Below are 57,671 nucleotides of genomic sequence, written 5' to 3'. Positions count from 1 at the left end.
TGGTGAGCTTGATAATCTCTTCTCCTTACATAAGTAAGAGTAGTTAGCTTAAGTTAAACAAAAAAGCCTTGGCATTGCTGCCAAGGCTTTTTTCGTAAGTAAAAACTTATATTCTTACTGGTGATAGGTTTTTAAGAAATGCTCTAAGCGATTGCAAGCATCATCAATAATGTCTACATCAGGTAAAAATACAACACGGAAATGGTCTGGGGCAATCCAGTTAAAGCCAGTGCCCTGTACCACTAAGAGCTTTTCTTGACGTAATAAGTCTAAGACAAATTTTTGGTCATCCTTGATATTAAAGCGCTTAATATCAATCTTAGGGAACATGTATAAAGCACCATGAGGCTTTTTAACACTAATGCCTGGAATAGCATTGAGCCTATCAAACATAGCCTGACGTTGGCGGTGTAAGCGACCACCTGGCACAATTAGCTCATTAATACTTTGATAGCCACCTAAAGAGGTTTGAATAGCATGCTGGAGCGGCACATTAGCGCACAAGCGCATAGCCATCATCATGCGAATACCCTCAATATAGCCTTTCATCTTAGCCTTAGGGCCAGTTAAGATCATCCAGCCTTGTCTAAAGCCGCAAGCACGATAGGTTTTGGATAAGCCATTATAGGTAACAATAGGAATATCATCGCACAGAGTACAAATACTACGATGAGCATAATCATCGTAAAGAATCTTATCGTAGATTTCGTCGGCAAAAATCATGAGCTCGTGTTGACGGCACAGCTCAATTAAATCTTGCAAAAACTCAGTGGAGTAAACAGCACCTGTAGGATTATTAGGGTTAATAATTACAATACCACGAGTGCGAGGGGTAATTTTCTTTTTGATGTCTTCTAGATCAGGGAACCAATCTGATTCTTCATCACATATATAGTGAACAGCATGGCCACCAGCTAAAGTAACAGCAGCAGTCCATAGTGGGTAGTCTGGGGCTGGCACCAAGATCTCATCGCCATTGTTAAGTAAGGCGTTCATAGAAGTGGTAATAAGCTCAGATACGCCATTACCAATATATACATCCTCAACATCAGCGTTTTTTAAGCCTTTTTGCTGATAGTATTGAGCAATAGCCTTACGGGCGGAGAAAATACCATTAGATTCGCAATAGCCTTGTGAAATAGGTAGGTTACGTACTACATCACGAACTACTTCTTCAGGAGCCTCAAAACCAAAAGTAGCTAAATTGCCAATATTGAGTTTGAGAATACGAACACCTTCTTCCTCCATGCGGCAGGCTTCTTGGTGAATGCGACCACGAATGTCATAGCAAACATGATCTAGTTTGTGTGATTTTTCGATTGGCTTCATAATAAAAAACACTTGGGTTTTGCCATTAATTTAGTCTTGGCTACGAAAATCAAGTCTTTAGCCCCTTTTCCCATCTGACTATTAACTGTGATCTCATTACTCCAATCTAAGTTTAATGTTAAACGCTCAAGCCTCCTTTTATAAGAGAAAAACACAAAGCTAAAAGTATTTTTGTAAAGGCGCAAGGTACGCTACCCAAGCTACCTAAAATGCCGTATTGCATCACTTTCAGCAATACTAACAACCTCTCCTTATCATCCCTCTAAGTTCTCTTAGTCTTCTAAGCCATCTAAGCCTTAGTTAGCTTAGCTCACCAAGAAAACTGGAGATACAATGAAAAAGAGCGCAAAAATAGACTTTTAAGCCTCAGTTGTAAAAGATTGTAGCACGTCAACTAGACTATGGCGCTTAGCTATAGGTAAGACCTGACTTACTAAAATCGAGCAATATGAGCTAAAGTTAGGAGAATTTAGAAAATTTAGAACCAAAGTGCAGAAAAAAGCCGAAAAATAGCAACAAAACAGCCAAAAAATGCCCTTTTAAATAAGCATTTAAATGCTCTATTGCAGTGCACCACAGCAGGTACAACAGTGCATAAAAAGCTTCAAATGGAATTATGGAAGATAGGTTAACTTTTTAATAAGCGTTAAAGAATGCTCGCAAAGGTAAGGAGATTTGTAGGAGGGTTAATGTTGGTAAGAATGTGGGGAGACACATGAATAATATAAAATAACCAAAAAAAGGAAACCCCTCCCCACATGACCAACGTCATATTACAAAAGACGCATCCTTAGATCAATTGCTTTTAGACTTACAAGAGAGCAAGAGTTTGAATCTTATAAGTTAAATCACGAGCAGTTAACCTAATTTTACCTAAGAACAATTTAGGTAAGTTGTCAGAGCCTGTCAGTCCCTAATACTGACCATGCGCCACTAGAGATTGGAGATAAACTTACTAAACTAAGCCTTACCAAGCTAGCAGTGCTACTAGACCTCATGGCCGTACTGGTCATACTGGCCGAACTAGCCAGCTTGGCCAGCTTGGCCTGCTTGGCTGTAGAGGCATTGGGGTGATGGAGTGGAATGGTATGGGATGAGAAGGTATAGGAGGAAAGGGAATGATAAAAGAGCTTGCCCAGTGAGGGACAAGCTCTTTTGGGGGAATTATTTGAAGTCGCGGCCCATGGCTTTTTCTTCGTAGATGTTTTCGATAATGTAACGCTCGTAAGAGTAATGAGGGGATGGGCTACGACGATACTTTACTAGATCACGGGTGCGCTCTGAGTAGGTAATAGAGTTAGTAAACATAACAAAAGGTACTCGATTACCATTTTTAGTAATGACAAAGCCTGCTAAGTTGGAGACATTTTGTAAAGTGCCTGTTTTGGCCATAACATGCTCTTTTAATGGCTCGTTAAAGGTAGAGGCACGCCATTGTAGTGTTCCTGATTTACCAGATACAGGTAACAGCTCAATAATGCCTAAAGTGTCATTATGCTGATTAATATAGTCTAGGATTTCCAGCATAGTGTCAGGACTCATTAAGTTATGAGGTGACAAGCCAGAACCGTCAACAATATAAGAGCTACCTAAATCAATTTTGGCATATTGGCTCAAGATAGAGCGCATAGCTCTATTGGCTCGATAGTAGGTGGCTGGTAAATTAAAGTATTCAGCAGCAATGTTTTTAGCAATAGCATCAGCATACAGATTATTGGACTTTTGGAGCATGTACTCAACTAAATCACGCATCTTTGGGGAGGTGCGCTGAGCAATGGTCACAGTGTCTGACTCTGGAGTATGGCTGATCTTTACCTCGCCTGAAACAGAGATATTAAGACGCTTTAAGAGCATATTAGTCCAATCAAGACCCCATCTTTGAGCATCGGAAATAGCTAAAGATAAAGGCCATGGCTTATTATTCTTGCTATTAGAGCTTGCTGGAATACAGCCAGTTAAATGATATTTGTTATCGATAAAGAGATTAGCCTCTAAGATACAGTCGCCACCATAATCACTCTCTTCAACGGCAATAACATCTGAGTACAGTTCAATTGGCACGCCAGCTGGTACTAAAGGAGCTGCATGAGTACCAGGGCCATCTGACTTTAACTGGGCAAAGGTGCAGTTACGATTGAGAATGATAGGAGCGGATGGAGCAGTAAAGCAAGATGGTAAATCATCCCATGACCAGCCATTAGCACGGCTAGGGCCGCCAAAACGGCTGACATCTAAAATGACATTACCATTAATACGACGGACTCCATGCTTTTGGAGCACAGCTAATAAGCTTTGGTAATGATCTACTCTTAAGGTTGGATCGCCAGTAAATTTAACAATGACATCAGAGTGTAAAGTGCCTGAGGAATCAACGTTTAATTTGTTATTCTTGGCAATAGCTTTACCTTGAACCTCAAGCTTAGTAACCAATTCATAATCACCGCCTAAATAAAGCATCGCAGCTAAAGCAGTAACCATCTTTTGAGTTGATGCTGGATGGAAAAACAAGCTATTGTTTTTTCCGTAAGTTTTAGTGCTATTTGGCAGTTTATAAGCAATGCCCACCTGAGCACCCTCAAGAGGGGTAGAAGTGGCTGGGATGGCCTGGGCCGATAGCGAAGTAGTTAATAGTGCTGTAGCACATATAAATGAGGTTAAAAGCTTGCGCACCATAATAATTCCCAAAAGATCAGCCCCGAGGGGCTGAAATAAAGATATAAATATAGCAAGTCCTGATCTTGTAACAACTTCTTACAAGCATCCCTCAATTTTGACTAAATTAACATAGGCTTGAGATAGGGATAATTAACTTTTGACTAGCTTATTTGCAACAATTGTCCTACAACAGGCTCATTATTATAGCGATTATTAGCTCCTTAATACTATGGTTAGTTTGATACAGAACTAAATTAATCATTACCTCAAGCTATAATTAGTTGCACTTATACCAGCCAGACTTAACTACCCATTCTTTTCCTTTTTCATCTTCAGAAATAAGTCCTTGCTTAGGCACTGTATCACCTTTAAGGTCAATAAAAGTATGGCCACCTTTTTTCCAGCTAATATGAAGATATTTGCTATCTTGATTTACATATGGCTCATAGCCATCTTTTATCAGAGGAAGAATTTGAGCGCCTGTTTTAATTTCAGCGGTTAGTTTGTAGCCATGAGAGTAGGTATTGTCTTTTTTCTTATAAGCGGCGCAAATTTTTATCTCATCACCATAACTAGGCAAAACAAGCGCAACAGACATTGTAAGAGCCAAAACTTTAAGTAAATACTTCATAGTGGTGTCCAAATGTTTACATTGACTAAATTACTACTCAACTAATATGCCGATAAATAAATCTAGCTTATTTATTTGCGGGGCTTAAAAGCCTGAAAGCGGGAAAGCTTAAAAACTTGGTTTTAGTAGTTGAGCACAGAGATATATCCTCGATAGAGGCTGGAGCTTAGTTGAAAGCTACCTGTATGTGATACCAAAGCCATTGTTCTGGGCTCATCTGGTAGTTTTACATTATATCTTGTTAAGTATTTTGTGTGGCTTGATAGGGCGATTTAATTTTGCGTCTTACCATATCCTAGGCAATGATTCTTTTTTGATTTTTGATAGATTTTTAATTAACAGTGCTAAGCTTTAATGCCTTGTTTTATTAGCTTATAATTATCTTGCATGGATGCAAAGATTTCATATGTCAGGATTGGTCAATGACAAAGTCAAAGGCCATCATTTATGATTAAGAAAGTTTCCTTGATGATTATAATCAAGGGGCTTTGAATTGTCTTAGATTTAAATTTAGCAAAATATTGACCTTCTTTTTAGCTTTAAGCCAAGTTTGGTTAGTTAACGTGGTGCCTAGTGTCTATATAGTAGGTCTTGCAAGATAGCTTTGAGGTTTTTATGGTTATTGAGCCAAAAGTTCGTGGTTTTATTTGTGTAACAACTCATCCTGCTGGCTGTGAGGCAAATGTTAAGCAACAAATCGACTATGTAAAGTCTCAACCAAAATTAGATAATGGCCCTAAGAAAGTTTTAGTGATCGGCGCATCAACTGGTTATGGCTTAGCTTCTCGTATTAATGCTGCCTTTGGTTCTGGTGCAGCTACTTTAGGTGTTTTCTTTGAAAAGCCAGGTACTGAAAAGCGTCCAGGTAGCGCAGGTTGGTACAACACCGCAGCTTTTACCAAGTTTGCTAAGGCCGAGGGTCTTTATGCACGTAACATCAATGGCGATGCTTTCTCTGATGAGTGCCGTGCTAAGGCTATTGAGATTATTAAAGAAGATCTAGGTGAGATTGATTTAGTTGTTTATTCTTTAGCCTCTCCTGTACGTAAAGTTCCTTCTACTGGTGAAGTAGTTCGTTCTTGCTTAAAGCCAATTGGCAAGCCATATGTATCTACTGCTATTGATACTAACAAGGACACTATTATTGAGGCTACTGTTGAGCCAGCAACCGAAGAAGAAGTTCAAAATACTGTAACCGTAATGGGCGGTCAGGATTGGGAACTTTGGATGAAGGCCTTATCTGAGGCTGGTGTATTAGCTAAGGGCTGCAAGACTGTAGCTTATAGCTATATTGGTACTGAAATTACTTGGCCTATTTACTGGCACGGTGCACTTGGTAAGGCTAAGGAAGACTTAGATCGTGCCGCCTGTGCTATTCGTACTTCATTAGCTAATATTGATGGTGATGCTCGTGTAGCTGTATTGAAGTCTGTGGTTACCCAGGCCTCTGCTGCTATTCCTGTAATGCCTTTATACATTGCTTTATGTTTCAGAGTAATGCGTGAGCAAGGTATCCATGAGAGCGTAATTGAGCACATTACCCGTATGTTTAACAGTGCTCTTTACGGCATGAAGGCTCCAGAGCTTGATGCTGAGGGTCGTATCCGTATGGATAGCTGGGAGTTACGTGATAGTGTTCAACTCAAGTGCAAGGACTTATGGGCTAAGGTTACTACTGAGAATCTTAAGGAAATTACTGATTACGAAGAGTACAAGCACGAGTTCTTACAGTTATTCGGCTTTGAGGTAGATGGTGTTGATTACCAAGCTGATGTTAACCCTGTAGCTGATTTTGACTGTGTTAATCTTTGCTAGTAATTTAGCTTAGTTAAATATTTAGATAAGGGCAAGTTTTAGCTAAAACTTGCCCTTGCTTTTTTGGGGCAATTAATACTTAAGACTTAAATGCCTTATAATATGGTTTTTTCTAACATGTAGAGCTTAAGAGTTAAACTCTATTATGTTTGTTGTTTGTTAGTAGAATTGGTTGTGTCCTTATATAGGAGAACTTTTTAACATGTCAGCACAAATTATTGATGGCAAGTCTGTAGCAAAGCAATTACGTTTATCTTTAAAAGAGCAAGTAGATGCCAAGATTGCACAAGGCTTGCGTGCTCCTGGTTTAGCAGTAATTTTAGTTGGTGCTGATCCTGCCTCTGAGGTTTATGTTCGTAACAAGCGTAAGGCTTGTGAAGAGGTGGGCATTAAGAGCTTTTCTTATGATTTACCAGCTACTACTAGCCAAGAAGAGCTTGAGAACTTAATTGAAGAGTGTAACAACAATCCAGAAATCGACGGCATTTTAGTGCAATTCCCTTTACCAAAGGGCTTAGATGAGCGTCGTGTGATTGAGAAAATTGCCTCTTCTAAAGATGTTGATGGTTTCCACCCATACAATGTTGGCCGCTTAGCTCAGCGTATTCCTGTGCTACGTGCTTGTACTCCAAAGGGTGTTATGACCTTATTAAAGAGTATTAATGCTGACTTATTAGGTATTAATGCTGTTATTGTCGGTGCCTCTAATCTCGTTGGTCGTCCTATGGCCTTAGAGTTATTACTTGAGGGTGCTACCGTAACTGTAACTCACCGCTTTACCAAGGATTTAGAGCATTTTGTTCGCCAAGCTGATTTATTAATTGTTGCCTGTGGTAAGCCAAAGTTAGTTCCAGGTGAGTGGGTAAAGGATGGTGCTATCGTAATTGATGTGGGTATTAACCGCTTAGAAGATGGTTCTTTATGCGGTGATGTCGGCTATGAAGAAGCTTGCAAGCACGCCTCTTTCATTACCCCAGTTCCTGGTGGTGTAGGCCCTATGACCGTAGCTACTTTAATGGAAAACACCATTCAAGCCTATGAAAGCCACCTTCAGGCCTAAATTTTAAGCTTTTAACTAAGCGCAAGCACCTGCGCAATGGGTAGGCACTGGCAAGGCCAGTGCTTGCCCCAGCGCTAGCGCTGCTGCGCAAGCTGCTGCTGCGCAGCTCTAAGAAAAAACTGCCATATATGTTTAGGTATATGGCAGTTTTTTTGTATAAAGAAAGATGTTCTAATGCTTAGATGAAGGAGATATTGGCAAAAATATTTTCACTAAGTTAGCAAAATAGCAGTTAAACATGATTTTTTAGTACTTTCTAATGATATGCTAAGAGCCATACATTATTATCTACTAAAATAAGATGCTCAATATTAATCCATAAATTTGGGAATCTTACATTATAATAGTTGCAATTTTGCTCCTGATTTTTAGGAGTAGCTATCATAGCAATTTTAGTTAATTAACTTTGGGCTTGTTTTCAACTTGACTCTAGATTTAATTTCAAAAAAATCCTTTCTTTTAGCTGATTGCAAAGAACAAGAAGGTTGATAAATGATCTTACTATTCCTTAGTGTATGGGCAATTGTGATTGCTCTTAATGAGGTGTTATTTGCAGCTCAGCCTTTCTCTATGACCAGCATAGCCGCTGCTATGCCTCATACCTTAATGTTTTCAGTAGTGCTCTCAGCTGCTGTTTATATTGCTAAAAAGCGTATCATTGATGCTGTTCATAAGGGACGACCTATTGATAAGCGCTTTGTAGCCGAGCTTACCCCTGAGGTGGGGCATCAGTTAAATACTATGCGTCGTAAGCTTGAGGCTATGGATGGTGATAGCACTCCAGGTAATAAAGTTAAAGGAAAGCAAAAGGGACGACATTTTCCTAGCGATAGTGAGTTAGCTAAGGCTAACAAAGATAAAAACCGTCGCAATAAGGAAAAGTTTGATCGCTTGCATGATAATGCTCAAGCCTCGCTAAGAAGTGAGCAGTTACGTAAACAAAAAGAAGAGGCTACAGCTCAGGCTCGTTCTAAAGCGGTAAAACAAGCTACTAGAGAAGATTTGTTTGAGCAAAAAACTCACAGTGCCTCAGCAGAAAAGCAAAATGATCACTCTTTAGTAGTAGGTGATCCTAATGACTTTGTAAAAGAAGCCCATGCTCAAATGATGGAGCAGGCTCAGTCACGTATTGAAGCGGCCCAACGTAAACGCAAAGAACATGAATTAGAAGTACAAAGACAAAATGCTCCAAGCCTAGATGAAAATCGTGCCCGCTTAGCTAAAGAAAAAGAATTACAAAAAGAACGCCGTGAGGCTCAAATTAAGGCTTTAGGTGCTTTATCTCAAGAGGACAAAGCCGCAGAAGATGCTCGTCGTGCTTATGAAGCTCAAATGAGAGCTCAAGAGCAAGAAAAAGCAGCAGCTGCTGCTCGAGCTGAGGCTTTAGCCCGTGCCGAAGCTGCTGCCCGTGCCGAGGCCGAGGCCAAGGCCAAAGCTAGAGAAATGGCTAAAGCTCGTGCCGAAGCTGAGGCTAGAGATAAGTTGGAAGCTGAGCAGCGTGCTATGGCTAAAGTGCGTGAACTGGCCGCAGCTAAAGCTCGTGCTAGTGCTGCTGCTAAGGCCCGTGAGCACGAAATGCGTATGAAGATTGAGCAAGAGGCTAAGCTTAAAGCGGCCCAAGAGGAAAAAGCTCGTAAGGCAGCTATTGCTCGTTCTCAGCAAAAACTTCAAGAAGAGTCCCTTAAAAAGGCTAGCAAAGTTGAAGTTGCTGCTTCTAATAAAGCTTCACATCAAATGGACTTTGAAATTGCTAATGAGCAGAGCAAAAAGAAGCATAGTGTTGAGTTAGCAGCGGCTGAGAAAAAAGCAGAAGCTGGCGGTTTAGAGTATGTTGATCAACTCGAGATCCCTAAAGGTGGTTTAGATACCTCTTCTTTAAAGCCTTATCAAATGCCAAAGCGTGGAGCTGGCTTAGATACTTCAGCTTTAAAGAAAGCCCAACTTAGTCGTGGTGACAAGGCTAAGGGTGCTGTTACTCCTGCCATTAGTAAGCTTGCAAGTAGTAGAGCTACTTTAAGTAATGCTACTTTAACTAAGAGTGGTATGACTAACAAAAATAATGTAAGTCATCAAACTCAAGCTAAGGCTATGTCAGCAGTTTTAAATAATGATACCAATCTTGATCGTGGCGATGTACAAACTTTAGAGTTATCTAATTATCAGGCTAATGCTAGAGCTCGTGCTTTATCTCGTGCTCAAAGTAACAAGGCCAGTGCTCAATCTATGGCTCAAGCTAATGCTAATAATAAGGCCCATGCTCAAAATACTGCAGATAATGAGCTTACTAAGCATAATGGCTCTGCCTCAGGCCCTGTCAATCGCCGCTCAGCAGGCGCTCAGGCCCCATCTCATGGCCAGAGCCTTGGAATGGGCGCAGCCCATGGCGCTGCAAAGGCTATGGGTCAGGCCCAAGCTATGGGTCAGGCTCAGGCACAGGCTAATGCCAAAAATGCTTTAGGTGCTAAAGGCCCTATAGGTATTGGTACTACTGTAGCTGGTATGCCACATAACTATATAGGTTCACAAAATGCACCTGTGCGTCAGGTGGTGACTACCTCTAATAAGGTACAAGCTCGCCCTCAGGGAGATAATTTACCTAAAACTGCACCATCTAACCCATTATCTAATATTCAAACAGCTCCTATTATCAAGGCCCGTGGTAGTGTAGCTGCGCAAAATAGAGATAAATTATTTGCAGGTTCCGTAAATGATCCTAGTGGAGCTCCTGTAGGCACTACTATGAATGCCCCAATGGCTCAGGTGGTAAACACCCCTATGGATATACCAGAGGGAGATGGTGGCTCTGCTCCAAGTAAAACAGATTTAATTCATGCTCAGGCTAATGCTAATGCTTATATGAAGATGCAGACTCAAACTGCACCACTGACAAGAAAGAATAAGCATAATCGTACTAGACCAAGCCAAATGCTGCAATCTAACGAAGTGGTTTAGCCCTACAAGCATCCCTCGTGTAGCTTGTAGTGCCCATAGCTGCCTTATGGCAGCTATAGCAGACTATGGCAGCTGATAGCTGCTAATAGCTGCTGTGCGGCGTGGATTGGGTTTGAGCTGAGTTTGCCTTTGAGCTAATGGGTTAGCTAAGGGGGCAGCATTTTGGGGGTTGGTTAGTAGGTATAAAAAAAAGCGCCACGAGGGCGCTTTTTTTTTAATATTATGTAAATATTTTAAGCCTTTTTGCGAGTGGTCTTTTTAGTCTCGCTCTTGGCTGGGGCCTTGGTTTCAGTAGCCTCTGGTGCAGGAGCTGCTACAGTTGGCTGCTTACCCTCAAGCTTCTCTTCAAGATAGTGAATGGATACACCGCCCTTAATTTCGTTTTCGTCATTTAAGAGATCTTTGTGAAGAGGAATATTGGTTCTAATGCCCTCAATGATCATCTCATCTAAAGCTTGGCGAGCACGAGCCATAGCTAATTCACGAGTATCATCATGAACAATTAACTTACCTATTAGTGAGTCATAGTGAGGTGGCACGCTATAAGACTCGTAAATATGAGAGTCCCAACGAACACCTGGACCACCAGGAATATGTAGACGCTTGATTAAGCCTGGGCTTGGAATAAAGGTCTTAGGATCTTCGGCGTTGATACGGCACTCAAAAGCATGGCCACGGAGCTTAATATCCTTTTGCTCAAAAGATAATTGCTCGCCAGCACATACTGAAATCATTTCACGTACTAAATCAATACCAGTGATCATTTCAGTAATTGGGTGCTCTACCTGAATACGGGTATTAACCTCAATGAAGAAGAATTGGCCATTTTCATATAAGAACTCGAAAGTACCAGCACCACGATAGCCGATATCAATACAAGCCTTAACGCAAGACATACCAATAGTCTCACGCTCTTTTTGAGTAATAAATGGAGCAGGGGCTTCTTCTAAAACCTTTTGGTTACGACGCTGCATGGAGCAGTCACGCTCACCTAAGTAGCAGGCATGGCCACGGCCATCGGAAATAACTTGGAACTCAATATGACGAGGGTTTTCCAAGAACTTTTCCATGTAAACAGCTGGATTGTTGAAGAACATATCAGCTTCACGACGGGTAAGGCTAATAGCTTCGCCAAGCTCTTTTTCGCTACGAACAACACGCATGCCACGGCCACCGCCGCCGCCTGCTGCTTTAATAATAATTGGGTAACCAATCTTCTTAGCGATTTTCTTGTTTTCTTCAAGATTATCGCCTAAAGCGCCCTCAGAGCCTGGTACGCAAGGTACGCCTGCTTTGATCATGGCACGCTTGGCTGAAACCTTATCACCTAAAAGGCGAATAGTGTCAGCATTAGGGCCAATGAATATAAAGCCTGACTTTTCAACCATCTCGGCAAAGTCAGCGTTCTCTGATAAGAATCCATAACCTGGGTGGATTGCAGAGGCCCCAGTTGCCTCGGCAGCAGCAATGATGCGTGGGATGTTAAGGTAGGAGTCCTTGGCTGATGCAGGGCCGATACAAATGGACTCATCAGCGAGTTTTACGTGCATAAGATCGCGGTCTGCACTGGAGTGTACAGCTACTGTCTTAAGGCCAAGCTGGCGGCATGCACGAAGTACACGTAAAGCAATTTCGCCACGGTTGGCAATTAGCACCTTTTCAATTTGCATACTAACTTATTTTCCCAGAAAAAAATGATTACCAAACCTGCTATAAAGCAAAAGAGCCTAAATTTATTTCAGTAAAAGAGATAGGCAAATAAAAGATGAGAGGTTTGGTCGGGGAACTTACTCAATTTAATTTTACAGAGCCTAAATAAACTGTTATTTAGGCTCTTGATGCAGATGAGCAAGTTGATTAAGTTTTAGATCTAAATCTTATTCAAACTCGAAGATTGGCTGATCAAACTCAACAGTAGTACCATTTTCAACTAAGATCTTCTTAATGGTACCAGAGCGGTCAGCAGTGATTTGATTCATCATCTTCATAGCTTCAACTATGCACAAGGTATCGCCTTGGTTTACAGTAGAGCCAACTTCAACAAATGGGGCGCTAGTTGGGCTTGCAGAGCGATAGAAAGTACCGACCATAGTAGAACGCATGATCTTGGAATCATCAACAGCAGGGGCGGCAGCTGGAGTAGCCTCGGCTGGGGCTGCTTGGGCTACAGGGGCGGCGGCTACTGGAGCAGCGGCCATTGGAGCTACAGGAGCAGGGGCAGCAACTACGGTTTGAACAGCTGGTGCAACCACAGTAGACTGGCGAGAAATACGTAGTTCTTCCTCACCTTGCTTTAAATTGATTTCAGCGACATCTGAGTTAGAGACGAGGTCAATCAATTTAGCGATCTTGTGAATGTCAATTTGCATTTAGATTCCCGAATAAAACACGCAAGGATATATACTTCTATCTAAGTAGCTTTACAAAGCTTATTAGCTTATACAACCTAGAGCGATATAGCTTGCATTTAAGAAGTAGTCACTAAGAGCAACCAAAGTGTTCTTTAGTATTATGAAAATACAAAGAACATTAAAACTAGATTTAACCTAAATGCATTAAGCTTAAAGCTAGCAGGGCTATGGGCTTAATGCCGAAGCTAAATTGATTTAGCTTGGTTTAAACATATAAAGGGTTAAATTTAACTTTAATTGATAATTTTGTATAAAAGCAAAGCATTGCATTTTAAAACTTAATTGCTTAAATACAAGATCAATCTTACTTAAAAAGAGCAAAAAAAGCCTACTTTGCTAAAACAAAGTTGCAAATTGCTTTTTTATGTAAGTAAAGATTGCTACTAGTTTCTAAGTTAAAGCTGCTAAACAGCAAACAAGAGCAGGGCTTTATTGCTAAATAGGCTAAAACCTATTAAATCAATAAAGATGCCTTGCATAATTATGCTTGTTGAGACTGTAAGTATTTAACAGCCTTCTGTAAAGCAAAGTAATAACCATCAAGTCCAAATCCTACAATCACTCCCATGGCTTTAGCGGATAGATAAGAGTGATGGCGGAAAGACTCACGTGCATGCACATTAGAAATATGAATCTCAATAAATGGAATTGAGACTGATCCTAAAGCGTCTAAAATAGCAACGCTAGTATGAGTATATGCGCCTGCATTAATTAAAATGAAATCTGTATTGCCATAAGCTTGCTGAATCTTATCAACAATGGCACCTTCACTATTAGATTGAAAATGCTCTAAAGAAACACCAAGCTCAGCGCTTTGCTTTTGGAGGTTGCAAACCAAGGACTCAAGATTGTCACTACCATAGACCTTGGGCTCACGTATACCTAAAAAGTTGAGATTAGGGCCATTAATGACCAATACTTTAAAAGTAGCCAAAGTTTTTTCTCCAATAGTCAAAATTGCACTGATTTTACCAACAAATGCCGCTTTTGTTTTAAATTTTCTGGATTTTTTAGCTTTTTTCCATGAAAAATGAAAGAAAAATCACAATCACATGATCTTATGCAGCCACGATACACGATACCTATCAAAGTACTGACAGGCTGTTGGTAAATAGTTTGATTGCTAAACTTGGATTTAAAACCAAGGTGTTAGCAAGTTTGACTTAATTTATAAGAAAAAGTGCACTTACTCATTGTTAAGATGTGATGTATATCACAATATTCTGGCAATACTAGATAGCTATTATGGATAGATCACATATTAGTCAGCTAAGGCTTGCACTTATGAAAAAGATAATTTTATTAAGTGCAAATTTGGTGCTTTTTCGGCTATCCTTGCTTGTATTATGCTAGAATGGTGACCCGAATTTGTTAGTAATTTTCCTTTCTAATAGTACTCACTTCTTCGGTACCTAGCGCCTGCTTAATTTTAGGTAGTTTTATAAGATTTTTTAGTCCGTTTAGCAACTTGCGGACTTTAAAGGCCTAAAGAGTGTTTTCGCTCTTGGGCAAATTGTAGATCATATATGATGCTACAAGCTTGTGTCTTATAGTTTATCTTCTATAAGAGCAGGTAGTTGGAAAACTCGTCAGTATTCACATAATTGTTATGGGCTTGCCCGTAGCGTGCACTTCAGGAGATGCCAAAGTTAGTAATTTGTTAACACCACTTTACTAGTCGAGGCAAAAAAACACTTACTATGATGATTAATACTTCCAAGTCTATTGCTCAGTACGATCCAGAACTTTTCAGCGCCATGTCTGCTGAGAACAACCGTCAAGAAGATCATATCGAGCTCATCGCTTCTGAGAACTACGCCAGCCGCTGTGTCATGGAGGCACAAGGCTCTCAATTAACCAACAAGTACGCTGAGGGTTACCCAGGCAAGCGTTACTATGGTGGTTGTGAGTACGTTGATGAGGTTGAGCGTTTAGCTATTGATCGTGCTTGCAAGCTCTTCCACTGTGACTATGCAAACGTACAGCCACACGCAGGTTCTCAAGCTAACTGCGCTGCTTACATGGCTTTATGTAACCCAGGTGACACCATTTTAGGCTTATCTTTAGCTGCTGGTGGTCACTTAACTCACGGTGCTTCTGTAAGCTTCTCTGGTAAGGTTTATAACTCTGTTCAATACGGTGTTAACGAGGCTGGTGAGCTTGATTATGAGGATATCCGTGCTAAGGCTTTAGAGGTTAAGCCAAAGGTTTTAGTAGCTGGCTTCTCTGCTTACTCTGGCATCGTTGATTGGAAGAAGATGCGTGAGATTGCCGATGAGGTTGGTGCTTACTTAATGGTTGATATGGCTCACGTTGCAGGCTTAATCGCTGCTGGCGTATACCCAAGCCCAATTGACTATGCTCACGTAGTTACCTCTACCACCCACAAGTCCTTAGGTGGCCCACGTTCTGGCTTTATCTTATCTAACTGCCACGACGAAGCTTTATACAAGAAGTTAAATTCTGCTATCTTCCCAGGCTCTCAGGGCGGCCCATTAATGCACGTTATCGCTGCTAAGGCTGTAGTATTCAAGGAGGCTATGGAGCCTTGGTTCGTTGATTACCAAAAGCAAGTAGTTGCTAATGCTAAGGTAATGTGCGATGTAGTTATGGAGCGTGGTTACAAGGTAGTATCTGGCGGTACCCACAATCACTTATTCTTATTAGACTTCATCGGTTTAGAGATGACTGGTAAGGATGCTGAGGCTGCTTTAGGTAAGGCTAACATCACTGTTAACAAGAACTCTGTTCCTGGCGACCCACGTAGCCCATTCATCACCTCTGGCTTACGTTTAGGCACTCCAGCTTGCACCCGTCGTGGTTTCAAGGAGAACGAGGTTCGTGAGCTTGCTAACATCATTTGTGATGTGCTTGATAACTACCAAAATGAGGAAGTTATTGCTCAGGCTCGTGCTAAGGTACAAGCTTTATGCGCTAAGTTCCCTGTATATAAAGACTAATAATATAGTTTTGCTTGCTTAATTTATCTTTAAGCCTTTAAATAATGAGCTACGTCAAAAGCTTTAAAGCAATTTGAGGTAGCTCATTATTTTTTGGCTAAGATAGACATTTATGGCCATAGATTAGGAACTCTGTAATTAGCTTGCTAAGCATATAATAAGTATTGCTAGTAAGTTAATCTGGGCTCTTAGCAGGCCAATTAATGGTTGTTTTAAGAGCAAGGGCTAACAATTAGATGATGTAGCCAGTTCTTTTATGGCTGCGTAAACAGTCGCAAACAAAGGGCACGTCGAGCCCGTCAGACGGGAACGTCGAGCATGTCAGGCGAGCAGGTCAGACGAGCACGTCGAGTGCGTCGCTCTGGCTGGCAGGTCGGTCACGCTAGGCTCGTTAGGCACAATGGGCACAGAGGTCAACATGAACAAAGAAAAGCATAGTGATTCATACTATTTAAAGATGGCTTTAGCTGAGGCTAAGAAAGGCCGCTATACCACCTCACCAAATCCAGCCGTGGGCTGCGTTATTGTGCGCAATAATAAGATCTTAGGCATGGGCTTCCATCATTGTGCAGGTCAGCCTCATGCTGAGGTTATGGCTTTAAGAGCTGCCAATTACGAGGTTGAAGGTGCAACATGCTATGTCACTTTAGAGCCTTGTTCTCATTATGGTCGTACTCCTCCTTGTGCTCAGGCTTTAATCGATGCCAAAGTAAAAAAGGTAGTTATTGGCTCTACTGATCCTAATCCTAAGGTAGCAGGTAAAGGCATTAAAATGCTACTGGATGCCCATATTGATGTGGTTAAGGCAACAGGCAAGCTCAATAAAGAGTGCCTCAAACTCAATCGTGCTTTCTTTAAATCTATTACCACTAATCGTCCTTTTACCATTTTAAAATATGGTATGAGCTTGGATGGCAAAGTTGCTTTATCAAGCAATGAGTCTAAATGGATTACTAACGATCAATGTCGTGCTGATGTCCAGCGTTTAAGATTATGGTCAGATGCCGTGATCACCTCTTATAAGACAGTATTAAGTGATAATCCAAAACTTAATGTACGTCTTGAGGATTTGCCTATTAAGTTATTAACAGGGCTGGATACTACTTTAATTAAGCAGCCTATCAAGGTAATTTTAGACTCCAAGGCTACACTCTTGCCTAATAAGCAATTGAGTGATCTTGATCCTTTTGCTATTTTCACCACAGGTGAAAACTACATTGTAGTAGGCTCCAATGATGTAGCTAAGAGCAATGATGGGGCTAAAGCTGAAAAAGCCCCAACTTCCAAAAAGAAGAAAAAGGCAAAGGCAGAGGACGCTTGCTCTTGCTGCTCTAAGGCCCAACTTGATGAGGTGGCTCCTGCTGAGCCTAAAAAAGCTAGCGCTAGCGCTAGCGCTAGCACCAGCTCCAAGAGCACAAGTTCAAAGAGCGTAAGCTCTGGTGGCAAGAAGTCAGCTAAGAGCTCAGATGTTACTCAAGAGGCTAGTGCGAGTGCTAGCACTAGCACTGGTGCTAAGATCAGGGCACGCAAGAGCACCAGCAAGAGCACTAGTGCTATCTCCAAGAGCGCAAGCTCTGGTGCTAGCGCAGGGGCCAAGGCTAAGGTAAAGGTGGCTGATAAGAAGGCTAAAGAGTTAGTGTTGGACACTAACAAGAGCCTATCTTGTGGCGTGGAAGATGAGGTCTATGCTCAGCCAAGCTGGAAAATTGATGAGAGCAAGGTGGTGGCTAGAGGTGTGGACTTTGTGGTCGAAAAATGGTCAGATAGAGTCTTTATCGTGGTAGTACCATTTGCTCTAGGATCCGATCATAAGCCTCATGCTTCTATTAGTGCGGCTCTGGACTTTTTAGGCTCTAAAGATATTCGTGTGGCTATGGTAGAGGCAGGATCAAGCTTAGGCTCTGCTTTCTTGGAGCAAGGCTTAATTGATGAGTGCTATTGCTATATGAGCCCTATGATTTTAGGTCTTGAGGCTAAGAGTGCTTTTGCTATCCATGAGCCTGCTAAATTATGTAATGCCTTGAAGTTTAAAAAGTGCAAGGTTAAGACCTTTAAGTCCAATTTTGGCTTGATTTTAAGCGACCCTATTAGAGGGGAGCAAAGTCTTAAGCGCTAATGGGCTTAGATAGTGGCAGCTTAGTGTGGATTTTGTTTATTATTAGGATGTTTGATGTTTACTGGTATTGTTGAGTCCAAAGGTGTAATTGAAAGCATTGAGCGCAATGGTAAGGGCGCTCATGTAGTGATCAGAACTGATAGTGCCTTTTTAAAGGACAGAGTAAGATTAGGCGATTCTATTGCTACTAATGGTGTATGTTTAACCGCTACAGCATTACGTGAGGATGCCTATGAGGCTGATCTCTCTTTTGAAAGTGTAAATTTAACTTGCTTTGGATTTTATAGTCCAGGAACTGAGGTTAACTTAGAGTTGGCTTGTACCACTCACACTCGTTTAGGTGGTCATATTATGCAAGGTCACGTAGATGGTGTAGGTACAGTACTAGAAAACTATCGTGTAGATGATGCCATTAATATTTGGATTCAAGCACCACAAAACCTTAAGCACTATATTGCTATGAAAGGTTCTATTGCGGTAGATGGCATCTCATTGACTGTAAATGAGGTAAGGGATTGTGATTTTAGATTAACTTTAATCCCTCATACTCAACAAGAAGTGGCAACTTCATTTAGACCAGGCTCTAAGGTCAATCTTGAGGTCGATGTCTTAGCTCGTTATTTAGAGCGCTTATTACAAGCCAATAGTTCTTCAAGTAATAATCAAAGCAATTCTCAAGTAACTTTAGAAAGCTTACAAAAAAACGGCTTCTTTTAGTCTTTAAACGGCTCTATTTAGCCTATTATTGTTGTATGCTATACTAACGCATTGATAAAATGGCGACTGTATGCGCTTTATGCATATACTAGCCATAGTTAGAATTAATTACGAACGCTTGTGCGTTCATGGTGATAGTAGTAACTCATAAGTAGTATTTTCGTAATTAAAAGATACTTATGAGAGTGTGGAGTCTTTGTAATGTCTGTGAATTTCATTGATGGCATTAAGCCTTGCCAAGATGCCAAGGTTGGCATTGTGGTTTCACGTTTCAATAGCTTTATTTGTGAAAGATTATTGGATGGTGCTCTTGATACTTTAAAGAGAGAAGGCCAAGTTTGCGATGAGAACATCACTGTAGTTCGTGTTCCTGGTGCCATTGAGATTCCATTAGCTCTAGAGGCAATGGCTAAGAGCGGCAAGTATGATGCTTTAATTGCTTTAGGTTGCGTAATTCGTGGTGCTACTTATCACTTTGAAGTAGTAGCTAATGAGTGTGCTAAAGGTATTACTCAGGTTACCTTATCTAATCGAATGATCGTTTCTAATGGTGTTTTAACTACTAACACTTTAGACGAGGCTGTACAACGCGCTGGCTCCAAGGCTGGTAACAAGGGTAGCGAAGCTGCCTCTGCTGCTTTAGAAATGATCAATGTAATGCGTCAGTTAAAGGACTAATTACAACTTAATTAATTTTAAGGTCAGGCTCTAGGCTCAAGTTAAACTATGGTTTTTTGATCCTAGAGCTAGCATTTAACAGGTATTTGCCATAAGTTAACCTTCGCCATGACAGGCTACAACAGGCCATTGCAGGCCAGGTAATGACCGTAAAGGCCAGATGCCGTAAAGGCCATTAAAGGGCTGTAAGTGGCTGTGATGGGCCATGAAAGGGCCTTAAGGGCCGTGAAAGTTATCTTATGGCAACTACTTTATAGTAGATATTTACAGTAAGAGGTCGCATCATAACAATTCATCGCCGTTGAGGCGAAGATATGATGAAATGATACTTACTACTATCTTGCATTAATCTTATTTTGAGGTTTATATGGATCAAACTGAGGGTGCAGCAACCCCAGCAATGCGCCACAAAGCTCGTCACTTTGCGCTTCAGGCCATTTATCAGTGGCAATTAACTAACCAATCAGCCACCACCATTGAACAGCAGTTTTTAGAAGATCAACCAGTACAGGGTGCTGATCTTGATTACATGCACGATTTAATTCAAGGTGTAATTGCCAACTGTGAATATTTAGATGCAGTGTTTGAGCCTTTCTTATCCCGTCCATTAAAGGACTTGGATCAAGTGGATAAGGCTATTTTACGCTTAGGTACTTTTGAGCTTAAGTACCGCCAAGAGGTTCCATTCAAGGTAGTAATTAATGAGGCTATCATGTTAGCTAAGTCTTTTGCTGAGCAAGATAGTCACAAGTTTGTGAATGGTGTGCTTGATAAGGTGGTTAAGGCTTTAAACTTAAAGTAAGCTCAGACATTAATTTATTAACAGATTAGGCCCATTTTATGGGTCTAATTTTTTAAAGGCTAAAACCAAGATCTTCTTATTTATGCTCTTGAGTGGTTCTTGGTTTTAGTATTTATAAGAACTTTTTACTAGGGTAGGGTGGAGTAGGATAATGCCAACAGATGAGTTTTCTTTTATTGAACAATACTTTTCTCAGCTAAATCCTGACTTAGAGCATCATGCAACAGGCAAGGGACTAGTGCTCGGTATTGGAGATGATGCAGCTCTGGTAAACATGAATGGCACTTATGCTATTACCACTGATACCTTAATAGAAAACGTCCACTTTTTTACTAATTTCAATCCTTTTTTATTAGGCAATCGCACTCTGGATGTTAATTTTTCAGATCTTTATGCCATGGGTGCGCAACCTCAATATGTGACCTTATCCTTAGATATCCCTGATCGCTATATTGATTTTGATGAGTTTTGGGAGCCTTTTGCTCGTGGCTTACAAGCAACCTTAGCTGATCATAACTGCTTATTAATTGGCGGTAATATCACTCATGTGAGTCATAAATCAGCTCCTTTAGCTATTAGTGTTACTGCCTTTGGTAAGTCCTATATTGAGGGCAAAAGTCTACGCCGTAATCAAGCTAAGGTAGGAGACTTAATTGTAGTAACAGGAAATCTTGGTGCTAATGGTTTATATGTAAAATCTATGTATAACAATGCCATTAGAAATCTTGATTCTGATGCTAAAAAGAGCTTTGAAGAGCATGCTTTTAACTATGATGTGCGTATGGGCAAATTTGTCAGCTTATTAGTTAAGTATTCTCAATGCGCTATTGATGTGTCCGATGGTTTGCTTGGCGATATTAGTCATATCTTGATTCAGTCTAAGGTTAGAGCCTTATTAAATTATGAAAGCTTGCCTTTAGATCCAATTAGTAAGTCTCTTTTAAGTGAATTTAAGATGTCACAAAAAGCTTTATTAAAGTTAGCTTTAAGCTCAGGTGGCGATTACAACTTGGTCTTTACTATTAGTAAGGAAAACCTTGCTTCATTAGAAAGTGAGCTCAAAGCCCAAGATGAGCTGCGTGGTTTTAGAATTACTACTATTGGTGAGATCACTGAGGCTAAAGATTACGATAACTTTAATAGTTCTTTGTCTACCGATGGCGGTTTAATCACTATTGTTAATAACAAGTGCCAAGAGGTGACCTTGCGCTTAGGAACAGGCTCATACAATCATTTCATTGCTAATTATTAGTAAGTAGTAAGAGCACTTATCAAAGCGCTGGTTCTTTAGTTGATGATTAAAGGATGAGCGCTTTTTAGTTTCAATCCTAAGCTTATACTAAGAACTAAATGCTAAGATGCAACAGTTGCTATAATACCAGCGCCCAGCGCTTGCGCTTGAGATTAAAACTTTCTACTAAGCAGTAGAGATTTTAGTTGTTTTGTTTAACTTACACTTGAGCTTCTATTCCTAGCTAAAGCAAGCTAGCTAGGAATAGGAAGCTTGAGTAGGAAAATTTTATTATGAAGAAGAATTATTTAGCTTTATCTTTATTAGCTGCCGCTACTTTAATGGTAACTGCTTGCGGTGGAGATGATAACAAGGGTGCAGTTGCTACTGCTCAAGCTGCTACCACCAACTCTGCTGCTACCATTTCTGATCAGAGCTCTTTTGAGGATAAGTCCTCTTATGCTGTTGGTGCTAGTGTTGGTACTTATATTGCCCAGATCGAAAGCGATCAGCAAGACGTATTAGGCAAGTTCAACCACGATTTAGTAGTTAAGGGCTTCTTAGACGCTTTAGAGGATAAAGTTGCTCTTGATGACAAGGTAATGCAGGAGACCTTATTAGCTCTTGATACCAAGTTACGTGAAGGCATTGAGCAGAAGCAAAAGGAAGTAGCTGAAAAGACCTTAAAAGAGGGCAATGATTTCTTAGCTGAAAATGCTAAAAAGGATGGCGTAAAGACTACTGGTTCTGGTCTTCAATACAAGGTTTTAGCCGAGGGTAAGGGCAAGACCCCTGCTATTAGCGATACTGTAATGGTACGTTATAAGGGCACTACCATTGATGGTGAAGTTTTCGATGAGCAAAAAGAGCCAATCGCTTTACCTTTAGCTAATATTATTCCAGGCTGGACTGAGGGCTTACAGTTAATGAAAGAAGGCGGCAAGATGATGCTTTATATTCCTTCTGACTTAGCTTATGGCGAGATGGGTGCTGGTGATAAGATTAAGCCTAACTCTGCTTTAGTATTTGAAATTGAGTTAGTTGAAGTTGTTTCTCCAAAAGAAGAGCAGAAGAAATAATTTCAATTAAAACCTAAGGTTAAAAAAGGGCTCTTAAAGCAAAGCTTTAAGAGCCTTTTTTTGTTAGATAAAATCGTCAGCGTTAAGTGGAAGCGGTGCGATTAAATCTTGTTTTGCATTTTTGTTTAAAACACTATTGAGCTTAGCTGGTTCTAGGCCCATAGCTGGACGAATAATTTTGACGTGCTCGTTAGTTAAAGTTTCGCCCTTTTTAATATCTTTTACTAAATATACTGAGCGGCGCATAGCACGCTTTTTGATATCAAGATCATTTAAACGTACGCCTTTAATACCTAAAGATTTAGCTACGGTGACAGTGTGATCTTTGAGCTCACGTAACTCAGCAGGGGTCATAGAGAAAGCTGCATCAATACCACTTTCTCTGTCTTTAGCAAAATGCTTTTCAATCATGTCAGCACCTAATACGGTGGCAGCAATATCTAAAGTATCACCAATAGCATGATTGGATAAGCCTGCTTTACACTGATAGCGCTCTTTAAAGAAAGGAATGGAGTTTAAGTTAAAAGTAGAAGGATCAGCAGGATAATGGCTTTCACAATGTAAGATGGTTAAATCTTTACAGCCATTGGCTACAGCTACCTCTACAGCAGCATCGATTTCTTCTAAAGTAGCTAAACCTGTAGACATTACCATTGGTTTGCCAGTTTGAGCACAATAGGCAATGAGTTGAGGGTAGTTAAGCTCAAAGGAGGCTATTTTATAAATAGGACATTGGGCTTGTTCTAATACGTCTACATCCTCAAGACTAAAAGGGGAGCTAAATAAAATAATATTGTGCTCACGAGCATGGTCAAAAAGAGGCTTCATCCACTCACGTGGGGTCTTGGCTTCTTTATAAAGTTCGTAATAGTTATAGCCCTTCCATAGACCATCTTTTAATAAAAACTCATCTCGAGTAGATGGAATAGTTAAAGAGTCTTCGGTATAAGTTTGAATCTTTACCATATCAGCGCCGTTTTGGGCGGCAAGCTCAATCATTTCCATAGCCTGTTCTAGTCGGCCTTGGTGATTGCCTGAAATTTCTGCCACAATAAGTGGGCTCTTAACTTGAGTATCTGACATAAACCCCCTCAATAATCTGATACTATGGTTCTTGGTTGCTCAGCTTGCGCATTTTGTCTAAAGCCTCATAAACGGTCTTAGTAGAGGCTAAGCCTAAGCGAGATTGTATTACTTGGCCTTCATCATCTAAGGTGATAAAGAAAGGTACACCAATTACCTGATACTTATTAATGATTTCTTGGATATTAGGATCATTAGTATCGGTAATATTAACCAAGATCTTTCTAAACTCCATGCTTGAGTTAACAAAATGCTCAGTAGAGTAAATTTCTTTTTCCATTATCTTACAGTTAGCGCACCACTGAGCAGTAAAGACTACAAAAGAGTAGTTGTCAGCACTGAGACGATTGAAAGTATTAAGATCCTGAGCACTATAAAAGGATTCATAGGTATGCTGTTGTTGTGATTGGTCAAAGTAGCCTAAAGATAAGTAGGTAGGCACTAAAGAGGCAATCAAAATAACAGTAGCAGTAATCATTGGCAGAGCACGTCTTCTAATAAAGAAGACAATGCTAATTAAGGTGTAAACACTAATAATGTAGGTAGTTAAAGCTCCGATAAAGATCTCGGCTCGTCCTAAATTATGGCGTACGATAATATATGCAGTACCAATTAATACCACTACCATCAAGCGCTTAATAATATCGCCTACTATGCCTGACTTTAATAAGAATTTAGAGCCAAACATGCCTATGATAAAAAGCGGGGTGGCCATACCAAGACCAATAGTGAAAAACACTAAGGTGCCCATCAAGATATAGCCATTTTTCATGACATAAAGCAAAGCACCAGCTAAAGGGGCTGAGGTGCAAGGGCTGGCGATAATAGCTGCGCTAGCTCCTAGAATAAAGGCTCCTGGAAATTTTGAGGTATTGACCTTAGAGGTGCGACTTTGCAAGTGATTGGTAATAAAGCTTGGCATTTTTAAAACAAATACATCGGCACAAGCTAGAGCACAAATAATCATTAAAATAGCTAAGACAAAGTTCAAAGCAGCACTTTGTAAAATGCTATGCAATTGTGCGCCTGCCATAGAGAAGAGCAGACCTAGTAAGGTATAGGTAAGGGCTAAGCCTAAAGCAAAACCTAAATTTTGCATTAAGACAAAATTAAAGCGGCGTACCTTGGAGTTGTCTTTTTTATCATTGTTCTCAATGCTACTTTCTAAAACATCTACTGTTTTAACAGAGGTCTTTTTAGAGCCAATAATCATAGCAGAGAAAATAGGGAGCATAGGCAGCACGCAAGGAGTGAGATCCAAGCCAATACCTAAGAGGAAACAAATAAGTAGGCCAATTAGTAGATTATCACTTAGCAGTTGTGAAATAGCATCACTGTTTTCGCTTTGTCCATCTTTAAAGAAGCTAAACAAACCAGTGCTGTTGGTTGCCTGCTCTTGATTAGCTTGTGATAAGTAAGAGACAGTCTCATGAGCTGTCTTAACATGCTCGCCCTGCGCTGGAGCGGGCGCTCCCTCCTTGGCAGATGCAACAGCTTGCGCAGTGGCTATATTAGCCTCGGCATTGCCAATGCCCTTGGCATTGGCATCGGCCTTTGATGCTTGGGCTTGGCTTGATTGGTCTTGGGTGGCGATATTGCGGTCAAGCTGGGTGTAGCCGTCATTACGGGTGGCAGCTTGATGGGTATCAATATCATAAGGAATGGAGATGACAAAGCTTTGTGGTGGATAGCAAATACCTGATTCATCGCATCCTTGGTAATGGAGAATGAGAATAGCGCCAGCTCTAGCTTTGATCACAGGAATAGAGAACTTTATCTCATTAAAATAGACAAAGGAGTCGCCCAGCGCATCGCTATGTGGGGTAGCTGGAGGTAATTGTGGCTCTTGATATTGAGTAAGCTCAGGATCTATTACTAAGGTTAAAGATGAGCGATAAATATAGGAATTACCGCTAATAGTAATTTTGATATTAACTATATTCTTGTCAAAAGTAACCTCAGGAGAAAAAGGTAAGATTGATTTAGAGGTATGCTTGTGATCTAAAGGATGAGACTTTTCTTGTTCATTATTCTTAAAGAAATCATCAAAAAATTGAGAGTTAATATTGCCTTCAATAGGGGCATTAACCTCAGGATAACTAGCCTCTGGCTGATTCAAATCTACTTTTAAAGAATTTAAGTACTCATAAGTACTTTGTATTTGAGTAGGCTCTTCTTGAGCATAGCTATAGGATGCCCCAGATAATATAGTCAAGGACAAAAATAAAAACACACCAAAAGAACAAACTCTTTGACTAAATAGCGATTTATCAAACATACTAAGCTATCCACAAATCATGTGCCCAGGAATTTAAATTCTGATCTTATTATAATTAAGTGGTAATGAAATTTACTGCTAATTTTATCATTGTAGTGTAAAGGCTAATTTAAGAGCATTAGTTTTGGTATACTTTTAGCTAGTTTATAAGCTGTTTGGGTTAGTTCATAAGTGTAAAGCAAAGCGCATAAGTATACCTGTTAAAGAGCTGCTGTTTACTTTGTGAGGATTGAATGGGTCGTATATTATTATTTTTCTTTTTATGGATTGCTCTTGAGATTTATACCTTTGTAGTGGTAGGTCAAGCAATTGGCTTTTTACTTACTATTTTCTTATTGTTCTTAGTAAGTTACTTAGGCCTTATGGTCACTAAAAAATTATTGGCTCGAGATTTAGGTCAATTGCAACGTGTGGCTATGCTTGCCATGAGTGAAGGCGTAGTTGATTTACAAGATGAACAAGCTAATAAGGAGCGTGAAAAGCTGGAAAAAATGACTAATGAAGAGCGTGCTGCTTACATGATGTCATTAAAAAAGCGCACCTTATTCGATCAAGTTATGATGTTGATGTTCATTATTCCAGGTTTTTTAACTGATGTTATTGCTATTATCTTGTTATTAATTAATATCAAAGCTAGCCTCTTTGATAAAAGTATTTTTGATAATCCTATTTTTGAGAAGGCTAACGTCTTTGGTAAGCGTGACTCTAAATACCAAGAGTATATGAATAAAAACTACGGCAAGAGCACTAGAGACTTAGAGAAGGAAGCAGAGGCTCGAGCCAAGGAAGAGCAAGGCTCTGTTCCTAGGGAGAATCCTAATGCAGGCCAGGCTACCATTGAAGAAATGAAGGCTAAATTCCAGGCTCAAAAAGAAGTCAAAGATGCCAAATTTGAGGAATTACCTGACGATGATAATAGTGGCTCTTCCATGAAATTCTAAATTAGCTCCTATAGCTAATTGATTTTATCTTATTTTTAAAGGCGCTTTGCCCCTAAAGCAAAGCGTCTTTTTCAATATTTTGGCAATGAATAAGGGGGTATAAGCTGGTTTTTTTGATCTTAATGAGATCAAAAAATACATTTCATGATCAAGTGCAAAATAAGGCTATACCAAAAGCTCTCTTAGATAGGCTGCAAACTAAGTAGGGCAAATTAATAACTACGCTCAATTAAGAGCGCAGGCCAAAGCGTAGCTGCGCCGATGCAGATGCGTACTAGTGCTAACTATGAAATTTGTATAGTGGAACAAAGTCTTACAATCGGGCTTTGGTGGTTATTAGTTTTTTCTATGGTATGGACTGTTCAAACTATCAAGTGAATTTATCTTACTTTGATGGTGTGTGTGGTAAAGCTGTCTTTATCATTTCTTATTTGTCTTGCGAATGCTGCTTTGCAAGTGAGTTTTTAACTTTATAGCAAAACAATTTAATCGTTGAGGTTTTTTATGTCCCAAGCTAAGTATTACCTTTTGTTATTACTAGTATGCTTGATTTGGGGTGCTACTCCTGCTAGCGGTAAATTTACTGTAGAAGCATTCTCTCCTTTAATGATCACTGGTTCTCGCTTTGCGTGTATTGCCTTAGTGTTGTTTATTTGTATGGTGATCTTAAAAGACTATAAAGGTCTTAAGCCTTCTAAGGATGTGCTTAAGATTGCTTTTGCTTTAGGCTTTATGGGCGTATTAGTGCATAACGGTCTATTGTTTTATGGTCTGCAATTAACTACAGCTACTAATACAGCTTTAATTGAAAGTATTGGCCCTACAGCTACTACAATATTAGCTTTCTTTTTCTTAGGCGAGCGTTTAAATCGTTACGGCTGGATGGGTATTGCCATTTCCTGTTTGGGAGCTGTTTGTATTATTTCCAAAGGCTCTTTAGACGTATTGCTCAATCTGTCCTTTAATATTGGTGATATTTACATCATTATTTGTGAGATCGCCTGGTCGGCTTATTCTGTAATTTCACGCAACATTAATGGTAAATGTAGCACTATTGCTATTACAGCTTGGTCTGGCTTATTTGGCTCAATCTTGTGCTATGCCACTGGCTTTGCTACTGACAGCTTACACATTTATAAGATTACCTCTGAGGCGCTCTGGGGCTTTTCCTATTTAGTTATCTTCTCAGGTATTTTTGCTTTTGTGGCCTGGAACTTTGCTGTGCAAAAGGTGGGCGCATCAAAAGCTGGTGTGTTTATTTATTTAGTACCTCTAACTGGCGGTATCGTAGGTGTTACCTTATTAGGTGAAGAGATTTTACCTGCTCAAATTATTGGTGCTCTGTTCATTATCGGTGGCGTGATCATTACCATTAAGTCTAAGGTAGTAATGCGTCAACAAAGCAAGACTCCAGAACAACTAGAGCTTGAAAAAGAGGTTAACCTCTTAAAGAGATTCCCAGAATTAGCTCATAAGCACAACACTAAGCTGATTGAAAAAGGTGTCATTACTCCAGAGCAAAATACTTTTGATCTCAATAAAAACGCCTCTGACCCAACAGAAGCTACCTTAGATAAACAAAACGAGCTAGAACCTCAAAAGGCTCAAGAGCTCCAAAAGGTGCAAGATTCCCACAAGGCTCAAGAGCCTGAAAAGGAGGTAGAGCTTACCGAGGCCCAAGAGTCCCAAAAGGAGCAAGGGATAGCTGCAAGCAGTGGCTTGATGGGAGCAGGCGAGAGTATAGCTCACGAGCATAATCCAAGCTTTGTTCCAGGAAAGGAGCAAGTTAATAAATAAAAATTTAGGGCTGCTTAGCATAAGGTTAAGCAGCCTTATTTTTTTATAGCATGGATAAAATGATAAAAAGTTGCAACTAAATTTACATGATGGATGGTTGTGGTGGCTTTTGGCTTATATATGCGGATTTGTTTTTTTCATGCTGCTATGCATAAATTAAAAAATAATGGGTTGTTTAGGGGATAAATAAGCCATTTTTAATAAATTTATAAAAAATTTCTTAAAGCTACCCTTGAAATGTTTTTTAGCTGGCCCCATTTAGGTAAATGTTCAGAGAATCATTGAGATTGATTTGCTTGAGGGGCTGTTTGATCCTTTAAGTAAAAATCTAAGGCGACCATGCTTTTAAGATATTAGGATGTGAATTGATCCTCACAAGTCAGTCTATGATTTTTGCTAGTGTTAAACTAGTTCTTCAGATTTTTTAAGCTAAACACTTATGTGGTTTAAGTGTTTTTCTTGCGTTAATTTGGGTAATAAAGATGAAGTTAGTTCCTTTATACGACCGTGTAATCGTAAAGCCATTTGAGGTTGAGACCAAGTCTGAGGGTGGCATTTTATTAGGTTCTGCTGCTCAAAAGTCAACTCGCGGTAAGGTACTTGCTGTTGGTAAGGGCCGTATCTTAGAGAATGGCCAAACCGCTCCATTAAGCGTACAAGTTGGTGATGTTGTTATCTACAACGAAGGCTATGGCACCAAGAAAGAGCGCTTAGATGGCGAAGAGGTATTCATCCTCTCCGAGAGCGATATTTTAGCTATTGTTAACGAATAATATTAATTGCAAGTAGGATTTTAGAAAATGGCTGCTAAAGACGTATTTTTTGGCAATGAAGCTCGTACCCAAATGTTAGAGGGTGTAAACACCTTAGCCAACGCTGTTAAGGTAACTTTAGGTCCAAAGGGCCGTAACGTTGTATTAGATAAGGCCTATGGTGCTCCTTTAATCACCAAGGACGGCGTTACTGTTGCCAAGGAAATCGAATTAGAAGGCAAGTTCCAGAACATGGGCGCTCAAATGGTTAAGGAAGTTGCTTCCAAGGCCAATGACGCTGCTGGTGATGGTACCACTACTGCAACCGTATTAGCTCAGGCAATTGTTACTGAGGGCTTAAAGGCTGTTGCTGCTGGCATGAATCCAATGGATTTAAAGCGTGGTATTGACAAGGCTGTTGCTGCTGCTGTTGAAGAGTTAAAGACCTTAGCTACCGAGTGTAAGGACAGCAAGTCTATTGCTCAGGTAGGTACCATTTCTGCTAACTCCGATACCACTGTTGGTAACTTAATTGCTGAGGCAATGGAGAAGGTAGGTCGTGATGGTGTTATCACTGTTGAAGACGGCCAGGGCTTAGAGGATCAATTAGACCTCGTAGAGGGTATGCAATTTGATCGTGGCTACCTCTCCCCATACTTCATCAACAAGGCTGATACCGCTACTGTTGAGCTTGAGAACCCATACATTCTTCTTTGCGACAAGAAGATTGCCAACATCCGTGACATTCTCCCAATCTTAGAGGGTGTTGCTAAGGCTGGTAAGTCCTTATTAATCATCGCTGAGGACGTAGAGTCTGAGGCTTTAGCTACCTTAGTTGTTAACAACATGCGTGGCATCGTAAAGGTTGCTGCTGTTAAGTCCCCAGGCTTTGGCGATCGTCGTAAGGCTATGTTACAAGATATCGCTATTTTAACTGGCGGTACCGTAATTTCTGCTGACTTAGGCATGGAGCTTGAGAAGGCTACCTTAAATGATTTAGGTGTTGCAAAGCGTATCGTTATTTCCAAGGACGACACCACCATTATTGATGGTTCTGGTAAGGCTGAGGACATTTCTGATCGTGTTGAGCAAATCCGTAAGCAAATCGCTGAGAGCACCTCTGATTACGATCGTGAGAAGTTACAAGAGCGTGTAGCTAAGCTTGCTGGCGGTGTTGCCGTAATCAAGGTTGGCGCTGCTACCGAAGTTGAGATGAAGGAGAAGAAGGCTCGCGTTGAGGACGCAATGCACGCAACTCGCGCTGCTGTTGAGGAAGGCGTTGTTCCTGGCGGTGGTGTAGCCTTAGTTCGTGTTGCTGCTTCTTTAGCTGATAAGGTTTGCGGTGACAACGAGGATCAGAAGGTTGGTATCAAGGTAGCTTTACGTGCTATGGAAGCCCCTCTCCGTCAGATCGTTGCTAACGCAGGTGAGGAGCCATCCGTTGTAGCTAACAATGTACGTACTGGTTCTGGCAACTACGGCTACAATGCTGCTACTGATTCTTATGGCGACATGATCGAGATGGGTATTTTAGACCCAGCTAAGGTAACTCGTTCTGCCTTACAGTACGCTGCTTCTATCGCTGGCTTAATGATCACCACCGAGTGCATGATTGCTGATTCTCCTAAGAAGGATGACGCTCCTATGACTCCAGGCATGGGCGGCATGGGTGGTATGGGCGGCATGGGCGGCATGATGTAATTTGCCCCTAAACCTCATATTACTAAATAGTTAAAAAGGCCAAGGCTCTTAGTTTTCTAAGGGCCTTGGCTTTTTTTATGGCTGCAAATATTTTCCACCTGTACGGACGATGAATTCACTTTTCAAGTAGTAACTACCTAAAAAAGTGTGTTCTGTCAGGATATTGTAGATATAGCGTGGAGAACTATGACTATGCTGCGCTGCCATTAGCTCTTCTTCATTGCAGATATTACAGACAGTTATTACAGGTTACGTTAACTTTGTCCGTACAGGTGGAATATTTTTTTGTAAAATTTGTGCTTTTTTAGTGCTCTTTAGCTATTATGAGGAAATTTCACTTTAGTTGAGCATTAAAAGGGTTTATAGAATGGCTATTATTAGCTGGTATACCTTAATAGGATTGTTTGCTCAGGCAGCTTTTGCTGGTCGCATGTTAGTTCAATGGATCATGTCAGAAAGAGCAAAGAAAGTAGTAAATCCTGCATTATTTTGGTGGTTATCTTTGGTAGGTTCTTTAGCAATGAGCTTTTATGGCTTTTTGCGTGAAGACTTTGCCATTATGCTTGCTCAATTAGTATCTTTCTATATCTACATCTATAATCTTAAGCTTAAACAAGAGTTATATCGTTTTGGTAAACTAATTGCTTTATTGATTATTGTGGTGCCTATCCTACTGCTTTGTTTACAGTTAAAAGATTTTTCAAGCTTCTTTGATAGCTTTTTAGATGGACATAATATTCCTTATGGCTGGATGGTATTTGGCTTAGTAGGCCAGTCTTTATTTTCTATCCGCTTTGTCTACCAGATGGTAGTGTCGCATCGTAGACAACAATCAGTATTGCCTGATGCTTTTTGGTATATCAGCCTGATGGCTGCTCTTATGGTACAGATCTATGGTGTTTATCGTTTAGATATAGTTCTTATCATTGGTCAGGTAGGTGGCATGGTAACCTATGTGCGCAATATTATGTTGATGCACAAGAATAATAAACAAGCTCAAGATTAAGACAAGAGCCAGGAAAATATCAAAATATTTTAAATGGGCAAACACTATGATAGTTTTGCCTTCATTGAGCATAATCTTATGAACTCCAATCGTATTTATCTATATGTTTTATTAAGTATCTTTGCAGCATTTATTCCTGCATTGCTCTTAAGAGACTTTAATGCTCTAAATGAACTTAACTATCTTGGTATAGCTCAGGAGGCCTTAGAGCGTGGCAGCTGGTTTGCCTTTTATGAAAATGGAGTTCCATATGCTGATAAGCCTCCTGTATATTTATGGATTTGCATGCTAGCTGTAGCCATAGCAGGCGTTCATGCTATGCCTTTGGTATTGCTAGCCTCGGTACTACCTTTTATTGCTTTAATTTCCTTATTAGATCGCTATTTAGCTTATGAGTTTAGACATCAAGAGCGCTTGTTAATTATGCTTGGCATGGGCTCCATGCTGGTAATGGATGTTTTGGCTTTAGTAGGTCGCATGGATATGCTCTTTTCCATGGTCATGCTACTTGCCTATTTAAAGCTTATGAAGCGCTATATCCTGCTAAAAGAATTAGACCATCAAGAGGGCAACCATCGTCCTAAGTACGGTAATTTGTCTATTCCTTTTTTATTATTTTTAGCAGTTTTTATTAAAGGCCCTTACGGTATTTTATTCCCGCTACTAGCTATCTTGGTGCTTATGGCTTTAAACCATGACTATAAGCGTTATTTTGCGATAGTAAGACCTCACTATTTTGTCATCGTCTTATTGCTAGTGTCTTTATGGGGTTTATGTGTTTATCTTGAGGGTGGTGCTGATTATTTCAATAATTTGTTCTTTGAACAAAGTGCTAAGCGCTTAGGTGCTATTGAGGGCGTACGTATTGTTCATCAAGAGCCATTTTATTTCTTCTTTAAAATCTTTTTAGTCATGACTTTGCCTGTTGGCTTATGTGCTCTTTATTTTATGGCTCGCCAACTTTATTTGCGTGAAAGTTTAGATATCAAGATTCAAGCTTGTTTAAGTTTTGTGTTAGTGGCCTTAGTGGTCTTATCTATTCCTAAAAGTAAGCTTGAGATTTACTTATTGCCAGCATTACCAATGGTTTTTTACTATGTAATGCTCTCTTATCGTGCTATGCAGCTTGAGCGTAGCAAACCTTTATTTGAAGCCTTAGAAAGACAATTAGATCTAGCCAATCAAAAAGAACAAGCTCTTTTAAATAAGAAGGCCAATCAAGAGCAAGTATTAGCTAATGATGAACAAAACGAAGCTCATGAAATTCAGGTTCAACTAAAAGCTGCCCAGGCTGAGCGTGACCTCAAATCAGAAACCTTGGCTATACAAGTATTAGAAGATAACGACTCTACCACCCATGGTAGGGCCAGCTTCTCTATTGCCCCAAGCACAGAGGAAACCCATCAAAGCCAAGCTGAGCTTGACTCCTCACAGTCCACCCCAGCTACCGAGCCAAGCGATGCTAGCGCTAGCTCAGCTAGCGCCAGCGCTGCCAGTGCCAGCGCAGCTAGCACCAGTGCTAGTGATGCAGTTAGCTCAGGTAAGGCTAGTGCCTCAGGGGACAAGCAAAATGATGCTGATAGTGGCGAGAGTATTAGCCCTGTAAAGCTACGCTTGCAGTCCATTTTACAAATGGATCATCAAAATAATGAACAGACTAATGAGCAAAGCTCACTTAGCGAGCATAGTGCTGATACTCAGGATGATAGTGAGAGCGCAGCCAAGCAAGATGAGACTGCTACTAAAGATGGTGCTGCTGACTTGGAGTCAAAAGATTCAGTACAGGGCGATGCTGTAGCAGTAAATAAAGATGAGGCTACCATAGATCAAAAAACTAAAAAGATGGTCGTATTCAATGAGCCTCATAAGGTGGAAATTGATGCTAGCGCTACTAAAAGTGTAAAGAGTGCTAAGGTCTTTAATGCCAAAGCAAATATTAGTCCTACCCTAGTGGAGTTATCTGAGCGTCAGGGCGTAAAGCCTTGGGATTTGGTAGGTGCTAATGAACCTCAGCATCACAATAATACCCAAGAGACCACTGAGCAGAGTGTGGGCGCAGAGGAGACAGCCAGCGCTGCTGGCAATGCTAGCGCAGCTGGCACTGCTGGCACAGTAGGCTTAGAGGGCTCTGAGAGTGTAGCGAGCGGAGCAAGCGGAGCTAGTGCTGCTGGCAATGCTAGCGCAGTGGGGGCGGGGGCTGTTGGCGCTGATGGGGCTATTAGGGAGCAAGATGCTGGTGAGAGCAAAGATAGCGATAGTGATAGCGACTATGAGTTAGAGGATGGTCAGGATAAATCTATATTTAGATACCATAGATCTGGGCATCAAGGTGTGGAAATTATAGGTCAGGGCTATTTTCTCTCGGGCATTAATACTGTAGGTGAGCGTACTAAATTACCTAAGCTGTTAAGCTTGTCTTTTGCGCTTCCTTTAGTGGTTTATATAGCTTTATTTGGGGCTTACTTTTTCTTTTATGAGAAGGTGCCTGCATTACAAAACTCCATTATTGGTATTAGTTTTGGTGTTTTATCTTTTGCCAGCGTCATTGCTTTATTCTTTTTATTAAGCCGCTTATTCATTTTCTCTTTAGCAGCTTTGGGAGTAGGTACTTTAAGCTTTGTTTTTATTTTGGGTTTTGCAATACCTCATCTTAATCCTTTCTTAGGTATGGGAGAGTATGCAAAAGTAGCCACTCAAGCTATTGATACAGGAGCCTCTAATAAGCTTTGTATGGTTCGCTATCGTAATGGCTTAGATATGAAGTTTTATGATAAGCGTATTGAGGTTATCCAAGATCCTGAGCTTCTTGATAAATGCTTAGAGGACAATGCCACTATAGTGCTCAATCGTAAAGGCATTAAAGAGCATGCTCAAATAGCCGAGCAAATGAGAGCTCGTGGAGCTTATACTATAGGTGAAAGTTTAGTATTACCTGCTAAGAGTCCAGAGGCTAAGCTACCTTTTAACTTTAGTAATGGTCAGGTAGATGGCTTACCAGTAGAGTTGAAGCTTAAATCTGGTTCATAAGCTTTAGTAGGTGTTAATGGGCAAAATAATAATATGAAGATCCTTGTTACTGGAGCAGCAGGCTTTATTGGCATGCACTTATGTAAAGCTTTGGTTGCTCTTAATCATCAAGTAGTGGGTATAGATAATCTTAGCTCTATTACCTATGAGAGTTCGTTGAAAATATCAAGACTGAGAAATTTAGGTCTTAATATTGATAGTCACATAGCACAGAGCTTAAGTAGCGATCAGGCTTTAACTTGCAATAACTTTACTTTCTATCGCATGGATTTAACTGACGATGTGGGGATTGGTAGGTTAATTGAAAATGGCGAGTTTGAGGTTATTGTTAACTTAGCAGCCTTAGCTGGAGTGCGCTTATCAACTGCCATTCCTGAGCAATATTTAGCCTCTAATGTTAATGGCTTTTTCAATGTCCTTAATGCCATTAAGAACCTTTATGTAAACAATAATAAGATTAAGCCTCGCTTGCTATTTGCTAGCTCTTCCTCTGTTTATGGTGATTGCACCAAGGTGCCTTTTAGTGAGGATAATACCGATCTCAACCAAGTATCAGTTTACGCTGCTACTAAAAAAATGGATGAGACCTTGGCTTATACTTATGCCTCCTTATTTAAAATTGATACCATTGGCTTGCGCTTCTTTACTGTTTATGGCCCTTATGGTCGCCCTGATATGGCTCCTTTTATCTTTACTAAGCGTATTATTGAGGGTAAAGAGCTCCATATTTTTAATGAGGGCAAACAGCGCCGTGACTACACTTATGTAGACGATATTATTAAAGGTATTTTAAGCATTATTAATAGCCCATCGATTCACGATCATGCTGCTGTGCCTTTTGATGTCTTTAATATAGGTAATAGCGATCCTGTCGAGTTATTCGATTTTGTTAAAGCTATTGAAAAGGTCACTAACATTAAGGCCAATATTGTGTTAGAGCCTAAGCAGCTGGGCGATGTTGATCAAACTTATGCCGATGTCTCTAAGTTACAAAAGTATTTTAACTTTAAGCCAGAAACTAAATTAGAAGATGGTTTAAAAGAATTTTATAAGTGGTATCAAGACTACTACCGCAACTAACGAACGGCCCAGCCAAGGGCAGGGCAATGCCCTGCCTTTGGCAGGTGGCTGGTCCTTAGTTTTAGGTGGTTTTGACAGCTGCTAGCCTTCAGCAGGCAAGACCTGACCAGGTCTAGCTAAGCCAAGTCGGGCTTGGCCAAGCCTGGCTTGGCTAGAGCTTATGGTGAATGGGGGGAATGGTCCGAAGAGCGCATTGGGCTTCGGCCAGAGTGGGCCTTTAGTGCTCGTGGTTGTTCTTTTTTAGGCTCTTAATCAAAATAACACTCATTATGGTGACAAACAGTACGCCTAAAGCCTGTACCAAATAGGTGTAAGGTAAGGTAATGGCGTGAGCTAAGAAGCCAATTAGAGCAGGGCCCACTAAAATACCTGTAAAGCCAATGGTATTTACAATTGTTACCGAAATATGGGTAGGAACCTCTTTAATACGTGCTGTGATGGATACTAATTGAGGAACTACGTTACTGGCTCCCACGCCAATTAAAGCAAAGCCTGCAAATGCTGCTAAGTAGTGAGGAATTACCACAGCCACTACAAAGCCCAGCACAATACATAAAGTACCTAAAACAATAATACGGCCACGTCCAAAAGCACTTACTATCTTATCTCCAGTTAAGCGGAAAATAGTCATAGTAATGGCAAAGGCAGCATAGCCATAACCTGCATGCTCAAGACTGATGCCGTGCTCAGTACGTAAAAACACGCCTGACCAGTCAAGCATAGAGCCCTCAGTCATAAACATAATAAAACACATCAGGCCAATCAAAATAACAGTAGGATTGGTGTAGTAGCTCCACTTGCTTTGAGCTTGAGTTGGCTCTTTTGTAGCACTCTCCTGGTCATTATCTTGTGGTAAGTGCACAGTGTTAAACAGATTACTGCCGCCTAATACTAAGCAGGCAATAAGGATTACTGCTGCATAAATGCCACTGTAAATAAAAGGAAAGTTTGCGCTCAATAAGAAGGTAACACTTAATGAGCCTAAAAAGCCTCCTACGCTATACAAGCCATGCAAGCCTGACATAATGTTGAGCTTAGTATATTGTTCAACCAAAGCACCATTAATATTAGACACCACGTCGATTAATACCGCATTGATGCCCATTAAGAACAGCACTAGCGCCATTAAATAGAGATTATTAATAAAAGGAATAGCAATTAGGCAGAGCGATATTAAGATGGTGGCACCATAAATAGGAATCTTACAGCCAAAGCGAGAGCTAAAATATCCAGATGTTGGCATGGATACAAAAGAGCCGATACCAACACAAAGCAATAATAAGCCCAAGGAATGTTCATCAAGAGCAAAACGCTCTTTGACAAAAGGAATCATTGGAGCCCATGCCGCAATTGCAAAGCCCGCAATTAAAAAGGCGATACGATTAGAGAGAATGAGCTTTTTATGCACTGGATTGATAGACATAAATACAACCTAAAAGCAAACACCAAACAAAAAAGGTTAGTAAAAATTCTATCATAGGGTGCTAGCCACTTTTGTGGTACTTTCAGCCATAAAATTACACTTTTATAGCTTTTTTAGGCATAAAGAGCAGCGCTATTAATACCAAAATGTCAGTAAGTAATATTAATAGTCTTGAAAGATGATCAGCTAAGCGCAGGCTGCGCTTTGGCCAAGGCCTCTTGGCCCATGGCCCATGGCCAAGGCCCAAGGCCCAAGGGCGGGAGCCTTGGGCTTTGGGGATTGGGCTTGGGGCTAGTCGATGTGGTGGGATTGTGGGAGGTTGAGGTTGTTTTGGCCTATGGTTGGTCTTATGTAGCGCTTGCGCATCCAGATAAAGGCAATGAGGTCAAAGGCCCCTGAAAAGGCTCGATTAAAGAAATTAAATTTGGAGGTGCCTTGTTTGCGCTCTTGGTGACGAACAGGTATAGCAACTACTTTTCTACCATAGAGTAGGGTTAAAGCTGGTAAAAAGCGATGCATGCCAGAAAAGAGCGGTAGGGCTTGAGCTAGATCGGTTTTAATAATTTTAAGAGGGCAGTTGGTATCAGTAAAACCATCGTGAGTGATGGCATTACGAATTTTGTTGGCTAATTTTGACTGAATTTTCTTTGACCAAGTGTCTTGGCGCTTGGCTCTAATACCACAGATCAAATCACCTTGGTCTTTTTTCTCTAATAAGAGATTAAAGTCCTCTGGAAAGGTCTGTAAATCAGCATCAATATATCCTGTCCAGGTAGTGCTAGAGCTGTGAAAGCCAGCTTTTAAGGCTCCAGTTAGTCCGCAACGAGCTTGTAAAGATAGATAGTAAAAGCCCTCATGATTAGAACAGAAGTCTTTAATTAGGTTCAAAGAGTTATCTGATGAGCCGTCATTAACAAACAAATAGCAGACCTTAACTAGGCTCTTGCCTTGATAATCAAGTAGGGCTGCGCACAGACGTTCTAGGCTTTCTTCCTCATTAAAAACAGGGATTACTACTGTTAGGTCATATTGTTCTTTAAGATCTAGATTGTTCATGTTAGTTGACCTTGTGAGCTTCTTGAGGAGGCTGCTTGTATAAAAATAAGAAGGCCCCCCTAAAAGGAGAGCCTTGGTATGTTTGAAGTATAAAAAAATTAGAAAATATCGCCTGAGTTTACATCGGAACTATCAATACCTGTATTCTTAATGCTTTGGGCGCTTGAGCCATCATCAATTACTATCATGCCTGGAATAGCAGGTTCAGTAATTTCACGATTAGTTGTCCAGCTTAAGCCACGTGGTCTTGGAATTTGAGCAGACTCTACGCCCTCTTGTGCTTTCTTAAAGAAAGACGAGAAAATAGGTAGGGCAGTTACGCCACCACTTTCAGAACCACGACCTCTGGTATAACCTAAATCACGATCATTGTCAAAACCAACCCAGGTGGTTACTACTAAATTGCCATTATAGCCAGAGAACCAAGCATCATGAACATTATTAGTAGTACCTGTCTTGGCGTGGAGATCATCACGTCCAGTCAAGGCCGCAGCCTTGGCACCAGTACCCCAATAACGACCGTTTAAGCCCTCACCACCATAAACATTAGAATGCATTAATGATGAAATTAAGTAAGCATGAGTATGACTTAAGATCTGTGGTGGATGTGGGTAGTTACTATTAGGACTTGCTAAGCTATCCAAGTCTGACAGAGCTGCCATAGAGAGTTTGGCACTTGATGGTAAGGCTATATTCTCTAAATGATCCTTAACAGGACGCTTAGGCATATCATCACCAATGGTAATGTTAGTCTCATCATAAGAGTCCAAATTGAGGTTTGGATAGTTAGTCTCATTCTTATTATTTACAAAGCGTGCTAAGGTGCGATCACGAGCATCTGGCTTATAGTTGCCTGCATATCGTAAATCAATAGCGTTAGCAATATTATCAGGCAATGAGTGATCAGCTATCTTAGGATGAGCTTGGTATAGAACTTCACCATTCTCCATTTCAATTTTCTCAATCAAATATGGAGTGATCTTATAACCGCCATTGGCAAAAGCTGAATAAGCAGTAGCCAACTGGAGAGGTGTTACCTCAACAGAGCCTAGGGCCATAGCTTCACTTTGCTGGAATTTTGGTACTAAGATATTAAACTTACGTAAGTGTTCAACTGCGTTTTCTACACCTACATGGCGAATGGTACGAATAGCAATAGAGTTCTTAGACTTAGCTAAGCCCTCACGAAGAGTCATTAAGCCATCGAATCGATTTGGTGAGTTACGAGGTTGCCACCAGGTTCTAGAACCCACGTCCCAAGTTTTGATTGGCTCATCAGGAATAACTGAATTGAGCGCAATGCCATAAGCAATAGCTGATGAGTAGATAAAAGGCTTAAAGCTGGAGCCTGTTTGACGTAATAGCTGAGTAGTACGGTTGAATTTGCTCTTTTCAAAGTCAAAACCGCCAGCCATAGCACGAACAGCACCAGACTTTGGATCTAATGAGATCAAGGCACTTTCTACATCAGGAATTTGGGTTAGGGTTAGCACCTCAGTTACTTGAGGTTCATTATTTTTAGCTTTCTTCTTTGGCTCTACTTGTTTTACATAAGTAAAGATTAAGTCGCCAGCTTGTAAGAACTCGCTAGGATATTTTGGATCATTACCTTGACTGCGATCAGTCTTAAAGGCACGTGCCCAAGACATACCATCCCAAGTAAGAGCTTTTTGCTCACCATTAGGAAGTAAGACAATAGCTTGCTTGTTTTCATCGTCCACACTAACTACTAAGGCAGGATCAATGCTTTGGTACTTATTCTCTTTTCTAATGAGATCTAAGGCCTTTTCATTATTAAAATCTTGCTCTACTTTAGCAATTTGGGCGGCTAATAAGTTTAGCTTATCTACCTCTGATACCAAGGTTTGGTAGTCATATTTAATACCTTGAGCTTCGTATTGCTCAGCAAGCTCAGCCCTCTTAGCCATAATCACACCATTGTTGGCGTTAGCATGGGCACCATTTTTCTCGGTAGCAAGCTTAGCTGATCCTCTTAGGCCACGGGTACTATCAAAAATATTAAGTAGAGGGCCGCGATAGCCGTGACGTACGTCGTAGGCAGTAAGATTCTCAAAGATAGCATCATGAGCGTATTGTTGGTACTGAGAGTCTACTGTGGTATAGACCTTTAAGCCCTTGATATAAGCATCTTCGCCATATTTAGCAATTACAGCCTGACGTGCCTCTTCAGCTACGTAAGGGGCATAAGCCTCAAGCGGTGCAGAGTGGAAAAAAGCACGAGATGGGGCACTATCAGCCAGATCAAACTCCTCAGGAGTGATATATCCTAAGGTCAACATACGCTGCAACACTAAGTGACGGCGATCTTTTGCTCTTTGAGGGCTGGTAATTGGGTTAAGTGTAGATGGAGCTTTTGGTAAACCAGCAATAGTAGCAATTTCAGCTAAACTTAGTTCTTCTAAAGTTTTGCCATAATAGGTTTGAGCAGCGGCTACTACACCATAGGAGCGATGGCCAAGAGCGATTTTATTTAAGTACAATTCCAAAATTTCGTCTTTGGATAATACTTGTTCAATACGCCAGGCAATAAAAACTTCTTTAATCTTACGCTCTAAAGTCTTATCACGAGTTAAGAAGAAATTACGGGCTACCTGCTGGGTAATAGTAGATGCACCTTGAGAGGCACCACCTGAGGTGGCGGCTACTACCACAGCACGTAAAATGCCAATAGGATCAATGCCAGAGTGCTCATAAAAGCGTGAGTCTTCAATGGCTAAGAAAGCCTGTTGCATTCTTAAAGGAATATCTTCAATGCTTACAGGGATGCGCTTATGCTCACCAAATTCTCCGATCAACTTACCATCATTAGTATAGATCTTCATTGGTGTTTCAAAGCTTACATGCTTAAGCTCATCAACGTCTGGAAGCTCCTCTAAAGTAGAGTAATAAGCAGATGCAATTACACCACCTGAGGCGGCAGCGCAAAATATTCCTGCCCAAAACGCTAGCTTAGCCAGCTTCATAGCCTTAAATAACACTACTGTGCTCCTTGCAAAACTTTTTGTAAGCTTGTAATTTTAACAAAAATAAGCCATTAATGCCCAAACAACACTAAAGCAAATTACTTGCCTCAAAAATTATTAGTACTTTTAGCTGCTCTGTACTAGTGCAAAAATGTCTGTAGTTGAGCAAATGCTTGTGCTACAGCTAAAGTATTAAAGCATTACTTTCTTATCGCTTGCTTAGTAAGGCATGCTCTTGCGATGATATGGGGAGTAATGATCAAGCATTTTCTTAAAAGGTAGCTTTAAATTTAAAGATGAGTACTTTTACTAAACCGATTTTCTTAGTAGGCCCCATGGGAGCAGGAAAAACTACCATAGGCAAATTATTAGCTCAAAGCTTATCTGGTTCATTTTTAGATCATGATGACTATATTATTGAGCAGGCTAAAATGTCTATTCCTGATATTTTTGCCAAATATGGTGAGGCCCATTTTAGACAGCTAGAGCATGAGTGTTTAGCTAGCTTATTAAATCCTAATAGCTCCTATGAGCACATTAAAAAGCCAGACACCATGCCTTTAGTGATTGCTGGCGGTGGTGGCATAGCCCAAAGAGCTGATAATAGAGAACTTATCAAAGAGCATAGTCTGTGTTTATATTTGTATTTAGATGTTGAGCACCAATATGACAGAGTTAAGGACGATACTAATCGCCCTATGATTCATGTAAGTGATATTAAGACCAGACTTAGTGATTTATTTTCCGTGCGTGATCCTCAATTTAGAGAAATTGCTTTATCCATTATTGATACTAATAATGATAAAGAAAGTATTGTTAATCAGGCACTAGAGGTCTTAGAGCCTTTTAAGAAAAATTAGAATTAAACTTTTATTAGGAGCTTATTAGTATGGACAAGGTTCATATTGCTTTGGGTGACAATTCTTATGACATTTTAATTGGTAATAATTTGCCTATAGCTGAGCTAATGAAAGAGGCATTACCTAAAACTAAGGACTTACTCATAGTTAGCAATGAAACTATTGCTCCTTTATACCTTGAGCCTTTAATGGCATCTTTAACTAATCAAGGTTTTAAAGTAAAAAGCTGTATTTTAAAAGACGGCGAGTGCTATAAGACTGTTGAGAGCTATATGCAAATCATGACTGCCTTGCTCGAGGATGGTTTTGGTCGTGATTGTTGCTTAGTAGCTTTAGGTGGTGGTGTAGTAGGTGATATTACTGGTTTTGCAGCTAGCTCTTATCAAAGAGGCGTGGCTTTTGTGCAAATTCCTACTACCTTATTAGCTATGGTCGATTCATCTGTAGGTGGTAAAACAGCTATCAATCACCCAATGGGTAAAAATATGATTGGTGCTTTCTATCAACCAAAGATCGTAATTGCTGATTTAGATTTTTTAAAGACTTTGCCAGAGCGTGAAATTGCAGCGGGTATGGCAGAAGTTATTAAATATGGCGTGATCTTAGATGAGGAGTTCTTTACCTACTTAGAGCAAGCCCAAGGCACAGCCAAGCTTGATTTAGCTTATGTAGTTAAGCGTTGCTGTGAGTGGAAAGCTTATGTGGTCTCTCAAGATGAAAAAGAAAAGGGCATGAGAGCACTACTCAATTATGGCCATACTTTTGGTCATGCTATTGAGGTAGGAATGGGCTTTGGTGTTTATTTACATGGTGAAGCTGTAGCTGTTGGTATGGTGGTGGCAGCTTATGTAGCAGCTAAGACCAATAAAGGCCTAAGTTTAGAGCAATATAATAGAATCAAGAACATTCTTCCTTACTATAACTTACCTTATGCTATTCCTAAAGAGTTAACTGGAGCTGATTTTATTAGTCATATGCGCCATGATAAGAAGGTTAAGCTCGGTAAGATTAATTATGTATTGCCAGAGAGTATTGGTAAAAGCGCAGTATTTAATGATTGTAGCGATCAAGATATTAGCAATCTCATTGACGAGCTTAAAAATACACAAGATTAAATGTTGTTATCTTTAATCTTAAGAGCTCATTTTGGCAACAAAATGGGCTTTTTTAATTAAAAGAAACTTAACTTTAATAAAAGGCCTTATTAGGCTAAAATTGCTCATGAATTTTACTTAGCATAATTTCTAAATGTTGTGCAGGATTAGACTTTAGCCTGTTAAGATGGATTAAAGGAGGATACTGCAATTAAGCAACATGCTTTGTCAATATTAGCTTAAGGCAGGTTGATTATGGACATAGAAGCATTAGCCTCTTTAGAAAGCCAAAAACGTTTTTGTCACGAGATAGTGCAAAATGTTATTGATCACGAGAGCTTTATTCTTTTATCAGGCGATAGTGGCTCAGGTCGTACTGTAATTTGCGAGCAGATCGTTAACGAAACTGACTCTAAGATGAGGGCCATCTTTATTCCATGTCATAAAGACATGCAATTACAAAGATTAAGAGAGCTTTTTTTACAACAGCTTATCCCTAATAGTTCTTTTGATACTGATTTAAATTTACCTGACGCTTTATTAAAAGCTCACATTCCTTACAACCACAAAATTCTCGTGGTAGTAGATGATGTTGATAGCGTAGTTAGCGCTTTTTACAATGAGCTTGTGGCCTTGCATGAGCAATTTTTAGGGCAAGCTCGCTTTGCTTTTGTCTTAGTGTGCCATCCTTTATGGGCTGAGGAAAAGTTAAGTCACTATACAGGTAAGGCTGATATTAGTGCTATGCAAATGCCTGCTTTAACTATTAAAGAGGCTATGGTGTTATCTCGCCATATGTTTGCTTTGCAAAACACTATGCGTATTTACAATGCCATTTCTAACAAATTACCAGAAGCCTTAGCTTCAGCTAAAGGTAATATTAGCCAAATTATTGCAATTACGGAGAAACTTATGAAGGATCCTACCGCACCTCAAGTTAGCAATGAAAAGGTGCGTAAAAACGGCAAAGTCTCTATGCCAAAGTCAGGCAAAAAGAGCGGTTCTGTGGGTATTTTTGTAACCATAGTATGTATTATTATCGTACTAGCCTGCTTGATCCCTATTTTCTTAGGTAGTAGTTTCTTCTCCTCAGAGGATACCAACAAAACTAGCTCTGTGCAGTCTCAGGTAGCCAATGAAGATGCTTTAGTTTTTGACAAGGGTTCTCAGGACTTTAATAAAGACTTTGCTATGGATGAGGGTTTATTACCTCAAAACGTTCCTAATGGCATTGACGCTCAAACTAGTGCTCCACAAACTGAGCACTCTGTAACCTTATCTGGCAAAGAGCTTGAGAAAATAGAAGGCGGAGCCAATGGCTCTGCTTATCCCAGGGGAATGGGAGGATCTCTAAACGCTAATCAGCAGCAAATTCCTGTATTGCGTCGTGGTGATAATTTTAACCATGTAAATAAGAACAACAATCAGGCCACCACTGCTATTGATGTTCCTACTGAGCATACTTTAATTGCTGCTCCAGCGGTGCCTCCTGTAGATCAAAACCAGGTGTTAGCCAACAAGCTAAAGGAAAGTGCCAACGAGCTAGATAAGCTGGCCCAAGCTCAGACTCAGGCCAAGGCACCTGCCCCTGCACCTCAGGTAAGTGCCAAAGATCGTACTGCTTTAGAGCAAGCTGCAATTAATAAGATAAATCAAGATCGTGAGCAAGCTCGTAAGAATGCTTTACAATCTGAACAAAATGCCAAGCAAACTGCTGCTAATAAGCAAGACAAAGCTCCTGTAAAGAAGGAGGAGGCTGTTAAAGCGCCCGCTGTAGCCCCAACTCCTGCTCGTCAGCCTTTAAAGGCAGGTCAGGTAATTAGTCTTGCCGAAGAGCAAAGACAAGCCAAGGCTGCCGCTGCCGCTGCAGCTGCTGCCGCTGCTGCCCAAGCCCAGGCTCAGCCTCAGGCAGCTGGTAATGGCTTTGAAGCTGATATTGCACAGTTAAAGGCTTTAAGTAACAATCGTTTTACTATTCAGATTGTTTCTGGATCCAATCGTGCTAATGTATCTGCTGCTGCCCGTGGTTTAACTGGTCGCTATTGGATTGTTCCTAGTGTCCGTAATGGTAAGCCTTGGTATATTCTCATGGCTGGTGATTATGCCTCCCGTGAGGAAGCTAGCGCTGCTGCGCGTAATATTCCACGCTCAGTGTCTCAAGGAGCTACTCCTTTTGCCAAGCGTGTTGCTGACGCTAAGGCTGAAATTAGACAATAAGTCTTAATTGCTTTAGACCAGAAAAAATCAAAGCCCTGCATCAAACTTAAGGAGTTTAATTTAAATTTGGTGTAGGGCTTTGTTTATATTAGGCATACTATCCTATTTATGTTCCTAATATCGGGTTCAAAAATAGTATAGTGTGCTCACAAAATTTAATTCTCTGTAAAGAGAATTAGGGTATTTGCCCTGTATCTAACATGATTAAGAGCTGATACGTTCTTATTCTGTTTTTTCTATCCGCCCAACCCATATTAATGTGGTTAAAAGACAATTTTCTTTATTATGGATAACAAGCACTTATTTGCAGGCTCTATTTTAGCCGCTGACCTTTTAGATTTAGGTAACGATCTTCAAAAGGCCTTAGATGCCAAAGTAGATATTATTCACTTTGATGTGATGGACTATCACTTTGTACAAAATCTAACTTTTGGACCAGATCTTTTAAAAGCTATTCGTGGTCGTTTCCCTGAGGCTATTTTAGATGTGCACCTCATGGTCGATCCAATTAATGAAAAGATCTTAAGTGATTATGCAAAAGCTGGCGCTTCTATGATTTCTTTCCACCCTGAGGCTACCCCTCACGTGGATAGATATTTGTCCTTTATTCGTGAGTTAGGTGCAAAAGCAGGCTTGGTATTAAATCCTGGCACTGATATTGGCTGCCTTAAGTACTTATGGGATCGCTTAGATTTCGTTCTCATTATGACTGTAAACCCTGGTTTTGGCGGTCAAAAGCTCATTCCTGCTATGATGCAAAAGATTGCTGATGTTAAGGCTTTAGCTAAAGAATGTGGCAAAGAGATCACTATTGAAGTTGATGGCGGTGTAGCTCCTAACACAGTACGTGCTTGTGCTGATGCGGGCGCTGAAATCTTTGTAGTAGGCTCAGCTCTCTTTAATAAGCCAGACTATAAAGTGGCTTTAGATGAGCTCCATGCTGCTCTTAAGTAATTACTTATATTTAGTTTAATCACCAAGGCTCAGTATTCACTGGGCCTTTTTTCTATCAGCGCCTCAGCTTACCAAAGCGCAAAGCACATAGCGCAGTGCGCAGTGCGTAAGGCGCACAGCGTGCAGCGCATGCCGCCTACGCACAGCTCCCAAAGCGCCCTGTGCGCTATGCGCATAGTGGGCTGCGCTATGGGCTAAAAGAGCTGAGTAATAAAAACTTGGAGAGGAGGTATTAACTTAGTACTTGCTAGGATGATATGTGATAATCTTTAGATTAGATAATCTTGCCTTTGAGGAGCTGTAAAGATGTCTTTATTAACTAAGCCAAAAGCCATATTGTTTGATCTTGATGGTACTTTAGCTCATACCTTACCTCAACTTAGCATTGCTGCTAGTGAAGTGGCTAAAGAAATGGGTATTGAGCCTCCTTCATTAGAGAGCATGAGTAATTATGTTGGTAATGGTGTTGCCATGCTATTAGGCCGTGTCATTCTGGGTCGTCACGATATTAGCCTAAATGACATTAAGCCTGAGCAGTTAACTAAGGCTCGTGAGTTATTTGCCAAGTACTATACTCAAGGTTTAGATAAAAACTTTGAAGTGTACCCAGGTGTTAAAGAGGGTATTGAGTCTTTTTATAATCAGGGCATTAAATTAGCTGTAGTAACCAATAAACCTCATGTTTTTGCTGTGCCTTTATTAGCTCACATGGGCCTTGATAAGTATATGGGCTGTATTTTAGGTGGTGAGGTCTTAGATAAGAGAAAGCCTGATCCTGCTCCTTTATTACATGTCTGTGAGCAGCTTGGTGTAGCACCAGAGCAAGCTTTAATGGTAGGTGATTCTATTAATGATGTTAAGGCAGGTCAAAATGCCCATATGCCAACTGTAGTATTCACCTATGGCTATGACGGTGGTTATGATGTTCGCACCTGCTGTAAGGCCGATTATTTGTTTGATAGCTTTGGTGAGCTAACTGAGCTGATTAACTCTTTGCCAAATAATTAATAGATAAGCGTAGTTTGCTAGCCCAAATTAGAGTTGCCTTACAAATTTATCAGCTAAAACTCATGAATAATGATAGGATATCTTGTTCTACTAACTTTGACTTTAAGGCATCAGCCTTATGGCATATGCCATGTGGCATTAGTCCTGTGTCTGTGATCTAGTAGAGAAACAACACCATTATTTAAGTGAGCCCTCCTTGATTATGCTTGATAAAGCAAACAGGAGAGTCATAGGAACCTTCAATGGCTAAAGATATTATTTTTTCAGGCATTCAGCCTTCAGGAGAACTTTCAATTGGAAACTACATTGGCTCCTTACGTAATTGGGTGCCAATGCAAGATGAAGCTGAGTGTCTTTACTGTGTAGTAGATCAGCACGCTATTACTGTACGTCAAGATCCAAAGACTTTACGTGACAATACTTTAAACACCTTAGCTATTTTCTTAGCTTGTGGTATTGATCCTAATAAGTCCACTATTTTCTTACAGTCTCATGTACCTGCTCACTGCGAATTAGGTTGGGTATTAAACTGCTATACCCAGGTAGGTGAGCTTAATCGCATGACTCAATATAAAGATAAAGCTCAGCGTTATGCTAGCAATATTACTGCTGGCCTATTTAACTATCCTGTATTAATGGCTGCTGATATTCTCTTATATCAAGCTAACAAGGTTCCAGTAGGTGACGACCAGCGTCAGCATATTGAGTTATGCCGTGACGTAGCTGAGCGCTTTAATAATATTTATGGCCCAACCTTTACCATGCCAACTGGTATTATTCCAAAGGCTGGTGGTCGCGTTATGTCATTGCAAGAGCCTACTAAGAAAATGTCTAAGTCTGATGATAATCCAAAGAATGTCATTAGAATTTTAGAAGAGCCAAAGTCTATCTTAAAGAAAATTAAGAGCGCTGTTACTGATAGTGATGATCCACCAGTAGTAGCTTATGACTGGGATAAAAAGCCAGGCGTATCTAACCTCTTAGAGTTAATGTCAGCTGCTACTCACAGAGAAATTCCTGAATTAGTAGAGCACTTTAGAGGCTCTATGTATGGCAACTTCAAGAGTGAAGTTGGTGAGGCTGTAGTGGCTATGTTAGAGCCTATTCAGCAGCGCTATAAGGAAATTCGCTCTGATGAGGCCTTTATTAAGGAAGTATTCAATAAGGGCGCAGAGCGAGCCAAAGAGCGTGCTCAAAAGACCTTAGATGATGTTTACAAGAAGATTGGCTACGTAGTTTACTAAGCTTTAATAGTCAAACTTTTCACCAAAAAAAGCTCTAGCAATTAATTTTGCTAGAGCTTTTTTTCATGGCTTAGCTGAGCCTTGGCTCAGCTTGGCTTGGCTTGGCCAAGGCTCAGCTCAAGCTGCTGCCCTTAGGCAGCGGCAGAGCCAAGGGCAGGGCCTGGCCCTGGCCAGAGCTTTGGCCCTGGCCAGAGCTTTGGCCCTGGCCAGAGCCTGGGGCTATGGGTTGAAGCGTAGGGCCATGGCGTTGCCGCTATCGGAGCATAGCTTGCTATCAGCTACCACTAAGTTGCCTGAGGCAATAGTGTGGGTTACCTTACAGCTAAAGGATTGATTGAGCATTGGTGACCACTTGCATAAAGAGGCAATATCATCTTGATGTACAGTGTAGCGCTCACGTGGATCAATAATAGCAATGTCAGCAAAGTAACCTTCTTTGATAAGGCCACGCTTTTCAATACCAAAACGCTCAGCAACATTAATAGTAGCTGCTTTGATACCTTCTTCAAGGCTGAGCTCTTTACGTTTAAAGAGTTCAAAAATAACATTTAAACTAAATTGCACAGAAGGTAAGCCAGAGGCTACATTCAAGTAATTTTCGCTCTGCTTTACTGCGAGCTCATGAGGGGCATGGTCGGTGCCAATAGTAGTAATTATGCCTTTGCGTAGACCTTGGATTAAGGCACGACGATCACGTTCAAACTTAACGGCAGGATTACACTTTAAAAAGCCCTTTAATCGTGGATAGTCAGTATCATTAAAGAACAGATGAGGAATACAAACCTCAGCTGAGATTTGACGATTGTGAATGTCGCCTTGAGCATATTGACTAAGTAACTCAACTTCCTCTTGTGAGCTTAGGTGCATAATATGTAGGCGCTTATTAGTGGCTTTAGCAGCCTCAATGGCTAATAAAGAGGACTTAACACAGCAGTCACGATTACGAATAATGTGGTGCATTTCAAAAGGAATCTTATCGCCATACATTTCTTTAGCTAATGCTGTATTGGCGTTAATAATGCCGTTATCCTCACAGTGAGTAGCCACTAAAGTTGGGGCAGCTTCAAACATCTTAAAGAGGGCATTGTCATCATCTAAGAGCAAGTTGCCAGTAGTAGAGCCCATATAAATCTTAATACCAGCAATTTCATGAGGATCTACTCTTTTAACCTCCTCAAGATTATGCTCACTAGCACCTAAATAAAAGCCATAGTTAACATAGCTATCGTTGCTAGCAAGAGCTTGCTTATTGTGTAAGGCCTCAATAGTGGTAGTAGCAGGGGAGGTGTTTGGCATGTCCATAAAGGAGGTAACACCACCTAAGGCCGCAGCTGCTGACTCGGTCTTGATAGTGGCTTTGTGCTCCATGCCTGGCTGTCTAAAGTGAACGTGGGCATCGATAAGACCAGGTAAAACTAATTTGCCGCTACAATCAATTTCAACTTGAGCACTATCATTGATATTAGGATCTATTTTGGCAATATAAGGGCCATCAATTAGTACTTGAGTTTGTTTAAAGCCGCTATCAGTCATTACTGTTGCGTTTTTTAAAACAATTTTGGACATAATAAAAAAATCTCCTTAATGGACTTTTTAGCCTATACAGCACTGTTAAACTGACCTGGGATATTTGTCCTATGTCTTGTTGTGCACCAAACTAATTCAGATGGCAATTACGCCTCCTTAGAGGCTATTATTGTAGCATTACCAAGAATACATAAGAGATTGTAGTTTTAGACGTAGAAAAATTAAAGATTAGTGATAGTTGTGGCAATTATGACCTAAATAAGCAAAAGCTAGTAAATTTAGCTAGCTAAATAGTTAATTATTGATCATACTGAATAGTTAGCTCATGATGCTTGTATTTAGCTTGGAAATATTCTTGGTCTAAGTATAAGTTGATGAAAGATATCCATGCTTATTAACTATTCTTTAGCTATAGCTCTTGATAATGAGCTGGGCTTATCTATACTAGATATAGCAAGATATTGTTTTTCTTTATGGTATTAGTGTCTTTTAGGATGTTCCATGGATAGATATGAAGAATTGATTGCACCACGTTTTACTATTAGAGATGTGGTTATTCACGAGAAAAATCGCTTATTTGAAAAGCACTTTGCTGTAGATCTCTATCGAGTTTCTTATAAAAAATTTAATGGCAATACTACTCGTATTTTAGATCGTGAGATTTTTGAGCGTAGTACTGATGCTGTGGCTATTTTGCCTTTTGACCCTGTAAGCGAAGAAGTAGTATTAATCGAGCAATTTCGTCCTGGAGCGTTAAAAGACCCTGTTTCTCCATGGTTGGTAGAAGTAGTTGCAGGTATGATTGATGTAGACGAGAGTGAGCTTGAGGCTGCCGTTCGTGAGCTACAAGAAGAGTCAGGTATTGTTATTAAGCCTGAGGATCTTCACTATATCAATGCTGTATATCCAAGCCCAGGTGGTTGTTCCGAGCGTGTCTCTTTATACATTGGTAAGATCAGGGCTGACCATATTCTAAGTCATGGTGGTTTAGAGGCCGAAGAAGAGGATATTCGTATCTTTAAGATGCCAGCTAAAGTAGCTTTTGAATATTGTCGCAATGGTCGTATTTGTAATGCTGCTGCTTTAATGACCTTACAGCACTTACAAATTTATTATGACGAGATCCGTAATTCATTTTTAAAGCAAAATAGCTAATTTTTAACGAGCTATTTTTACAAAAAGCTAAGGCTTAGCAGTCTTAGCTTTTTTTATGCAAATGTTACAAACACTTGATGGCTAGCCATTTAGAGCCGCTAAAATTAGTTTTACAGATAGGTTGTGTGCTAGTATATTAGTATGCTTGGAGCTAAAGCATTAGCAAAATTCATTACTGCGTATGTTAATTTGTGACCAATTGCAAATTTAAAACAAAAAATACTAGTCTTATTTGCAATCTGTTAACAATGTAGCTTTTCTTTATCTAAATCTTAAGTAAGATAGGCTGACTTTATTGCGTACAGGCAATAGTAGACTCTCTTTATTTTGTACTTAATCATGTTCAATCGGTATTAGGTACCGTTTTTTAATGGTGTTTTTTTAATGACTACGTTTAATTTGCAGTTAACAAGTGATGAGGAGCAGATAAGTGTTTTGCAGCTTACTGACTCTCACTTATTTGCTGAGGAGTCAGGAACATTATTAGGGGTACGTACAGCAGATTCATTTACCGCTGTGTTAGAGTCTATTATCAATCAAGATATCCATTTTGATTTTGTAGTAGTAACAGGCGATATCAGCCAGGATTACTCTGTAAGCTCCTATCAACGTTTTGCTCAATATATTGCTACTTTGCAAAAACCAGTATTCTTTGTTCCAGGCAATCATGATGATGGCCCTTTGATGTACCGCATTTTAGGTGATTTTGGGGTACATACCGAGCGTTCATTAGTTTGTGGCAATTGGCACTTTGTTTTTTTAAACTCAGAAGTTTATAGCGTTCCTCACGGATGGGTGGAGCGTGATCAATTAGCTTTTTTAAAGAAGCAATGCGAACTCTATCCGCACTTAAACACAGTAGTGCTAGTGCACCATTTACCTCAATTGGTAAATAGTAGTTGGCTTGATACCCAAACCATGCATAATAGCGATGAGTTCAATAGCTTTATTAGCAACTTTTCCAATATCAAACTCGTGTTAAGCGGCCATGTTCACCAAGAATATGATCAGTTTTTCAATGGAGTACGATATATTGCTACCCCATCTACCTCCATACAGTTTGAGCCTTTTTCTCATGACTTTGCTCTTGATATGCAAGGCCCTGGGTGGCGATATTTAAGATTTGATCGCTCAGGTGGCATTGATACTCAAGTGTTCCGTCTGCCGTCGGGTAGATTTATTCCTGATACTGGAGTAGGTGGTTATTAAAAGTTTTTTAAAAAAAGCTCTACTAAATTTAGTAGGGCTTTTTTTATAAGTGGACGTAATTGGCGCATAATAAGATGTGATGTTTCAGGTCTCACAATGAGGGAGTAATCATGCACATTTTTTACATTCACGGTTTTTTGTCTGGCCCTAATGCTATGAAAGCCACTTTGCTTGATCAATATATTAAGGGCTTATCTGATGAGCATTTGGTGTTTGAAGCCTTGTCATTTAGTGATATTCCACAAATTGGTTTTGGCCAAATTATCTCTAAGATAGATGACTTTGTAAGTAAGAACCCTCAAGAGAGTATTGCTTTAATTGGTAGTTCCTTAGGTGGCTTTTATGTAAGCTTATTGTGTGCTCGTTATCGTTGTAAAAGCGTGTTGTTGAACCCTTGTGTTCATCCTCAAGATTATTTTGTGCACCTGTCAGGTCCTCAATATAACTCTAATACTGATTGCCATTTTGAAGTTGATCAAAAGATGCTTGATTTTATGACTGAGCAAGATCACAACATGGTAGTAAGAGACGAATTTATGCAAGTTTATTTAGGCACTCAAGATGAGGTCTTAGATTACCGTAAATCATTAGTCTTTTATGCCAATTGTGACATTTTGGTCGTACCAGGTGAGGATCATGCTTTTAGTCATAACTTTAAGGCATTAATCCCAAGTATTATGGATTTCATTACTCAGCCTCTTTAGAATATGCTATTTGCTTAATAGTAGTTCTAAGGTTTAGCTAAGCTATTCATGATACAAATTAGATATCGATTCTTTCTAAGCTGATCAAGGAAAAATAGACATGCGTATATTATTAGTTGAAGACGATGAAATGATTGGACAGTCAGTAGCTGATAATTTAGCTGACGCAGCTTATGCTGTTGACTGGGTAAAAAATGGCCAAGATGCTTTAGATGCTCCTTTCTCTACCGAGTATGACTGCTGCTTATTGGATTTAGGTTTACCTAAGGTTGACGGTATTAAGGTCTTAGAGCATTGGCGTAGAAGCCAGCTTAGAAAGCCTGTGATTATTCTAACTGCTCGTGATGACTTGGGAGATCGTGTCTTAGGTTTGGATAAGGGCGCTGATGATTACGTGGTTAAGCCTTTTGAAATGGCAGAGTTATTAGCCCGTATTCGTGCTGTTACTAGAAGACGTGAAAGTGCAGCTGCTGATGGCTCTATCACCTATGGCGATTTATGCTTAAATCCAATTAACCATGAAGTACGCATTAAAGACGCACAAGGTCAAGAAAATGTGGTGGTCTTAACTGGTCGTGAGTTTGCTTTATTTGAGGCTTTAATGGCCCGTCCAGGAGCAGTGTTATCACGTGATGCTTTAGAGCGCCGTATTTATGGCTGGGATGATGATATTGACTCCAACGCCGTAGAGTACATTATTTACACCTTACGTCGTAAGATTGGCTCTGAGTACATTAAGAATATTCGTGGAGTAGGCTGGAAAGTTAATAAGGTTGACTCTGCTGCCGCAGCCGCTAACAGTGAGGATAAGACCTTAGAGTAATGATTTACTATTAAAGGTTAAATTAAGCTATGCAGCACTACTAGCTCTTAAATCACTTTCAAGAAGCCATGCTGCTTATTATTTTGTGCTTATAAGGTGATTGGTATATGGCTGATAGTAAGAATAGTTCCTCCCTTGATCACCAAGATCATAATACCAATGATCTTGCCCCTAATATGGTAGCTGACTTAAAGCAGCAAGATAAGCTACCTAATTCTAATGTTGCTAATCCTACTCAAGAGCCACAAGAGCAAGCGCCAGCGCAAGCGCAAGCGCCAGCTCCTGCTCAAGATAACCAAGCACCATCTAACCATCCTTATTCCCAAATGACTGAGGAGGAGATGGAGCGTGAGTTTGCCAAAAGATTTGAGCGTGAAAACCCAGAGGCTGCTAAAATCCAAGCTCCAGCCTCAGCCCCAGCTACGGCTAAAGCTACATCCCCATCCCAGGCTCCTACCAAAGCTCAAGATAGCACCCCAGATGCTACTTCTACCTCAGTTTCTATCTCTAGCGCTACTAGCGCCCGCTCTGAGTCAGATTCTAAGATAGAAGTAACTGCCAGCACGCTTAATCAAGATAGCACAGTGACAAAAGAGAGTTCTGGTGCGGGCGCAGATACTTGCGCCAGTGCTAACGCTATCGCAGGCGCTAGCGCTGGTGCTAGTGCGGGCGCAGAAACTTTAGAGGCTAATAACTCTGATAGTGGCAAAGATGGTAGTAAGAGCGATATGGACGGTCAAAGTTCTAGCGCTAAAACCAATAAAAGCGAGGCTAAAGAGGACAGGGGCGCTAATGTGGTTGATGAATTAGCTCGCAAGGGTAAAAGTCGTTGGCGCTTATTTAAAAGGCGTAATCGCCGCCATGAGCTAATGAGATCACTACAATTTCGTATTGTTATGCTGTTCTTTATCGTAGGCTTGATCACTACTGCCTCTATGTGCGCTTTAACCTATGTAAAGATTTATAACACTACAAGAGAATTCGTAGATGAAGAGCTGTCTCAGATCTCTTTGGTGGCTATTAATTACAAAATGATTTTGCCTCGTCGCTGGGAAGCTCCAAGAAATAATCACGGCAGGATCTTTAGAGTACAAAGTATCAATGGCCGCTTAGTTTTAACCTATGGTTTTGAAAATGAGAATGCAAGTAATGAAGGAGCACTAGCAGGGCCAAGACCTGAACAACATATGGGGCCTGGACATGGCATGCGTAATGGCATTGGGCCTAGAGCTGGTGCAGGCGCAAGATCTGGTACAGGCGCTAGCGCTGCTCAAAATCAAGATAATAGCAAAGAGGTAAGCGCCAATGGTCAGCCGCTAACTCCTTCTATTGTTGATATTCATAAGTTTAAGTACGACATTATTATTGCTCCTTTGTTTGGTCGTCCTGGTGATGCCTTATATATTCCACCTGGAGTAGCTGATGGCTTTTATACTGTAATGGTGGCAGATCAACGAGTAAGAGCCTTTGTGTCTACCAATACTAATGGTCAGCGCTTTGTGGTGGCTCGTCCTTTAAACTCTATTGACAGCATTACCCATCAGGCTTTTATTTCAGCAGTATGGCAATTTGTAGGCATTATATTGCTCTTTATTCCACTCTTAATGATTTCCGTAAGATGGATGTTTGCTAATTTAAATAAGATTGCCAAGTCATTGTATAAGCGTAGTGAGGATGATTTAAGCCCTGTTATTCCTGAAAATCACGTAGGCTTTGTGCCATCGGAGCTTGACGGCTTTATTTTAGCGCTCAATAAATTATTCTCTAAAGTTGATGAGGGTATTCACTCCAAGCGCCGCTTTATTGCCGATGCTGCGCACGAGATGAGAACGCCGCTTACAGCTTTATCTTTACAGGCTGAGTCTTTAGAAAAAGAAGAGCTATCAAGTTCAGCACGTTTAAAGGTTGAGCGCTTAAAAGATGGTATTTCTCGTGAGCGCCAATTAATGACCTCATTACTAACTTTAGCTCGTGAGCAAAATCGTAATGATATTATGTTAGAAAATATTGATATTTTCGACTTATATACCAAGCTTATTGATGAGCAAGGAGTATTAGCAGATCGTAAGGATATCGACTTAGGTGTAGAGGGTAATGTTCGCTTTAATATAGTCTCAGACAGAATGAGATTACTAAGAATTATGTCTAACCTCTTATCCAATGCTATTAAGTACACCCCTGATGGCGGTCGCATTGATTTAATGGCTAAGATGTTGGATGACGGTCGCTTACAGTTGATTGTGCAAGATGATGGCCCTGGCATTCCAGAGGAATGCCTCAAGCACATTTTAGAGCCATTCTATCGTGTAGGTAGTGATCGTAGTGAGATTCAAGGAACGGGCTTAGGCTTAGCTATTGTTAAAGCCAGCTGTGAAAGTATTAATGCTAATCTTGAGTTTAGTAATGCCTCTCCGCATGGATTAATAGCTTGCGTTACTATGACTTCGTTAGATAAGCAAAATACAGTAGCGACTACTAATCGCTTGTTATCTTAAGCAAAAAAATAGGAGCTCTTAGGCTCCTATTTTTTTGTAAATTACATATTATTTATTGCAGCAGTGAGGTACTTCCTTGATAGCCTCAGCAAAGCTCTTGGTTGGCTCATCTAAAGTGGTCTCGTACTTCCAGTCCTCAATACCACCCATGTTCATAATATGAGTATAGCCATCTCTAACCATAGCCTTCATAAAGAAAGTAGCACGCTTACCTGCATGGCAATATACCAATACTGGGGTGTTCTTTTCTTTTAATAATTTGAGTAATTCATGTTCAGCTAAATTTTGCTTAGCCAATTGATCTAAAGTGAAGCTGATTAAATAGGCATCCTTAAGATGGCCTTTAGCGTACTCTTCTGGGCTACGAACATCGATAACAACAGCGCCATGGTTCTGAATTAATTTACGAGCTGTTTCTTGGTCAATTTTAGTGCCGCCTTCACAATACTTGAAGTTCTCAAGTGAATTGTCGGTAGCAGTGGCAGCAGATGCGTTAAAAGAAGTAAATAAAACGGCAGCACCTAAGGCAAAGCCAGAGATTAAGCTCTTAGAAGAGCCTTTCAGTAAAGTAGAAAACATAATGATTACAACACCTACAATAGAACTAGACCCTAATGTCTATTTGTTTTAAAACATCTTGAATATGTGAAATGAAGATGTTTGCATCTAATTTAATCGCGAAAGTCATAGATATAAAGTAATAAAAATTTTAACTTAAATTGAAAGAAATTGCATCTTTTTCTCACAAATAATTGAAAAAAAGTCTAGACAATTATCAAAAAATTGTATTGCAACCATAAAATGATAATAATTTCTT

General features: G+C 40.3%; 42 protein-coding genes (1 of these 42 running past the window's edge). 29 read left to right on the top strand and 13 right to left on the bottom strand.

Going from position 1 to position 57,671, the window contains the following annotated elements; translation table 11 throughout:
- On the top strand, positions 1–37 hold the 3' portion of the coding sequence (locus MXE38_RS02450) for an SNF2-related protein (RefSeq protein ID WP_246910802.1). 4,733 nt of this gene lie to the left of the window's left edge; only the last 37 of its 4,770 coding nucleotides appear in the window; its start codon lies beyond the left edge, outside the window; the stop codon is at positions 35–37.
- A gap of 77 nt (positions 38–114) precedes the next feature.
- On the opposite strand, the gene MXE38_RS02445 is transcribed toward MXE38_RS02450, so the two are convergent.
- The 3 genes from MXE38_RS02445 to MXE38_RS02435 all read right to left on the bottom strand — a co-directional run bounded on the left by MXE38_RS02445 (position 115) and on the right by MXE38_RS02435 (position 4,582).
- Positions 115–1,329, bottom strand: coding sequence for a pyridoxal phosphate-dependent aminotransferase (locus MXE38_RS02445; RefSeq protein ID WP_246910800.1), 1,215 nt, complete (start codon positions 1,327–1,329; stop codon positions 115–117).
- A 1,164-nt stretch (positions 1,330–2,493) separates the two neighbouring features.
- Positions 2,494–4,002 carry a D-alanyl-D-alanine carboxypeptidase/D-alanyl-D-alanine-endopeptidase gene (gene dacB / locus MXE38_RS02440; RefSeq protein WP_246910798.1) on the bottom strand — a complete coding sequence of 503 codons (1,509 nt, stop codon included), beginning with the start codon at positions 4,000–4,002 and terminating at the stop codon, positions 2,494–2,496.
- A 259-nt stretch (positions 4,003–4,261) separates the two neighbouring features.
- Positions 4,262–4,582, bottom strand: coding sequence for a hypothetical protein (locus MXE38_RS02435; protein WP_246910796.1), 321 nt, complete (start codon positions 4,580–4,582; stop codon positions 4,262–4,264).
- A 648-nt stretch (positions 4,583–5,230) separates the two neighbouring features.
- Here MXE38_RS02435 and fabV point away from each other — a divergent pair.
- From fabV to MXE38_RS02420, 3 genes are all read left to right on the top strand, one after another.
- On the top strand, positions 5,231–6,430 hold the full coding sequence (gene fabV, locus MXE38_RS02430) for an enoyl-ACP reductase FabV (RefSeq protein ID WP_246910794.1): 1,200 nt from the start codon (positions 5,231–5,233) through the stop codon (positions 6,428–6,430).
- Between the two features lie 202 nt (positions 6,431–6,632).
- Positions 6,633–7,490, top strand: a complete 858-nt coding sequence (gene folD, locus MXE38_RS02425; protein WP_246910792.1) for a bifunctional methylenetetrahydrofolate dehydrogenase/methenyltetrahydrofolate cyclohydrolase FolD — start codon at positions 6,633–6,635, stop codon at positions 7,488–7,490.
- A gap of 492 nt (positions 7,491–7,982) precedes the next feature.
- Positions 7,983–10,442, top strand: a complete 2,460-nt coding sequence (locus MXE38_RS02420) for a hypothetical protein (protein WP_246910789.1) — start codon at positions 7,983–7,985, stop codon at positions 10,440–10,442.
- Positions 10,443–10,675: 233 nt separating this feature from the next.
- Here MXE38_RS02420 and accC read toward each other — a convergent pair whose 3' ends face one another.
- The 3 genes from accC to aroQ form a co-directional block, all read right to left on the bottom strand.
- Positions 10,676–12,112 (bottom strand): acetyl-CoA carboxylase biotin carboxylase subunit, encoded by a 1,437-nt coding sequence (gene accC, locus MXE38_RS02415; protein WP_246910786.1) that lies wholly within the window; start codon positions 12,110–12,112, stop codon positions 10,676–10,678.
- Positions 12,113–12,319: 207 nt separating this feature from the next.
- Positions 12,320–12,805 (bottom strand): acetyl-CoA carboxylase biotin carboxyl carrier protein, encoded by a 486-nt coding sequence (accB, locus tag MXE38_RS02410; RefSeq protein WP_246910875.1) that lies wholly within the window; start codon positions 12,803–12,805, stop codon positions 12,320–12,322.
- A 529-nt stretch (positions 12,806–13,334) separates the two neighbouring features.
- A complete protein-coding gene (gene aroQ, locus MXE38_RS02405; RefSeq protein ID WP_246910783.1) occupies positions 13,335–13,787 on the bottom strand; it encodes a type II 3-dehydroquinate dehydratase in 453 nt (150 codons plus the stop codon).
- Positions 13,788–14,556: 769 nt separating this feature from the next.
- Between aroQ and glyA the strand changes: the two genes are divergently transcribed.
- From glyA to MXE38_RS02370, 7 genes are all read left to right on the top strand, one after another.
- The gene (glyA, locus tag MXE38_RS02400) at positions 14,557–15,813 is read left to right on the top strand and encodes a serine hydroxymethyltransferase (RefSeq protein ID WP_246910871.1); all 1,257 of its coding nucleotides are present in this window, start codon (positions 14,557–14,559) and stop codon (positions 15,811–15,813) included.
- 418 nt (positions 15,814–16,231) lie between these two features.
- Positions 16,232–17,929, top strand: coding sequence for a bifunctional diaminohydroxyphosphoribosylaminopyrimidine deaminase/5-amino-6-(5-phosphoribosylamino)uracil reductase RibD (gene ribD, locus MXE38_RS02395; RefSeq protein ID WP_246910780.1), 1,698 nt, complete (start codon positions 16,232–16,234; stop codon positions 17,927–17,929).
- 54 nt (positions 17,930–17,983) lie between these two features.
- The gene (locus MXE38_RS02390; RefSeq protein ID WP_246910777.1) at positions 17,984–18,646 is read left to right on the top strand and encodes a riboflavin synthase; all 663 of its coding nucleotides are present in this window, start codon (positions 17,984–17,986) and stop codon (positions 18,644–18,646) included.
- A 201-nt stretch (positions 18,647–18,847) separates the two neighbouring features.
- Entirely contained in the window at positions 18,848–19,324 is a 477-nt protein-coding gene (gene ribE / locus MXE38_RS02385; RefSeq protein WP_246910775.1) for a 6,7-dimethyl-8-ribityllumazine synthase, read from the top strand.
- Between the two features lie 367 nt (positions 19,325–19,691).
- Positions 19,692–20,126, top strand: a complete 435-nt coding sequence (nusB, locus tag MXE38_RS02380) for a transcription antitermination factor NusB (RefSeq protein WP_246910771.1) — start codon at positions 19,692–19,694, stop codon at positions 20,124–20,126.
- Positions 20,127–20,277: 151 nt separating this feature from the next.
- Positions 20,278–21,378: a thiamine-phosphate kinase gene (gene thiL / locus MXE38_RS02375; RefSeq protein WP_246910768.1), complete on the top strand. Its 1,101-nt coding sequence runs from the start codon at positions 20,278–20,280 to the stop codon at positions 21,376–21,378.
- A 272-nt stretch (positions 21,379–21,650) separates the two neighbouring features.
- Positions 21,651–22,436: an FKBP-type peptidyl-prolyl cis-trans isomerase gene (locus tag MXE38_RS02370; RefSeq protein ID WP_246910766.1), complete on the top strand. Its 786-nt coding sequence runs from the start codon at positions 21,651–21,653 to the stop codon at positions 22,434–22,436.
- Between the two features lie 63 nt (positions 22,437–22,499).
- Here the strand turns inward: MXE38_RS02370 and pseI are convergent, their stop codons facing one another.
- Entirely contained in the window at positions 22,500–23,519 is a 1,020-nt protein-coding gene (pseI, locus tag MXE38_RS02365) for a pseudaminic acid synthase (protein ID WP_246910764.1), read from the bottom strand.
- Between the two features lie 22 nt (positions 23,520–23,541).
- Positions 23,542–25,797, bottom strand: coding sequence for a cytochrome c biogenesis protein CcdA (locus MXE38_RS02360; RefSeq protein WP_246910762.1), 2,256 nt, complete (start codon positions 25,795–25,797; stop codon positions 23,542–23,544).
- A 233-nt stretch (positions 25,798–26,030) separates the two neighbouring features.
- On the opposite strand from MXE38_RS02360, the gene MXE38_RS02355 reads away from it, so the two are divergent.
- From MXE38_RS02355 to MXE38_RS02325, 7 genes are all read left to right on the top strand, one after another.
- On the top strand, positions 26,031–26,738 hold the full coding sequence (locus tag MXE38_RS02355) for an FxsA family protein (protein ID WP_246910759.1): 708 nt from the start codon (positions 26,031–26,033) through the stop codon (positions 26,736–26,738).
- Positions 26,739–27,242: 504 nt separating this feature from the next.
- Positions 27,243–28,535 (top strand): DMT family transporter, encoded by a 1,293-nt coding sequence (locus MXE38_RS02350; protein WP_246910757.1) that lies wholly within the window; start codon positions 27,243–27,245, stop codon positions 28,533–28,535.
- 482 nt (positions 28,536–29,017) lie between these two features.
- On the top strand, positions 29,018–29,308 hold the full coding sequence (locus tag MXE38_RS02345) for a co-chaperone GroES (RefSeq protein WP_246910755.1): 291 nt from the start codon (positions 29,018–29,020) through the stop codon (positions 29,306–29,308).
- A 27-nt stretch (positions 29,309–29,335) separates the two neighbouring features.
- The gene (groL, locus tag MXE38_RS02340; protein WP_246910754.1) at positions 29,336–30,988 is read left to right on the top strand and encodes a chaperonin GroEL; all 1,653 of its coding nucleotides are present in this window, start codon (positions 29,336–29,338) and stop codon (positions 30,986–30,988) included.
- Positions 30,989–31,355: 367 nt separating this feature from the next.
- Positions 31,356–31,994, top strand: a complete 639-nt coding sequence (locus MXE38_RS02335) for a lipid-A-disaccharide synthase N-terminal domain-containing protein (RefSeq protein WP_246910752.1) — start codon at positions 31,356–31,358, stop codon at positions 31,992–31,994.
- A gap of 33 nt (positions 31,995–32,027) precedes the next feature.
- Positions 32,028–35,021, top strand: coding sequence for a hypothetical protein (locus MXE38_RS02330; protein ID WP_246910750.1), 2,994 nt, complete (start codon positions 32,028–32,030; stop codon positions 35,019–35,021).
- A 33-nt stretch (positions 35,022–35,054) separates the two neighbouring features.
- Complete coding sequence (locus MXE38_RS02325) at positions 35,055–36,101, top strand: GDP-mannose 4,6-dehydratase (protein WP_246910748.1); 1,047 nt, start codon at positions 35,055–35,057, stop codon at positions 36,099–36,101.
- A gap of 217 nt (positions 36,102–36,318) precedes the next feature.
- Here MXE38_RS02325 and MXE38_RS02320 read toward each other — a convergent pair whose 3' ends face one another.
- The 3 genes from MXE38_RS02320 to MXE38_RS02310 all read right to left on the bottom strand — a co-directional run bounded on the left by MXE38_RS02320 (position 36,319) and on the right by MXE38_RS02310 (position 41,579).
- A complete protein-coding gene (locus MXE38_RS02320) occupies positions 36,319–37,524 on the bottom strand; it encodes an MFS transporter (RefSeq protein ID WP_246910746.1) in 1,206 nt (401 codons plus the stop codon).
- A gap of 291 nt (positions 37,525–37,815) precedes the next feature.
- The gene (locus MXE38_RS02315) at positions 37,816–38,580 is read right to left on the bottom strand and encodes a glycosyltransferase (RefSeq protein WP_246910743.1); all 765 of its coding nucleotides are present in this window, start codon (positions 38,578–38,580) and stop codon (positions 37,816–37,818) included.
- A gap of 98 nt (positions 38,581–38,678) precedes the next feature.
- A complete protein-coding gene (locus MXE38_RS02310; protein WP_246910740.1) occupies positions 38,679–41,579 on the bottom strand; it encodes a transglycosylase domain-containing protein in 2,901 nt (966 codons plus the stop codon).
- Positions 41,580–41,860: 281 nt separating this feature from the next.
- On the opposite strand from MXE38_RS02310, the gene MXE38_RS02305 reads away from it, so the two are divergent.
- The 6 genes from MXE38_RS02305 (at position 41,861) to trpS (ending at position 48,941) form a co-directional block, all read left to right on the top strand.
- The gene (locus MXE38_RS02305; RefSeq protein WP_246910737.1) at positions 41,861–42,424 is read left to right on the top strand and encodes a shikimate kinase; all 564 of its coding nucleotides are present in this window, start codon (positions 41,861–41,863) and stop codon (positions 42,422–42,424) included.
- A gap of 29 nt (positions 42,425–42,453) precedes the next feature.
- Positions 42,454–43,539: a 3-dehydroquinate synthase gene (aroB, locus tag MXE38_RS02300; protein WP_246910736.1), complete on the top strand. Its 1,086-nt coding sequence runs from the start codon at positions 42,454–42,456 to the stop codon at positions 43,537–43,539.
- A 234-nt stretch (positions 43,540–43,773) separates the two neighbouring features.
- Positions 43,774–45,735 (top strand): AAA family ATPase, encoded by a 1,962-nt coding sequence (locus MXE38_RS02295; RefSeq protein WP_246910734.1) that lies wholly within the window; start codon positions 43,774–43,776, stop codon positions 45,733–45,735.
- Between the two features lie 285 nt (positions 45,736–46,020).
- Positions 46,021–46,689 carry a ribulose-phosphate 3-epimerase gene (gene rpe / locus MXE38_RS02290; RefSeq protein WP_246910732.1) on the top strand — a complete coding sequence of 223 codons (669 nt, stop codon included), beginning with the start codon at positions 46,021–46,023 and terminating at the stop codon, positions 46,687–46,689.
- Positions 46,690–46,995: 306 nt separating this feature from the next.
- On the top strand, positions 46,996–47,697 hold the full coding sequence (locus tag MXE38_RS02285; RefSeq protein WP_246910730.1) for a phosphoglycolate phosphatase: 702 nt from the start codon (positions 46,996–46,998) through the stop codon (positions 47,695–47,697).
- A gap of 242 nt (positions 47,698–47,939) precedes the next feature.
- Positions 47,940–48,941, top strand: coding sequence for a tryptophan--tRNA ligase (gene trpS, locus MXE38_RS02280; RefSeq protein WP_246910728.1), 1,002 nt, complete (start codon positions 47,940–47,942; stop codon positions 48,939–48,941).
- Between the two features lie 219 nt (positions 48,942–49,160).
- Here trpS and MXE38_RS02275 read toward each other — a convergent pair whose 3' ends face one another.
- Positions 49,161–50,507 (bottom strand): amidohydrolase family protein, encoded by a 1,347-nt coding sequence (locus tag MXE38_RS02275; protein ID WP_246910726.1) that lies wholly within the window; start codon positions 50,505–50,507, stop codon positions 49,161–49,163.
- Positions 50,508–50,969: 462 nt separating this feature from the next.
- On the opposite strand from MXE38_RS02275, the gene MXE38_RS02270 reads away from it, so the two are divergent.
- The 5 genes from MXE38_RS02270 (at position 50,970) to MXE38_RS02250 (ending at position 56,854) form a co-directional block, all read left to right on the top strand.
- Positions 50,970–51,623, top strand: coding sequence for an NUDIX domain-containing protein (locus tag MXE38_RS02270; protein ID WP_246910724.1), 654 nt, complete (start codon positions 50,970–50,972; stop codon positions 51,621–51,623).
- A 384-nt stretch (positions 51,624–52,007) separates the two neighbouring features.
- Positions 52,008–52,832 (top strand): 3',5'-cyclic-AMP phosphodiesterase, encoded by an 825-nt coding sequence (gene cpdA / locus MXE38_RS02265; RefSeq protein WP_246910721.1) that lies wholly within the window; start codon positions 52,008–52,010, stop codon positions 52,830–52,832.
- A 110-nt stretch (positions 52,833–52,942) separates the two neighbouring features.
- Positions 52,943–53,536: a YqiA/YcfP family alpha/beta fold hydrolase gene (locus MXE38_RS02260; RefSeq protein WP_246910719.1), complete on the top strand. Its 594-nt coding sequence runs from the start codon at positions 52,943–52,945 to the stop codon at positions 53,534–53,536.
- 100 nt (positions 53,537–53,636) lie between these two features.
- Complete coding sequence (locus tag MXE38_RS02255; RefSeq protein WP_246910717.1) at positions 53,637–54,359, top strand: response regulator transcription factor; 723 nt, start codon at positions 53,637–53,639, stop codon at positions 54,357–54,359.
- 107 nt (positions 54,360–54,466) lie between these two features.
- A complete protein-coding gene (locus tag MXE38_RS02250) occupies positions 54,467–56,854 on the top strand; it encodes a HAMP domain-containing sensor histidine kinase (RefSeq protein ID WP_246910715.1) in 2,388 nt (795 codons plus the stop codon).
- Between the two features lie 48 nt (positions 56,855–56,902).
- Here the strand turns inward: MXE38_RS02250 and MXE38_RS02245 are convergent, their stop codons facing one another.
- Positions 56,903–57,433, bottom strand: a complete 531-nt coding sequence (locus tag MXE38_RS02245) for a rhodanese-like domain-containing protein (RefSeq protein ID WP_246910713.1) — start codon at positions 57,431–57,433, stop codon at positions 56,903–56,905.
- Between the last annotated feature and the right edge of the window lie 238 nt (positions 57,434–57,671).

The sequence above is a fragment of the Anaerobiospirillum sp. NML120448 genome (assembly GCF_023050945.1).
In the GTDB taxonomy this organism is placed as follows: domain Bacteria; phylum Pseudomonadota; class Gammaproteobacteria; order Enterobacterales; family Succinivibrionaceae; genus Anaerobiospirillum.
This window is presented reverse-complemented; position numbering and strand designations above follow the sequence as displayed.

Excerpts from the sequence above, each read along its gene's own strand:
- MXE38_RS02445 (WP_246910800.1), bottom strand. The coding sequence starts at position 1,329 with ATGAAGCCAATCGAAAAATCACACAAACTAGATCATGTTTGCTATGAC.
- dacB (WP_246910798.1), bottom strand. The coding sequence starts at position 4,002 with ATGGTGCGCAAGCTTTTAACCTCATTTATATGTGCTACAGCACTATTA.
- MXE38_RS02435 (WP_246910796.1), bottom strand. The coding sequence starts at position 4,582 with ATGTCTGTTGCGCTTGTTTTGCCTAGTTATGGTGATGAGATAAAAATT.
- fabV (WP_246910794.1), top strand. The coding sequence starts at position 5,231 with ATGGTTATTGAGCCAAAAGTTCGTGGTTTTATTTGTGTAACAACTCAT.
- folD (WP_246910792.1), top strand. The coding sequence starts at position 6,633 with ATGTCAGCACAAATTATTGATGGCAAGTCTGTAGCAAAGCAATTACGT.
- MXE38_RS02420 (WP_246910789.1), top strand. The coding sequence starts at position 7,983 with ATGATCTTACTATTCCTTAGTGTATGGGCAATTGTGATTGCTCTTAAT.
- accC (WP_246910786.1), bottom strand. The coding sequence starts at position 12,112 with ATGCAAATTGAAAAGGTGCTAATTGCCAACCGTGGCGAAATTGCTTTA.
- glyA (WP_246910871.1), top strand. The coding sequence starts at position 14,557 with ATGATTAATACTTCCAAGTCTATTGCTCAGTACGATCCAGAACTTTTC.
- ribD (WP_246910780.1), top strand. The coding sequence starts at position 16,232 with ATGAACAAAGAAAAGCATAGTGATTCATACTATTTAAAGATGGCTTTA.
- MXE38_RS02390 (WP_246910777.1), top strand. The coding sequence starts at position 17,984 with ATGTTTACTGGTATTGTTGAGTCCAAAGGTGTAATTGAAAGCATTGAG.
- ribE (WP_246910775.1), top strand. The coding sequence starts at position 18,848 with ATGTCTGTGAATTTCATTGATGGCATTAAGCCTTGCCAAGATGCCAAG.
- nusB (WP_246910771.1), top strand. The coding sequence starts at position 19,692 with ATGGATCAAACTGAGGGTGCAGCAACCCCAGCAATGCGCCACAAAGCT.
- thiL (WP_246910768.1), top strand. The coding sequence starts at position 20,278 with ATGCCAACAGATGAGTTTTCTTTTATTGAACAATACTTTTCTCAGCTA.
- MXE38_RS02370 (WP_246910766.1), top strand. The coding sequence starts at position 21,651 with ATGAAGAAGAATTATTTAGCTTTATCTTTATTAGCTGCCGCTACTTTA.
- pseI (WP_246910764.1), bottom strand. The coding sequence starts at position 23,519 with ATGTCAGATACTCAAGTTAAGAGCCCACTTATTGTGGCAGAAATTTCA.
- MXE38_RS02360 (WP_246910762.1), bottom strand. The coding sequence starts at position 25,797 with ATGTTTGATAAATCGCTATTTAGTCAAAGAGTTTGTTCTTTTGGTGTG.
- MXE38_RS02355 (WP_246910759.1), top strand. The coding sequence starts at position 26,031 with ATGGGTCGTATATTATTATTTTTCTTTTTATGGATTGCTCTTGAGATT.
- MXE38_RS02350 (WP_246910757.1), top strand. The coding sequence starts at position 27,243 with ATGTCCCAAGCTAAGTATTACCTTTTGTTATTACTAGTATGCTTGATT.
- MXE38_RS02345 (WP_246910755.1), top strand. The coding sequence starts at position 29,018 with ATGAAGTTAGTTCCTTTATACGACCGTGTAATCGTAAAGCCATTTGAG.
- groL (WP_246910754.1), top strand. The coding sequence starts at position 29,336 with ATGGCTGCTAAAGACGTATTTTTTGGCAATGAAGCTCGTACCCAAATG.
- MXE38_RS02335 (WP_246910752.1), top strand. The coding sequence starts at position 31,356 with ATGGCTATTATTAGCTGGTATACCTTAATAGGATTGTTTGCTCAGGCA.
- MXE38_RS02330 (WP_246910750.1), top strand. The coding sequence starts at position 32,028 with ATGGGCAAACACTATGATAGTTTTGCCTTCATTGAGCATAATCTTATG.
- MXE38_RS02325 (WP_246910748.1), top strand. The coding sequence starts at position 35,055 with ATGAAGATCCTTGTTACTGGAGCAGCAGGCTTTATTGGCATGCACTTA.
- MXE38_RS02320 (WP_246910746.1), bottom strand. The coding sequence starts at position 37,524 with ATGTCTATCAATCCAGTGCATAAAAAGCTCATTCTCTCTAATCGTATC.
- MXE38_RS02315 (WP_246910743.1), bottom strand. The coding sequence starts at position 38,580 with ATGAACAATCTAGATCTTAAAGAACAATATGACCTAACAGTAGTAATC.
- MXE38_RS02305 (WP_246910737.1), top strand. The coding sequence starts at position 41,861 with ATGAGTACTTTTACTAAACCGATTTTCTTAGTAGGCCCCATGGGAGCA.
- aroB (WP_246910736.1), top strand. The coding sequence starts at position 42,454 with ATGGACAAGGTTCATATTGCTTTGGGTGACAATTCTTATGACATTTTA.
- MXE38_RS02295 (WP_246910734.1), top strand. The coding sequence starts at position 43,774 with ATGGACATAGAAGCATTAGCCTCTTTAGAAAGCCAAAAACGTTTTTGT.
- rpe (WP_246910732.1), top strand. The coding sequence starts at position 46,021 with ATGGATAACAAGCACTTATTTGCAGGCTCTATTTTAGCCGCTGACCTT.
- MXE38_RS02285 (WP_246910730.1), top strand. The coding sequence starts at position 46,996 with ATGTCTTTATTAACTAAGCCAAAAGCCATATTGTTTGATCTTGATGGT.
- trpS (WP_246910728.1), top strand. The coding sequence starts at position 47,940 with ATGGCTAAAGATATTATTTTTTCAGGCATTCAGCCTTCAGGAGAACTT.
- MXE38_RS02275 (WP_246910726.1), bottom strand. The coding sequence starts at position 50,507 with ATGTCCAAAATTGTTTTAAAAAACGCAACAGTAATGACTGATAGCGGC.
- MXE38_RS02270 (WP_246910724.1), top strand. The coding sequence starts at position 50,970 with ATGGATAGATATGAAGAATTGATTGCACCACGTTTTACTATTAGAGAT.
- cpdA (WP_246910721.1), top strand. The coding sequence starts at position 52,008 with ATGACTACGTTTAATTTGCAGTTAACAAGTGATGAGGAGCAGATAAGT.
- MXE38_RS02260 (WP_246910719.1), top strand. The coding sequence starts at position 52,943 with ATGCACATTTTTTACATTCACGGTTTTTTGTCTGGCCCTAATGCTATG.
- MXE38_RS02255 (WP_246910717.1), top strand. The coding sequence starts at position 53,637 with ATGCGTATATTATTAGTTGAAGACGATGAAATGATTGGACAGTCAGTA.
- MXE38_RS02250 (WP_246910715.1), top strand. The coding sequence starts at position 54,467 with ATGGCTGATAGTAAGAATAGTTCCTCCCTTGATCACCAAGATCATAAT.
- MXE38_RS02245 (WP_246910713.1), bottom strand. The coding sequence starts at position 57,433 with ATGTTTTCTACTTTACTGAAAGGCTCTTCTAAGAGCTTAATCTCTGGC.